Below are 57,671 nucleotides of genomic sequence, written 5' to 3'. Positions count from 1 at the left end.
GCATCAGTTCGACCGCGCCAACCCCGAGTTTTTTCAGATGCTCGATAACCGCCGGGTGAGCAAGTGCGGCGACTGTTCCGCGCAATTTTTCGGGAATGTCCGGATGCAGCATGGTGAAGGCGCGCACCGGCACTTCGTAAATAAGGCCGCCCGGCTGGAATAGCGGCGGGGCAGCCTGCACCGGCTTCGGCAGCGCAGCGGCAATCGCCTTCGGCATCAGCGGTGCGGTATCGGCGCCCTCGCCCCGGCGCTGGGCCAGCCGCCAGTCATAGACATAGGACCTGTCGATCTCGACGGCGTAAGGATCGGTCAGGAGCTTGGCAGGGTCGAACCACAGCCCGCGCTCCGGCGCGTAGTCGCCATCGGCGCGAAAGCCGTAGCGGATGCCCTGGCCAAGGCCCGCAACGAACAGCGCATGGACGCCCTCACCTTCCGGCTGCAGTTCGAGCCGTTCGATCTCCCGGTTGCCCTGCTCGTCGAAGATCGAGAGCCAGAGCCGACGGGCGGCCTGCGACCAAGCGGCAAAGCGGATGCCTTCGCGGGTGACGGTGGCGCCGAGCTGGGTCACTGGAAAATACCGCCAAGGTTAGCGCGAGGCACCCCCCTCTGCCCTGCCGGCCATCTCCCCCTCAAGGGGGGAGATCGGACCGTCGCATCGCTTTCGCCAACGGCTAACGCAGCATGAGGAACGAGGCGCTGAAACTGCCGATCTCCCCCCTTGAGGGGGAGATGGCCGGGAGGCCAGAGGGGGGTACAGCGCCATACGCCCGTCATTATCTAACCTGGCGCTCTGCGAGAGCTATGGGCGCGTGCAGCGCCACCCTCAAGTAATCACACTTGGCTCGGCGCGGCCGGTATGGCTGTGAATCCCGGCAATATCATCGGCCGCGGCTATCAGATCGGCAAGGGCGGCCTGGGTGTCGAGGTCGTGCCTCGACTTGTCCGACTCGTAGCGCTCGATATAGACGCGCAGCGTCGCGCCTGACGTGCCGGTGCCGGACAGCCGAAAGACCACCCGCGAACCGCCTTCGAACAGAACCCTGATGCCCTGATGCTCGCTGGTCGAACCATCGACCGGATCGTGATAGGCAAAGTCGTCGGCGCTGGCGATTGTCATGCCGCGCACGCTGGCACCCGGCAGCGCGCCGAGCTTGGCGCGCAGTTCGTCGACCAATGCGTTGGCGCGGTCGCTCTCAACCTCTTCATAATCATGCCGCGAATAGTAGTTGCGACCGTAGGTCGCCCAGTGCTCGGCGACGATCTGCTTGCAGCTTTCGCCCCGCGCGGCAAGGATGTTGAGCCACAAAAGCACCGCCCAAAGGCCGTCCTTTTCGCGGACGTGGTTGGAACCGGTGCCGGCACTTTCCTCGCCGCAGATCGTCGCCATGTCGGCGTCGAGCAGATTGCCGAAGAACTTCCAGCCTGTCGGCGTCTCATAGAGGGCGATGCCGAGTTTTTCGGCGACGCGGTCGGCAGCGCCACTGGTCGGCATCGAGCGGGCGATGCCCTTCAGCCCGCCCTTGTAGCCGGGCGCCAGGCGGGCGTTGGCGGCAAGCATGGCGACCGAGTCCGACGGGGTGACGAAAATGCCCTTGCCGATGATCAGATTGCGGTCGCCGTCGCCATCCGAGGCAGCGCCGAAATCCGGCGCGTCTGGTCCCATCATCTCGTCATAGAGGTGCTTGGCATGGACGAGGTTCGGGTCCGGGTGATGGCCGCCGAAATCCGGCAGCGGCTTGAAATTGCGGCAGGTGCCGATGGGCGCGCCGAGCCGGTTTTCCAGGATCTCCTTGGCGTAGGGGCCGGTCACCGCGTGCATGGCGTCGAAGCGCATGCGGAAGCCGGATTTGAACAGTTTGCGCAAGGCATCGAAATCGAACAGGCTTTCCATCAGTTCGGCATAGTCGGCGACCGGGTCGATGATCTCGACCGTCATGCCGGCGGCCTTGACCGTGCCTGTTGTGTCGATGTCGATCGGATCGATGTCGGCGATCTTGAAGCTCGAAATCGCCCTGGTCTTTTCGAAGATCACGTCGGTCAGCTTTTCCGGCGCCGGGCCGCCATTGCCGGCATTGTACTTGATGCCGAAATCCTCATGCGGACCGCCCGGATTGTGGCTGGCCGACAGGATGATGCCGCCAAAGGTCTTGTATTTGCGGATGACATGCGAGGCGGCCGGCGTCGACAGGATACCGCCCTGCCCGACCATCACCTTGCCGAAGCCGTTGGCGGCTGCCATGGCGATGGCCTTCTGGATGACCTCGCGGTTGTAGAAGCGGCCATCGCCGCCGATCACCAGGGTCTTGCCCTTGAAACCGTCGAGCGCGTCGAAGATCGACTGGATGAAATTCTCGGCATAGTGCTCCTGCTGAAAGACAGGCACCTTCTTGCGCAGGCCCGACGTGCCGGGCTTCTGGTCGGAATAAGGCTTGGTGGGGACGGTGCGTATCATGCTTCAGGCAACCCTTTTCGAAAGCAGAGAGCGATAGAGTTCGACATATTTTTCCGCGCTCTTGTCCCATGACACATCGGCCTTCATGCCCTGGCGCTGCAACGATTCCCAGACCGCCGGACTGGCATGTGCGTCGACGAGGCGGCGGATGGCGTGCAGCAAGGCACCGCCATTGTTGGGCGCGAACTGGAAGCCGGTGGCGACGCCGGCCGAAACGGCAGCCTCATTGGCGTCGATTACCGTGTCGGCAAGGCCGCCGGTGCGGGCAACCACGGGTACGCAGCCATAGCGCAGGCCGTAAAGCTGCGTCAGCCCGCACGGTTCGAAGCGCGAGGGAATGACGATGGCGTCGCAGCCGCCTTGCATGATGTGCGACAGCCCCTCGTCGTAGCCGACAACGACCCCAATGCGGCCGCGATGCCGGGCGGCGGCGGCGAGCAGCGCGCCTTCGAGGCCGGCATCGCCCGAGCCGAGGATGGCCAGGCGCGCGCCGGTCGCAACAATGCCGTCGACCGCTGTCGCCAAGGTATCCATGCCCTTTTGCCAGGTCAGGCGGCTGACGACGCAGACGATCGGGCTGTCGTCGCGCTCAAGGCTGAAGCGGTCTTCCACGGCAACCCTGTTGGGCGCGCGCGCCTTCAGCGTGCTAGCCGTATAGGTGGACACCAGGTGCTTGTCGGTTTCCGGATCCCAGATGTCGGTGTCGATGCCGTTGACTATGCCATAGAGATCGCTGGAGCGCATGTTGATGAGGCCGTCGAGGCCCATGCCGAATTCCGCCGAGCGGATCTCCTGCGCGTAGGTCGGACTGACCGTGGTGATCGCCCAGGCGGCCTGCAGGCCGGCCTTGAGGAAGCCGACACCGCCATAATATTCGACGCCGTCGAGCGCCATCGCCGCTGCCGGCAGGCCGAGTTCGCCAAAGATGGCGGCGCCGAACTGGCCCTGGAAAGCGAGGTTGTGGACAGTCATCATCGATGGCACGCCGACCGCCTTGCCGTAGCGCATATAGGCCAGCGTCATCGCCGACTGCCAGTCATGGGCGTGGACGATGTCGGGCTGGTAGCCCGAGATGGCGCCACCGGCAATGTCGCCGCCGACCTGGCTCAACGCCGCGAAACGCCGCCAATTGTCTGGCCAGTCCACGCCGGTGGCGTTGCCGTAGGGACCGCCGGGACGGTCGAACAAATGCGGCGCATCGAGCACGAACAGTTCGAGCCCGGCGAGTTGGACTGAATGGACGGAGGCCTTGCCGCCCTGCAGCAAGGGATATTGCAGAACCGCCCGCTTCTTCTTGAAGGCGGCCATGACGGTCGGAAACCCTGGGATGAGCGTGCGCACGGTCACGCCCTTGCCCGCCAAGGCAATGGGCAGCGCGCCGGTCACGTCGGCAAGCCCTCCGGTCTTGATCAGCGGAAAGATCTCGGGCGTGACCGACAGAACCTGCATGCGTTAGAGCCCTAACTTGTCGATCATGTCCTGGGTGACCAGGCAGATGCCTTTCTCCGAGACCCGAAAGCGCTTGGCATCGAGGACGGGATCTTCGCCGACCACCAGGCCTTCCGGTATCCTAACACCATGGTCGATGACCACGCGCTTCAACTTTGCGTTCCGGCCGACATGAACGTCGGGCAGCATGACGACTTCTTCCAGCGTCGAAAAGGAATTGATGCGCGCGCCGGTGAAGATCAGGCTTCTTTTGAGCGACGCACCGGAGACGATGCAGTCGCCCGAGACAAGCGAGGACACGGCCGAACCGCGGCGGCCATCCTCGTCATGCACGAACTTTGCCGGCGGCTTCAATTCGGCATAGGTCCAGATCGGCCAGTCGCGGTCGTAGAGGTCGAGTTCAGGCGTGATGTCGGTCAGGTCGATATTGGCTTCCCAATAGGCGTCGACCGTTCCGACGTCGCGCCAGTAGGCCTCGTTCTCGGCGGTCGAGCGGACGCAGGATTTGGCGAAGCGATGCGCGATCGCCTTACCGTGCTGGACGATATAGGGGATGATGTCCTTGCCGAAGTCGCGGCTTGAGCCCGGCTCGGCCGCATCGCGGCGCAATTGCTCCATCAGGAATTTGGTCTTGAACACGTAGATGCCCATCGAAGCCAGCGCGAATTCCGGCTTATCGGGAATGCCGGGCGGATCGGCGGGTTTTTCGACGAAGGCGATGATGTTGTCCTTGGCATCGACATGCATGACGCCGAAGCCGGTGGCTTCCATGCGCGGCACTTCGAGGCAGCCGACGGTGACATCGGCATTGGCGTCGACGTGCTGGCGAAGCATCATCTCGTAGTCCATCTTGTAGATGTGGTCGCCGGCCAAGATCACCATGTATTCGGGCCCGTAGGCCTCGATGATGTCGATGTTCTGATAAACGGCGTCGGCGGTGCCTTCATACCACTGCGTTTCCGAGACGCGCTGGCTGGCCGGCAGGATGTCGAAACTCTCGTTTCGCTCGGGCCGCAGGAAGTTCCAGCCGCGCTGCAGATGACGGATCAGCGAATGCGCCTTGTACTGGGTGGCAACGCCAAGGCGGCGAATGCCGGAATTCAGAGCATTGGAGAGCGCGAAGTCGATAATGCGCGTCTTGCCGCCGAAATATACGGCCGGCTTGGCACGCCGGTCGGTCAGTTCCCTGAGGCGGCTCCCACGGCCGCCGGCCAATACATAGGCCATGGCATCGCGCGCCAGCGGCTGGGTCCGTTTCAAGTCTGCCATTTCTACCCTCCCAAGTTACTCGATATCGACATGGCTCAGTCGGTAACGAGTTCAAGCATGATCGTCGACAGCGGCGGCAAAAGCATCGTCGCGGAGATGCTTCCTCCCTCCGCCCGTGCCTCGACCATGCCGCCATTGCCCTTGCCGGACCCGCCATATTCGGAAGCGTCGGTGTTGATGATTTCGCGCCATTTGCCTGATATCGGCAACGGCACGCGATAATTGTCACGCGGCACCGGCGTGAAATTGGAAATGACGGCCACCGGGCTGCCGCCCGGTGCACTGCGCAGCCAGGCAAAAACCGAATTCTGGCTGTCATCGACGATCAGCCAGGAAAACCCTTCCGGCTCACAATCACGGCCATGCAGTGCCGGGCGCGAACGGTAGAGATAGTTGAGATCGCGCACCGTCTGCCAGACGCCGCGATGCGGCCGGAATTCAAGCAGGTTCCAGTCGAGCGCGCGCGCCTCGCTCCATTCGCGGCGCTGCGCGAACTCCTGCCCCATGAACAGCAGCTTCTTGCCGGGGTAACCCCACATGAAGGCATAGTAGGCGCGTAGCGTCGCGAATTTCTGCCAGTCGTCGCCAGCCATCTTGCCAAGCAATGTGCCTTTGCCGTGCACGACCTCGTCATGCGAGAGCGGCAGCACGAAATTCTCGGAGAAGGCGTAGGTCAGGCCGAAGGTGAGGTCGTTGTGGTGGTGCTTTCGGAAGATCGGTTCCTTGGAGAAATACTCCAGCGTGTCGTGCATGAAGCCCATATTCCACTTGAAGCCGAAGCCCAGCCCGCCTTCATGCACCGGTGCCGAGACCTTCGGCCAAGAGGTCGATTCCTCGGCGATGGTCATCACGCCCGGATGGTGGCCGTAGACCTCCTTGTTCATCTTCTGCAGGAAGCTGACCGCCTCAAGGTTCTCGCGGCCGCCTTTCTCGTTGGGGATCCATTCGCCGGCCTTGCGCGAATAGTCGAGGTACAGCATCGAGGCGACCGCATCGACGCGAAGTCCGTCGACATGGTATTTCTCGGCCCAGAACAACGCATTGTTGACCAGGAACGACACCACCTCGCGGCGGCCGAAATTGTAGATCGCGGTGTTCCAGTCAGGATGAAACCCCTTGCGCGGATCGGCATGTTCATAGAGCGCGGTGCCATCGAAATTGGCCAGGCCGTGCTCATCGACCGGGAAATGCGCCGGCACCCAGTCGAGAATAACGCCGACGCCGGCACGGTGGGCGCCGTCGACGAAGCGGGCAAAGCCGTCCGGATCGCCAAAGCGGGCCGATGGCGCGTAGAGCCCGGTCGTCTGGTAGCCCCAGGACGGGTCATAGGGATGTTCAGAGATCGGCATGAATTCGATATGGGTGAAGCCGGTCTCGACCACATAGGGGATCAGCCGGTCGGCCAGTTCGTCCCATGACAGGAACGTACCGTCGTCGCGAAGCTGCCAGGAGCCGGCATGGACCTCGTAGATCGAAATGGCTTCGCGCCGGTGATCGGCATTGCGCCAGAAATTGCGATGCGCCTCATCGCCCCACTCATGCGCCGGCGGCACAGCAACGACCGAAGCGGTGGCCGGACGCAGTTCGGATTTGAAGGCGAACGGATCGGCCTTCAGCGGCAGCCTGACGCCGTCGGGGCCGATGATCTCGTATTTGTAGGGCCGGCCAGCACCGATATCGGGAATGAACACCTCCCAGATGCCGGTGTCGCGGCGGTCGCGCATCGAGTGCCGGCGGCCGTCCCATTCGTTGAAATCGCCGACCACAGAGACACGCCGCGCATTGGGAGCCCAGACGGCGAAATGCACGCCCGTGGCGCCTTCGTGCTCGATGACATGGGCGCCGAGCTTGTCGAACAGCCTGAGATGCGATCCCTCGGCGATGTAGTAGTCGTCCATCGGCCCGAGCACCGGACCGAACGAATAGGGATCGGTCAGCCACCAGTCGCCGCCGGCGTTGCGCGCGTGATAGCGAAGCGGTTGCCGCTTCTTGATCGAGAGCTTGCCTTCGAAAAAGCCGCCATCGTCGCGCCTGGACAATTCACCCGCGATGGTGCCGGTCAGCGTATAAGCGGTGACGAATTCGGCATTCGGAACAAAGCAGCGGGCCACAAAACCCTTCCCAGCCTCCTGAACACCGAGAACGGCAAACGGATCGCCATGCGTGCCGGCAACAATCGCCGCAACATCGCTGGCTGCCGCCAGTCCGTCCGGCCCGCTTGTCGCAGCGGTCGCGCGCGGCTTCTTCATCAGGCAGTGTCCCTCCCCAGGCACCGAGTGTTTGTTTCTAGTGGTGTGATCCGACTTTCAAGTTCACACCACCGGGACCACATTGTTTGCGGCCTCATGCAATCACATCAGGCAGGCACGTTCCAGATTTCTTTCGCATATTGGCGGATCGTGCGATCGGAGGAGAACCAGCCGACACGCGCAACGTTGCGGATCGCCCTGGCGTACCAGTCGGGACTGTTGCGCCAGACCGCATCGACCTCGCGCTGGGTGGTGGCATAGGCGTCGAAATCGGCGGCAACCATGAACCAGTCGCTGTTGTAGAGACCGTTGATGAGGTCTCGGTAGCGCTCCGGATCGTCCGGCGAGAAGACGCCCGACGAAACAGCGGCAACCGCTTGCGCCAGCTCGGGCGATCCTTCGATGACGGCGCGCGGATCGTAGCCGTTGTTGCGCCGCTCGGCGACCTCGGCGGTGGTCAGGCCGAAGATGAAGATGTTGTCGTCGCCGACGCATTCCTTGATCTCGACATTGGCACCGTCGAGCGTGCCGATGGTCAGCGCGCCGTTCAGTGCGAACTTCATGTTGCCGGTGCCCGACGCTTCCATGCCGGCGGTCGAGATCTGCTCGGACAAGTCGGCGGCCGGCATCATGATCTCGGCAAGGCTGACATTGTAATTCGGCACGAACACGACCTTCAGCAGACCGCGCACGGCCGGATCGCGGTTGATGACTTTTGCGACATCGTTGGCGAGTTTGATGATCAGCTTGGCATTGTGGTAGCTGGGCGCCGCTTTGCCGCCGAAGAATTTCACCCGCGGCATCCAGTCGCGCTCGGGGTGCGAGCGGATCTGGTCATAGAGGGCGATCGCCTCGAGGATGTTCAGAAGCTGGCGCTTGTATTCGTGGATGCGTTTGATCTGGATGTCGAAAAGCGCCGAAGGATCGACCTTGATGCCGAGCCGGTCGGCGACGAGGTTGGCCAATCGCGCCTTGTTGGCGCGCTTGACGGCTGCGAACTTGCCGCGAAAGACGGCATCGCCGGCGAAACCGTCGAGATCCTTAATGGCGTCGATGTCATCGAGAAAACGGTCGCCGATCGCCTCGCGGGCGAGCGACGTCAGTCCGGGATTGCATTGGATCAGCCAGCGCCGCGGCGTGATGCCGTTGGTCTTGTTGTTGATACGATCGGGATAGAGCTTGTGCAGGTCGGCGAACACCGTCTCCTTCATCAGGTCGGTGTGAAGAGCCGAAACGCCGTTGATGGAATGCGAGCCGACAAAGGCCAGATTGCCCATGCGCACCCGGCGGTCGCCATTTTCCTGGATCAGCGAGATGCGGCCAATCTGCTCGTCCGAGAACTGGTTGGAAGCACGCGCCTCCAGAAGCACTTCAGCGTTGATGGCATAGACGATCTGCATGTGGCGCGGCAAAAGCCGCTCGAACAGCGGCACCGGCCAGCTTTCCAGCGCCTCGGGCAGCAACGTGTGGTTGGTGTAGCCGAAGGTGCGCTGGGTGATATCCCAGGCCTGGTCGAAGTCCATGCCGTGGACGTCCATCAACAGGCGCATCAACTCCGGCACGGCGATGGCGGGATGGGTGTCGTTCAAATGGATCGCAGCCTTGTCGGGCAGCGACTTCAGGTCGCCATATTGGCTCAGATGGCGCTGCACGATGTCCTGCAGCGAGGCGGTGGAGAAGAAATACTCCTGCCGAAGCCGCAGTTCCTGCCCGGCCTTGTGGGAATCGGCGGGATAGAGCACGCGCGACAAGGCATCGGCCTTGTTGCTTTCGGCTAGCGCGCCGATGTGGTCGCCGGCATTGAATTTGTCTAGCAGGATCGGATCGACCGGCATCCCCGACCAGAGCCGCAGCGTGTTGACGCGGTTGGCCCGCCAGCCGACGACGGGCGTGTCATAGGCGACGGCCAGCACATGCTCGGTCGGTTTCCAGACATGGCGTTCGAGGCGCCCGTCCTTGGAGGTGATCGATTCCACCGAACCGCCGAAACCAACCTCGAAGGAGCGTTCGCGACGTTCGAATTCCCACGGGTTACCGTGATCAAGCCAGGTCTCTGGCAGTTCGACCTGCCAGCCGTCGTGAATCTCCTGCCGGAACATGCCATTGGCATAGCGGATGCCGTAGCCATGCGCCGGAATGTCGACGGTCGCCATGCTTTCCATGAAGCAGGCCGCGAGCCGGCCGAGGCCGCCATTGCCGAGCGCCGCATCGGGCTCGAGTGCTGCAATCAAGTCGAGGTCGACACCCAGCGACGACAGCGCCTCGCGCATGTTGTCCATCAGGCCCAGATTGGAGAAGGCATCACGCATCAGGCGGCCGATGAGGAATTCCAGCGACAGATAATAGACGCGCTTTTCCTTCTGGTCGTAAGCCTCTCTCGTCGCCTGCATCCAGTGATCGACGATCCGGTCGCGCACGACCTTGATCGAGGCGGTCAGCCAGTCGTACTGGGTCGCAACGGTGGTGTCCTTGCCGACCCTGTATTTGAGGGCCACCAAGACTTCACGTGCGAGTGTCTTTGGATCAGGATTTTCGAGCAGTGGCGGAAGGGGTTCGGATGTCATCGCGCTCGTCATGATGCCTCTCGTGCGGTTGCCATGATCATACCGGCTTTCATCGCTCCTCCCAGCCCATGCTAGCTGATACCGCCATATATTCAATCGATTTAAACAGGTTCGATCCGGCTTGCCCCCTGCGGCAATTTGGCAATTCTGAAGTGTGACGCGTCAAGACGGCCCGCGCGACGCGCTTCAAATTCCTGTTCCGTGCTTGCCGCTGTTGCCAAGCACCAGCCACTTTGGGCGACATGTATCAAGCCGCCAGCGCCGCCTCCGGCGGGGCCTTGGCTCCTGTCATGAAGGCGACGGCATCGGACATCGTATATTGCTTGGGGTCGATGACGGCGAGGCGACGGCCCAGCCGATGGATGTGAATGCGATCGGCCACTTCGAAGACATGCGGCATGTTGTGCGAGATCAGCACGATCGGGAGGCCGCGCTTCTTGACGTCGAGGATCAATTCGAGCACGCGGCGGCTCTCCTTGACGCCAAGCGCGGCCGTCGGTTCGTCCATGATCACCACCCGACTGCCGAAGGCGGCCGCACGCGCCACGGCAACGCCCTGTCTTTGGCCGCCCGAGAGCGTCTCCACAGCCTGGCTGATGTTCTGGATGGTCATCAGGCCAAGTTCGGTAAGTTTGTCGCGGGCGCGCTTTTCCATCGCCGGGCGATCGAGCATGCGAAGCCAATCGCCCAGAAAACCCGGTTTACGGATTTCGCGGCCAAGGAACATGTTGTCGGCGATCGACAGCGCCGGCGACAGCGCCAGGTTCTGGTAGACGGTCTCGATGCCGGCTTCGCGGGCCTCCATCGGCGATTTGAAGGAGACGGGTTTTCCTTCAAGCCGGATCTCGCCTTCATCGGGCACGGCCGCGCCGGAAATCGCCTTGATGAGCGACGACTTACCGGCTCCATTGTCGCCGATGACGGCGAGGATTTCACCGGGGTAAAGGTCGAAGTCGGCATTGTCGAGGGCGGTGACGCGGCCATAGCGCTTGACCAGTCCACGAGCGGTGAGAATGGGTTCCTGGGTCATGGTCATGCCGAAACCTTTCTGATCCATTGGTCGACTGCCACGGCGCCGATGATCAGCACACCGGTGAGCAGCACCTTCCATTGCGGATCGGCGCCCAGCATGTTGAGGCCCATGGAGACGACGCCGACGATCATCGCGCCGAACAGCGTGCCCAGGATCGAGCCGCGTCCGCCGAACAGGGAAATACCGCCGATCACCGTCGCGGTGATCGCCTGGAGATTGTAGTCGGTGACGGCAGCCGACGGCGAGATCGAGCCGTTGCGGCCGATGGAGACCCAGGCAGCGAAAGCGGCGATCAGCCCGGCAAGGGTGTAGACCGTCATCAGCACCTTCTTGGTCTGGATGCCCGACAGCTTCGCCGCCTCCTGATCATCGCCAACGGCGTAGACATGGCGGCCCCATGCCGTGTGATTGAGCACGTACCAGAGGATCATCACGAGCACGACCGTGGCAATGACGCCGAGCGTCAGCACCGCCGTGCCGACCTTGAAGCTGATGGCAAAGAGATGCAGCAGCGGCGCCTGGGTGTCGACATCGGTGTCGCGGATCGTCTCGTTGGCCGAATAGATGAAGTTCGTGGCCATGACGATGTTCCAGGTGCCAAGCGTCACGATGAAGGGCGGCAGCTTCATGTAGGCGACAAGCACCCCGTTGAGCAGCCCGCAGGCCGCGCCGGCGGCAAGCCCGATCGCCACGGCGAGCGCGCTCGGCATACCGTAGCTGACAGCGCAATTGCCCATGATCACCGCTGAAATTACCATGATCACGCCGATCGACAGGTCGATGCCGGCGGTCAGGATGACCAGCGTCTGTGCGGCACCCAGAATGCCGATGATGGCGATCTGCTGCAGGATAAGCGTCAGCGTATAGGACGAAAAGAACCGCCCTCCGATGGTGATGCCGAAGACGATGATCGCCAGAACCAGGACGATCAGCGGCACCGCGGCCGGCGTCGAATGCAAGAAATGCTGGATGCGCTTGACGGCCGATTTGTGCTCGTCAAAAGCAGCAACGCTGGTGTCGCTGCTTGAGAGAACCTTCTCGAATTCCTGAGCTTGAGCCATGTTTACTCCCCGTAGGCTTCAGCCAAACGCCGACGCCAGTCCACGCCTTTCCGGTCTGCTGCCGGGATTGTTCGCGGTCACGCGAGCCATCGTCCACCCGAAGCGGCCGGGGATCAAGCCCCGGCCGCTCAGGTTCCCTGGATGCCTGTCAGACCGGGATCAGCCCCAGCACTTGGCGAGGCCTTCCTTGGTGTCGATGGACTTCACGCCGGTAGCCGGCTTGTCGGTCACCAGGTTGACGCCGGTGTCGAAGAAATTCTTGCCTTCGGTCGGCTTCGGCTTGGTTCCGTCTTTGGCAAAAGCGGCGATCGCCTCGATGCCGAGCGCTGCCATCTGCAGCGGGTATTGCTGCGAAGTGGCACCAATGACGCCTTCGGCCACCGACTTCACTCCGGGGCAGCCGCCGTCGACGGAGACGATCAGCACCTGGCTTTCGAGGCCGACAGCCTTGAGCGCCTGGTACGCGCCGACAGCGGCGGGCTCGTTGATGGTGTGGATGACGTTGATGGTGTTGTCCTTCTGCAGGAGGTTCTCCATCGCCTTGCGGCCGCCCTCTTCGTTGCCGTTGGTGACGTCGTGGCCGACGATGCGCGCATCGTCCTCATCGCCGATCTTGTTGGGATCCTTCACGTCGATGCCGTAGCCCATCATGAAGCCCTGGTCGCGAAGCACGTCGACGGTCGGCTGCGAAGGCGTCAGGTCGAGGAAGCCGATCTTGGCGTCCTTGGCCTTGTCGCCGAGCGTGGCGGCTGCCCAGGCGCCGATCAGCTTGCCGGCTTCGAGATTGTCCGTCGCAAAGGTCGCGTCGGCGGCGTCGATCGGATCGAGCGGCGTGTCGAGCGCGATCACCAGCAGGCCGGCATCGCGCGCCTTCTTCACGGTCGGCACGATGCCCTTGGTGTCGGATGCAGTGATCAGGATACCCTTGGCGCCATCGGCGATGCAGCTCTCGATGGCCGCGACCTGGCTCTCGCTGTCGCCGTCGATCTTGCCGGCATAGGTCTTGAGGTCGACGCCGAGTTCCTTGGCTTTCGCGGTGGCGCCCTCCTTCATCTTGACGAAGAAGGGATTGGTGTCGGTCTTGGTGATCAGGCAGGCACCGACACCAGCCGCGGATGCGGACGACGCAAACGCCATCAGCCCCAGAGCCGCGGCGGCAAACACGGTCGATTTCAACAGTTTTGTATTGGTCACGATTTCCTCCCAGTGGAACTATCCGGATGCCGGCCAACCGGCACCTGCAGCGCGTCCAACGAAATTCTCCCAGCGTGGACGCCGTCTCAACAGACACCAGCACGAAGCCCCTGTCAATAATTAAATCACTCTTATTTATTATTGACAGCCTTGCTTCGTTCACCCATTCTGGCCCAAAAGCATTGAGGGGAAACGACGGGAGGAACAGGGGTGGAAACGGCCATTGCGAGGCACGGTTCGCCCGAGGTGAATGACAGTCTCATTCACCGCGGCACCAACCAGAGCGGCATGCGCGACCACAACGAGCGGTTGGTGCTGTCGTTGGTGCGCCAGCACGGCAGCCTGGCAAAATCCGACATCGCCCGCATGACCGCCCTTTCGGCGCAGACGGTTTCGGTCATCATGCGCGAGTTGGAGGAAGAAAGCCTCCTGCTGCGCCAGGCGCCGTTGCGCGGCAAGATCGGCCAGCCTTCCATCCCGATGGCGCTCAACCCCGAAGGCGCTTTCTTCATTGGCCTGAAGATCGGCCGCCGCAGCGCTGAACTGGTATTGATAGATTTCCTTGGCCATGTCCGTTCGATGCTGCAGCATTCCTATCGCTACCCGGCGCCGCGCGAGACGGTGGACTTCGTCACCAACGGCATGCGGCAGATGCGCGGCGGGCTGACGCCCGCCCAAGACAAGCGCATCGCCGGGCTCGGCATCGCCATGCCGTTCGAATTGTGGAACTGGGCCGATACCGCCGGCGCCCCGCGCGATGTCATGGACGAATGGCGTCACCGCGACATCAGGGCCGACATCCAGGCGCAATGCGATTTTCCGGTCTATTTGCAGAACGATGCCACGTCGGCCTGCGGCGCCGAGCTCGTCTTCGGCCAGGCGGGCGCCGCGCGCGACTTCGTCTATTTCTATATCGGCGCCTTTGCCGGTGGCGGCATCGTGCTGAATGGCCGGCTTTTTGGCGGCCCGACCGGCAATGCCGGAGCGCTCGGCTCCATGCCGGTGCCCGGGCCGGACGGCAAGCCGACCCAACTGATCGATGTCGCTTCCATCGCCATGCTCGAAAAGGCGCTCAATGCGCGCGGCATCGAGGCTTCGCATCTGTGGACCTCGCCGGAAGACTGGGGCGAGATCGGACCCGAGCTCGACGACTGGATCGCCAGCGCCTCGCAAGCGCTCGCCTACGCCATCGTCGCAGCATCCTCGGTCATCGATTTCGAGGCGGCGGTGATCGACGGTTGGATGCCGAAGGCGGTGCGCCGCCGGCTGGTCAACGCCATCATTGCGGCCATCGCCACGATCGACGGCGAAGGCTTGAATCTGCCCGCCATTCGTGAGGGAACCGTCGGCATTCACGCCCGGGCGCTCGGCGGCGCCAGTCTGCCCCTTTCCGAACGCTTCCTGATCGGCTCGACGACGATTTCCAGGAGCGCCTGATGCTGATCGGAATTCCGGCGCTGCTCGGTCCGGAGCTTCTGGCGATCCTGCGCGGCATGGGGCATGGCGACGAAATCGCCCTTGTCGACGGAAACTATCCGGCGGAACAGCAGGCAACCCGGCTGGTGCGCGCCGATGGTCACCCTCTTATCCCCGTGCTCGACGCGATATTGAGTGTCCTGCCTGTCGATGACGCCGTGCCGGAGGCGCTGTTTCGCGCCTCGGTCAAGGGCGATCCCTCGCTTGCCGATCCCGTCCATCATGAGATCGAGGCGATCTGCGCCAAACGGGCGCCAGGCCGCAAGGTGGTTGCGCTGGCCGGCGCCGACTTCTATGCACGGGTCAAATCGGCGCATGCCATCGTCGCGACCAGCGAGCCGCGGCTCTACGCCAACATCATCATCCGCAAGGGCGTGATCCATCCGCCGGAGACCAGGAAGCCATGATCCTCTGCTGCGGCGAAGCCCTGATCGACATGCTGCCGCGCACGACGACAGCGGGTGAGCCGGCCTTCGCGCCTTATGTCGGCGGCGCGGTGTTCAACACGGCGATCGCGCTTGGCCGGCTCGGCGCGCCGGCAGGCTTCTTTTCGGGCCTATCGTCGGATCTGTTCGGCGGCCAATTCCGGGATGCGCTGGGGGCAAGCAAGGTCAGCTCCACCTATGCGCACACCTCACCACGGCCAACGACGCTGGCCTTCGTCAAGCTCACCAACGGCCAGGCGACCTACACTTTCTATGACGAGAACACCGCCGGCCGCATGCTGACCGTCGACGACCTGCCGCAGCTTGGCAGCGAGATCGAAGCTATGCTGTTCGGTGCCATCAGCCTGATTTCGGAGCCCGCCGGCAGTGCCTATGAGGAATTCATGCGGCGCGAGCATGAAAGTCGAGTCATGATGCTCGATCCCAACATCCGGCCGAACTTCATACCGGACAAGGCCAAGCACCTCAGGCGCATTCGCGCGATGATGGCGATGGCCGACATAGTGAAATTGTCGGACGAAGACCTGAACTGGTTCGGCGAAGCCGGCTCGCACGAGGATGTCATCCGCAACTGGCTGGATCGAGGCCCGAAGCTGATCGTCGTCACCCATGGCAGCGAAGGCGCCGTCGGCTATACCAGGGAACATGCCGTCACCGTCATGCCGGAAAAGGTCGAGGTGGTCGACACGGTCGGTGCCGGCGATACCTTCAACGCCGGCATCCTCGCCTCCTTGCATGAGCAGGGCCTGCTGACCAAGGCGGCGATTTCCGGCTTGTCGAAAGACGCCATCCACAAGGCGCTGGCGCTCGGCGCGACGGCGGCGGCAGTGACCGTGTCGCGGGCCGGCGCCAATCCACCCTGGCGACATGAAATCGCCTGAGCAACGCTCAACATAAGCTGAGCCCAATCGATCACTTTATGTTTCGCAGGGGCTCTTTCCAGGGCTATGAGGGCGGGATGGCGCCCGACGAAGCCCGGATTTCCGGCATCTGACTGACATTCGCGGGGAAATACTGGTAACGGACTGCGACACTTGGGCAATTTAGGGCTCCGCCTGCCCGGCTTTCTCGGCAAGCGCAACTCTGGTACCAGCGGCCGATTATCTGGCTAACCCGTTTTTGAGGCCGACATGCAGTTCATCGATCTTGGCGCGCAGCGCGAACGTATCCGCGACCGGCTGAAGGCCGCGATCGACCGTGTCGTCGACGAAGGCCGTTATATTCTTGGCCCGCAAGTCACCGAATTCGAGAACAAGCTTGCCGCCTATATCGGCACCAAGCATGTCGTGGCCTGCGCCAACGGCACCGACGCGCTGCTGTTGCCGCTGTTTGCGGCCGGCGTCGGCCCGGGTGACGCGGTGTTCGTGCCGAGCTTCACTTTCGCCGCCACCGCCGAAGTGGTGGCACTGGCCAAGGCCGAGCCGGTGTTCGTCGATGTCGACCCGCATAGCTACAACATCGACATTGCCAGCCTCGAAGCGGCCATCGCCATGATCAAGAAGCAAGGCCGGCTGAAGCCGAAGGCAATCATTCCCGTCGATCTGTTCGGCCTTGCCGCCGACTACGAGGCGATCATGGCGATCGCCAACCGCGAAGGGCTGATGGTGATCGAGGATGCCGCCCAGTCGATGGGCGGTTCGCTCGACGGCAAGATGTGCGGTGCTTTCGGCCATGTCGGATCGACCAGCTTCTATCCGGCCAAGCCGCTTGGCTGCTACGGCGATGGCGGCGCGATGTTCACCAATGATGATGCGCTGGCCGAGCAGCTCAGATCCTTCGCCTTCCACGGCAAGGGCGAAACGCAATATGACAATGTCCGCGTCGGCATCAATTCGCGGCTCGACACGATACAGGCGGCGATCCTGATCGAGAAGCTGGCCATCCTCGAAGACGAGATGGTTGCGCGCCAGGTGGTGGCAAAGCGCTATGCCGACGGGCTTGGCGACATCGTCACCGCGGCCCGCAATCTGGACGGCAGCCGTTCGGCCTGGGCGCAGTACGCCATCGAGACACCCAAGCGCGACGGGCTGAAGGCGCATCTCGGCGATAAGGGCATTCCGTCGGTCATCTACTATGTGAAGCCGCTGCATGCCCAGGTCGCCTATCGCGACTACCCGCGCACGCCGACCGGCCTGGCCGTTTCGGAAGACCTGCCGAAGCGTATCCTCTGCCTGCCGATGCACCCCTATCTAAGCGAAGCCGACCAGGACCAAATCATCGAGACGATCCGCAACTATATCGGCTCGAATTCAGCGCAGGCCGCAGCGGAGTAAGCTGCCGAGCCTTTCTCAGCCGGGGCCCGCAGCCCTGCCGCTGGCAATGAAATGCGGATTGGCAAAATCCTCGTCGTCGCTTTGCCTGCGCTTGCCATAAACCAGAGGCTGGCCATCGAGCGTGCGCGTCATGCCGCCGGCGGCGCGCAGGATGGCGTCGCCCGCCGCTGTGTCCCATTCCATGGTGCGGCCGAAGCGCGGATAGACATCGGCCTCGGCACTGGCGAGAAGGCAGAATTTCAAGGACGAACCGACCGAAACGATTTCGGCGGCACCCAGGTCGCGAATATAGGCCTCGGTTTCCGGTGTGTTGTGAGACCGACTGGCGACGACGGCCAGCGGCGTCGCGGCCGTTCTCGCCGCGATCGACCGGCGGCCGACGACCTGGTAATCGCCATCGATTTCGAGTGATTCCGCCCTGCCCGGCTGGCCGGAAAAGAAGCGCCCCGTACAGGGCGCAAAGACGACGCCGACTTCCGGCACGCCATCGCGAACCAGCGCTATGTTGACGGTGAAATCGGTGCGGCGGTTAACGAATTCCTTGGTCCCATCGAGCGGATCGATCAGAAAAAAAGCCCCGTCCAGGTCGGGCGGCACGATCCCGGCGGAAGCTTCTTCCTCGGCCACGCAGGGGATATCGGGAAATGCGGCACGCAGTCCGGCGAGAATGATCTTTTCGCTCTCGCGGTCCGCCTCGGTCACCGGCGAGGCGTCGGACTTGCGGTCAACCGCACAGCCGGCGTGGAATACGCGCATCACCTCGCGCCCGGCCGACAAGGCCAGGCGCTCGAAGATTTCGAGCATCAGCCTGTCGTCAGATGCCGCCGCCGCTATCGTATTGGTCTTCGGCAATGTCGCGCTCGTTCAGCCAGTGTTCCAGGGCGTCGACCATCTCTTCGGCCGACTTGCCGAGTGTCCGCAGATGGATCTCCGGGGTTTCCGGCGCTTCATAAGGGGAATCGACGCCGGTGAAATTCTTGATCTCGCCATTCAGCGCGCGCGCATAGAGGCCCTTCGGATCACGCCTGGCGCATTCCTCGAAGGGCGTATCGACGAACACCTCGACGAATTCTCCGTCGGCCATCAATTCACGTGCCATGCGCCGCTCGGCGCTGAACGGCGAAATGAACGAAACAATGACGATCAACCCGGCATCGGCCATCAAACGCGCCACTTCGGCAACCCGGCGGATGTTCTCAACGCGATCGGCGTCGGTGAAGCCAAGATCGCGATTGAGACCGTGACGGACATTGTCGCCGTCCAGGATATAGGTATGACGGCCGGTGGCGAACAGCTTCTTTTCGAACAGGTTGGCGATGGTCGACTTGCCGGATCCCGACAGCCCAGTGAACCAGAACACGGCGGGCCGCTGGTTCTTCATGTCGGCGCGCACGCGCTTGCCGACATCGAGCGACTGCCAATGAATGTTTTCGGCACGGCGCAACGAGTGCAGGATCATGCCGGCGCCGACCGTGGCGTTGGAGATGCGGTCGATCAGGATGAAGGCGCCGGTGGTGCGGTTTTCGGCGAAGGGATCGAAGGCGATCGGCGTCCGCGTCGAGATGTTGCAGATGCCGACTTCGTTCATTTCGAGCGACTTGGCCGCTTCATGGGCAAAGTCATTGACGTTGATCCGATATTTCAGGTCGGTGACGGTGGCGCTGGTCTGGTCGGTCTCGGTGCGCAGGATGTAGGAGCGGCCTGGTAGCAACGCATGCTCGTCGAACCAGACGATGTTGGCGGCGAACTGGTCGGCGACTTGCGGCCGTGCGGCAGGCGAAACCAGCATGTTGCCGCGCGAGATTTCGACTTCGTCATCGAGGACGAGCGTGACGGCCTGGCCGGCGGCCGCCTGGGCGAGATCGCCGCCATACGAGACGATCCGCTTGACGCGCGAGGATTTGCCGGACTTGGCGACAACGACCTCGTCGCCGGGCACAACCGAGCCGGAGGCGACCGTGCCGGCAAAGCCGCGAAAGTCGAGATTGGGACGATTGACATACTGGACCGGGAAACGGAACGGCAGTTCGACCATCGCTTCGTCGACCGACACGGTTTCGAGATGCTCGATCAGCGTCGGGCCGGAATACCATTCCATGCTTTCCGACCGGCGGCTGACATTGTCGCCATAACGGGCCGACATTGGGATCGGCACAATCGTCTGGAAGCCGAGATCGCGCGAGAATTGCCCGTAGTCTTCGACGATCCGGTCGAAAACCGCCTGATCGAAATCGACAAGATCGATCTTGTTGACAGCCAGCACGACGTGGCGGATGCCGAGCAGCGAGGCGATGATCGAATGCCGCCTTGTCTGGCGAAGCACCCCCTGCCGGGCATCGATCAGCACGATTGCCAGGTCAGCGGTCGAGGCGCCGGTGGCCATGTTGCGGGTGTATTGCTCGTGGCCAGGTGTGTCGGCAACGATGAATTTGCGTTTCGGTGTGGCGAAGAAGCGGTAAGCGACGTCGATGGTGATGCCTTGCTCGCGCTCGGCCTCCAGACCGTCGACCAGCAGCGCGAAATCGATGTCGTCGCCCGTCGTGCCATGCTTGCGCGAATCGCGTTCGAGCGCGGCGAGTTGATCCTCGAAAATCTGCTTGGTGTCGGACAGCAGGCGCCCGATCAGCGTCGACTTGCCGTCATCGACCGAGCCGCAGGTCAAGAAGCGCAGCAGCGACTTCTTCTCCTGCGCAGCCAGATAGTCGCGAACGCCGTCGGTGGGAGCGAGGCTCTTTGCCATGATGTGGCGCATGGTCAAAAGTACCCCTCGCGCTTCTTCTTTTCCATCGAGCCGGCTTCATCGCGGTCGATCAGGCGACCCTGCCGTTCGGACGTGCGTGCCGTCAGCATTTCGCCGACGATGGCTTCCAGCGTGTCGGCATCCGATTCGATGGCGCCGGTCAGCGGATAGCAACCCAGCGTGCGGAACCGCACCAGCCTGTTCTCCACTGTCTCGCCGGGGCGCAGTTTCATGCGGTCGTCGTCCCGCAGGATCAGCATGCCGTCGCGTTCCACCACCGGCCGTTCCTTCGCGAAATAGAGCGGCACGATCGGGATACTTTCCTGCAGGATGTACTGCCAGATATCGAGTTCGGTCCAGTTCGACAGCGGAAAGACGCGGATCGATTCACCCGATGCGATGCGGGTGTTGAATATCTTCCACATTTCGGGGCGCTGGTTCTTCGGATCCCACACATGCTGGGCGTTGCGGAAGGAAAAGATGCGCTCCTTGGCGCGCGATTTCTCCTCGTCGCGACGAGCGCCGCCAAAGGCCGCATCGAAACCGTATTTGTCGAGCGCCTGGCGCAGCGCCACGGTCTTCATGACATGGGTGTGGGTGTTCGAACCATGGTCGAACGGATTGATGTTGTCGCGCACGCCGTCTTCGTTGACATGAACCAGGAGATCGAAGCCGAGTTTCTGCGCCATCTGATCGCGAAAGGCGATCATCTCGCGGAACTTCCACGTCGTGTCGACGTGAAGAAAGGGGAACGGCGGCTTGGCGGGATAAAACGCCTTCATCGCCAGATGCATCAACACGGATGAATCCTTGCCGACCGAATAGAGCATGACCGGCTTGGCAAAAGCGGCCGCAACCTCACGGAATATATGGATGGACTCGGCTTCAAGCCGCTGAAGATGCGTAAGCGCTGTTGTCATGGGCCGTGGGCGTTCTTTCGTATCTTCCAACAGAAGACCTTGCCTCAAATCACCGAGCTCTTCGCGCCCGGTTCGAGCCTTGTTTCCGGACAATCTTTCTCGTGCCGGCGTTCTAGCAGATCGCCATTGTCAAGAACAATGCAAGACTGGCCCGGCCGCACATGGTTCGAGAATGAATTTTCCACAGATGCCGGCAAACCCGGAAATTCCTGCCCGCAAGCTCAACGGCCCAGAAAACGCGGGGAAAATATTGCTTGAATGGACCAGTTGCGGCTTTCAAGGGACTTTCCTCTGGTCGGCCCGCGCCTGCCGCCGATTTTCGGTGGCAATCTGCCCTATACACTATCGAAAATGAGAGGCAGCCGCTATACCAGCCTCGGGAAGCGGGCAAGTGCATCATGAGGCATGGGGCAATTTCGAGGCGAGCGTATTCAACTTCGCTAAACAGATCCGCCGCATGAAACTTGCCGAAGACAGCGAGCCCGAAAATTGACCCGGCTTTCATCCCTGAGACAGCAATTCACGCCTTCGCGGATCAACAACTACTTCTCCATCCTTTGCTTCTTTTTTCCACCGGTTCTGGGATCGGTGGTCAGCTTTGTATTCAATGGCGGAGGCCTTTCGTCAGTCCTGCTGATTGCTTTGCGGAAAAGGCGCTTCAACGCCGACCGGCCCATGATCTGGATGACGGTCGCGATCTATGCCTACTGCGCCTCCAATCTCCTGGCTTCCATCGTCAACAATTCGTTCGCCCGGGATGCGCCGCATCTTATCCCGCTGGTGACCTTCCTGTTTTTCCCCGTGTCCTATTCGACCTGGAGCATCACGCAGAAAACCACGCTTGCCCGCATCATCGTGCTTTCCAGCATGGCCGCCTGCTTTGTCGCGCTGCTCATGGCCGTCATCCAGCAATATTGGATTGGCGTCAGGGCCGAGGGGGGAGCTGGAAATCCGATCGTGTTCGCAACCGTCGTCTGCCTTGCCGTGGTCATGTGTGTGGCTGGCGCCTTGTCCGGTATTGAGCAAGCCCGGACACCCCTCTTCTACGCGGCACTGGCCGGGATGATCGCCGTCATCTATTCCGGCTCGCGTATCGTCTGGCTGGCACTGCTGATCGCCGGTATCGCCGTCATGCTGATCAACCGGCACAGGCTCAGAGGCAGGAATGCCGTTCGCCTGCTGCTGCTGCTGGCGGCGGTCGGCGTCGTGATCGCCGCTTCCAGCTTCCAGGCGATATCCGGGCGGGTCGACTTTTTGCGCTCCGATTGGGGTGCGCTTGGAGCCAGCGGCAACTACGATACCTCGCTGGGAATACGTGTTGCGCTTTGGGAGATCGGCCTCAAAGCATTCCATGACATGCCACTGTTCGGGCACGGTGTGGGTGCAACCCAGCTTCTGATCAAGCAGGGCTTTCATGAGCAGTTCGCGATGGACACAGGCTTCAACCATTTTCACAACGGCTTCCTGACCGCCTTGGTGCAAGCGGGAATTCTGGGCGCCGTGACGCTGGCGGCGATCTTTATCGTTGCCGCTGGAAATGCCGTCCGGGTCTTGCGAAACAGCAGCGATCCGAGCGAGCGGTTCGGCGCGACCATGATTGTCGTCGTGGTGATCACCTATCTGACGGCCGGAATGACAGGCATCCTGATCGGCCATGACATTCTGGACTCGGTGCTGATGGTCTTCCTGGTGAGCGGAACATATCTCGCCTCCGGCCGCCAGGTTCCATTGTTGGAAGAGCAGGCACCTGCGCCAGTGATGGAAGAGCGAGTAGTCAGCAAAGAGCTGTTTCGGGCAAGACCATGAAGGTTCTGGTCACGGGAGCGACAGGTTTCATCGGGCGTCTTGTCGTGCGCCACCTTCGCGAAGCCGGTGCCGAGCTTCGCCTCGCCTCCCGCCATCCCGAGAGGCTGGGTTCGGAAAACGAGACTGTGCCGATGCCCGGTTTCGACGCGCCGGCCGCCGCCTTCCTGGAACTGACCCGGGATATGACTGACGTCGTCCATTGCGCCGGCCTCAACAATGATCAGGGAAATGCAACCGAAGCCGATTACAGGGCAGTCAATGTGGAATTGAGCGCGCGGCTGGCGCATGCAGCGGCCGCCCAGATAAGCGGACGCTTCATCCATCTCTCCTCGATCCGAGCGGTAATCGGCGCGCACGTCAGCGCAACGATCGACGAGGACACGCTTCCTGCCCCACAATGCGCCTATGGACGCTCGAAGCGCGAAGGCGAGATCAAGGTTTTGGACGCCTACGCGTTACACGGCCGCTCGGACGCCGCCGTGTTGCGCCTGCCTCCGGTTTATGGAAGCGGCATGAGGGGAAATCTGGCAACGCTGATGCGCCTTGCCGATACGCCGCTGCCGCTGCCGACGGGTGCCTTGACCGGAATCCGCTCGCTGATGTCTTCCGAGGCCGCGGTGCGAGCAGTGTCGCACCTGCTCAGCCATTCCGGACCGCTTCGCCCGATCTACGTCGGCGCCGATGTGCCGCCGGTCACCGTCGAGACCGTTATCGTCGCCTTTCGCAGAGGTTTGGGGCGGCCTGTGCGTCTGATGGCTGTGCCGGCCGGCCTGATACGGCCGGTCGTGGCCGCGCTCGGCAGGCGGGCGTTCTGGGACAGCCTGACTGCGACACAGATATGCGACCCCGCCCTGCTGGTATCGCAGGGGTGGACGCCTGAAGCTCGCACGGTCGAGCGGCTGGCCGAGCTGGCGCGGCTCGGTAGATCCTGACTCCCTGGTGACCTATCCGCTTCGGTAGAGCGTTCCAAACAGGATCCGAAAATCGAGCCAGAACGACGCAGTGCGGAGGTAGGCAGCATCCGTTTCGGCCAAAAGCTCCGGGTTCGACATGTCGATGCTCCTGATCTGGGCCAGGCCGGTTATGCCCGGCAGCGCCGCCAAAACCCCCAGCCGCCTGCGACACTCGATCAACTCCGTTTGGGTCGGCAGGCAGGGGCGCGGCCCGACCAGGCTCATTTCGCCCTTCAGGACGTTCCAGAATTGTGGCAGCTCGTCGAGCTTGAACTTCCGTAAGACCTTCCCGACCGATGTCACGGAATCCACCGGCGCCTCATGCGAGGGCAGTGACGGCGTCCCGACATACATCGTGCGCAACTTGTGGCAGCGAAAAAGCCGACCGTCACGGCCGACCCGCACCTGTGAAAAAATAGCCGGGCCCGGCGACGATGCCCGAACGGCAAGGACGGTGAGCGCCAAGACAGGAGATGTGGCCACCAGCAGCAGAGCCGCACCGGCAATATCGAAGATTTGCTTGGCTGCCTTCATGAACGGCCGATAGTGCTCCCTGCCGAAGTCCCGAGGCAACGCCGCAGGCAAATGCCGTCAATCCGGTCGAAGTAGCATGAGCCGATCTTTTGACCAAGCGTGCCACGCACTCGTGCCAATGTTCAGATGCGCCCCAGGACGAAAGCGAGATAGAGCCCCAGGTTTCCGGAAACGGTCTGCCGATAGACGCCGCTTTGGCGCAAGCCCGCCAAGCGCCGGAAAAGACCGCCGTTGCGCCCGCGGGTGAAAAGGTCGAGGCATGCCGTCGCGTCCTCGGTCAGGAGGTCGCGATTGAGGGCGAGACCGTCGAGGTTGAGGTCTGTCCAGCCGGCGAATTCCCCCTTGAACAGGCGGCCAAGCCGGGACACCCTTGCCTTCCAGGACACGTTGGCGCCGACCAGGTTCGCCGCGTGCTGCCGGTAGCGCACCAGCGGCCGCGGATCGTAGCGGACGATGCCGCCGGCGGCGGTCACGATGAGATAGGCCCACCAGTCATGGCTGACGAACCCGGTCCGCGTGGAGGCCCTGGCCAGCAGGTCGCGCGCCGCAGCGTTGAGCAGGATTGTGTTGCCGCCGGCGATGCTTTGCACAAGCGCGTTGCGAAAGGTTGGCGGCCGGGCAAACAGCGGCGAATGGCCGACGAGACTTCCTGTTTCCGTCATGGTTGCGGTTCGCGAACAAAACATCAGCGGGGTTTTCGCATCCTGGGTCCGCATCCAGCTGATAGCGCTCTCCAGCCTGTCGGTCTCCCAGATATCGTCCTGGTCGCAGAAGGCATAGCAGTCCGCCTCGATGCGTCGATCGACGATCATGGAGCGGAAATTGGCGGCGAAGCCTTGCCGCGGCCCCTCTACCAGCGTCATCCGACCTTTGGGCCGCCAGCGGGATTTCCATGTCTCGATGATGGCGGTCGTGCCGTCGATGGAGCCATCGTCTGAAATCCACAGGTCGACCAGAGGGTGCGACTGCGCGAGCAGGGACTGCAGCTGTTCATCGATGAAGGCCGCGCCATCCTTCGTGCCCATCAGGACCGCGATGCGCAGATCTGCTTTGCTCACGACCAAGATCGCTTTCTGAATTCTGAACCTAGCTCGCCTGCCCGGCCGTTTTCGGGATCGCGTCTTGACGTGCACTCTCCCTGGCCTTCTTGGCGCGGTCGAGACCTGCCAATGCGGCGAGCGCGGCAGCCTTGTCCTGGTTTTTCGCCGACTGCTGCAGCGCCGAGAGCGCGACCTGGACATCCGACCATTCTACGACGTCCGTGCTGAGGCCGAAAACCTTCGAGATGCCGAGTTCGACGAGTTCCTCGTCTTCGCCATGCAGCGTTTCGTGAAGCTTTTCGCCCGGCCTGATGCCGGTGAACCGGATCGCGATGTCCTTGTATGGGCTCTTTCCGGACAAGCGGATCATCGTTTCGGCCACTTCAAGGATCGGCACCGGCTTGCCCATGTCGAGCATATAGACGGCATAATCGTGTCCGCTCTGCCGCGACGCGGCATCGGCCGCCGACATGATGACGAGATCGACGGCTTCGGCCACGGTCATGAAATAGCGCGTCATGCGCCGGTCGGTGATGGTGACGGGCCCTCCGGCCTCGATCTGCGCCTGGAATATGGTCGCCACCGAACCATTGCTGCCGAAGACATTGCCGAACCGCACTGCAATGAACTTGGTGGCCGGGCGACGCCCGCCCGTCTCGCCTGCCGGCGTGCCATGCAAGGCGCTGATGATCTGTTCGGCGGCCCGCTTCGTCATGCCAAGCACTGATGAGGGATCCACCGCCTTGTCGCTCGATATCAGGACAAATTGCGCAACCCCGCACTTGGCGGCAACTTCGGCGCAGACGAGCGTTCCGAAAATGTTGGTCTGGATGGCCGAATCCCAGTTCTCCTCGAGCAGCGGAACATGCTTGAGCGCCGCGGCGTGAAAGATGATGTCCGGCCGGAATTCCGTGACGACACGCGTTATCTGGCGCCGGTCCGCGACATCGACGATGCGGACCTTGAGCCGGTCATGGTCCTTCTCGTCAACATACTGGCTCAACTGGAAAATGCCGAACTCGGAGTTGTCGGCGACCAGCACCGCCTCGGCTCCCAGTTCCAGCGACCGCCTGACAAGCGTCTGGCCGATCGAACCGGCGCCGCCGGTCACCAGAACGCGTTTGCCGCTGACAAAGGCGCCGATGCGCTGGATGTCGGACGCGACCGCCGGACGGCGCAGGATCGTTTCCATCTCAACGGTGTCGAGAACCAGCTTTCCGTGCTGTTCCAGCTCCGAAAGGCCTGAGAACTGCACCACATTTATGTCGCCGTGCCGGGCAATGCGCACGAGTTCCGAATAGTCCTCGATTTCGTGCTCGGCGCCGCTGCCGAAAATCAGCAAGTCCAGGCTTTTGGTGCCGGTCGCATAGTCTTCCAGCACATCGATCAGGCGCGGCATGGTCGCCACCACGGGAACACCTTGAATCCGCGTGCCCAACGGTGCGCCGCGCTCGGTCGCCATAATGCCGGCGATGGAATAGTCCGCCGGTTGCGCCGTGCGCGTGAAGCGAATGATCAGGTCGGCCTCGCCGAGCCGGCCAACGAACAACGCGCGCTTGGGCTCAGTATCATCGGACTTGCGGCCAAGAATGCCCCAACTCGCGCCGTCACGCAGGAAGCGGTAGAACAGCCGGGGTGCCGATATTATGGTGAAGGAGACGAGGAAGAAGACGATGAACTGACGCTCGTTGAGCCCCGCCACCGGCCGGTAAAACCGCAGCAGCAGCGACGCCACATAAAGAGTGAACGTCAAGATCGCGCAGCTCTTCAGGATGTTGAAAAAGTCCGGCGTCGAGGCGAAGCGCCAGACGGTGGTGTAGAGGCCACTGTAGCGGAACAGCAAATGGCTGATGACGACGATGCCCGCCCATGTCGCCAGACCCTCCTTGGAGAGCGCGTCGAACGAAAGATTAGACCGCGAAAGCACGAGGCTGAGCGCAACGGCGACCAGGACCATGACCACGTCCTGGACCATGATGAAGGCGCGCCGCATCTGTGGCCTGAGCCCGAACACAGCTTCGAGGTGGGAATTCATTGGACGGCACTAGACTCCAGGCTCAGGGGTATCGACACCAGCGAGGTGCGACACGAAGATACTTCGCGACCGATCACCTTACTCAAGTGCCATCCCCGGCCCCCGCCGTCCTGTATCGCATACTTCGGGGGCGAGGGCATAGCCAGAGGTTTTTTCGGGAAGAGGCGTCCAGTGGAGAACATGGATCTTGCTCGGGCGATTGCCGCAAAGTCAACATTACCAAACGCTAAATAAGCCACACAGCATCAGCATGCGTTCAGTTTTGCCGCAGTTGACTCTGCTCCCCACCGCGTTACGACGCAATGCGTTGCCATATGCCCATCGAAATGGCTATTAGAGACGGGCTTGGTGGTTCGCTATGGCCAGCGAAGAATAATGGGCCAGAACAACGGATTGCGATACTCCCAGCTATGATTGCGGCACTAAACGGCGCTTTTGACGACATCTCAAAAGCCATGAGATTACACCGGGTCTGGATCGCGCTTGCCCACGAGGACATCGGCGACCAGCACAGACGCACGACGCTCGGCCCGCTTTGGATGCTGGTCAATTATTTCGCTTTCGTCGGCACTTTTGTCTTTGTTTTCGTGACCACCGACGCCAGCAACCCAAGCTATATAGCCTATGTAGCCATCGGCATGCTGGTCTGGTTCTATCTCACCGAAACCATCACCATGAGCGTGTCGCTCTTCCAGCGAGAAGCGAGCTTCATTCAAGGCACGACGCTGCCGTTGTTCGTCTATGTGATGCGATTGACGATGCAATGCATCATCAGGGCTGCTTATTCGTTGGCGGGTTGCGTTCTTGTTCTGCTGCTGGGCGGTTACGGAATCAGCACGAATTGGCTGCTATCGCTGCTGGGTCTGCTGCTCATCGTCTTGGCAACGCCTGCATTCGTAACGGTTTTTGCGTTCTTGGGCGCTTTCTTTCCCGATAGTGAGTTCATCGTCGGGAATCTGATGCGGGTCGGCATGTTCTTCACGCCGGTCTTCTGGGTCTATAGCGGCCAGGAAGGCGTCCAAAAGTATGCCTATCATTGGAATCCCTTCACCTATTTCCTGGAGGGCGTGCGTGAGCCGATCACGGCCGGCATATTTCCGACGCACGCATTGGCCGTGGCTGGTTACATCAGTCTCGGCCTATGGGCTCTTGCGCTGCTGTTGCTGGGCCGTTATCGCAAACGCATCGTTTTCCTGACCTGAGTTCCATGACATCCATCCAACTGAACAATGTCAGCCTCGTTTATCGTCTGTTCGAAAAACTGACACTTTCGGCGCCTGGCCGGCGTCGCAGCGCTCTTGGCGGCAACATAGCCAAATCGGGCACCAAACAGGTCGTGCAGGCGCTCGACGATGTCAGCTTCGAACTCAAGGCAGGCGACCGGTTGGGCCTTGTCGGCCCGAATGGCGCCGGCAAGACGACGCTGCTCAAGGTTCTATATGGAATCTATCAGCCGTCGGGTGGCACGATATCGATCGCGGGCAAGGTCGATGCCCTGTTCAACATCAACATAGGATTTCGCCCCGAGGCCACCGGGCGCAGGAACATCGTGCTGAGAGGACTGATCAGCGGCTGGACGGCGACCGAGATCGAAGAAAAGATGGAAGAAATAATCGATTTCAGCGAACTGGGTGACTTCATCGACCTGCCGTTCAAGGCGTACAGCCAGGGCATGGCGGCGCGCCTGGCATTTGCGGCGGCGACCACGCTCGAGCCCGAAATTCTGCTGATGGATGAATGGATTGGCGCAGGCGACGCATCGTTCCAGGAAAAAGCCAAACAACGGATGAACGAACTGGCGGAAAAGGCCGGCATCATCGTATTGGCCAGCCACGACGAAGCGCTCATCGAGCGCGTTTGCACGAAGAAAATGACGCTTCGAGCTGGGCGGGTGGAATCTCTGACGACGGCTTAAAAGGCCGGAGCACGGATTTGGCACCCAATCCACATGCATGCACTAATCAGGTTGTGCGGCCCATTTTCGATACCCAAACTCCACGGCCGACAAGAGAACATCGCCCAGAAGAGTGACGACCCGATGCGTAATTGCAACGGCGGCGGAGGGCGCCGTGGGCATGCCGATTGAAGTAAGGCCAGCGATGAAAACGGCCTCTCTGACACCCAAACCGCCCGGAGCGCCCGGCACGACAAAACCAAGCAGCCAGCCGGCCGCCGAAACGCCGATTACCATCTTCCACTCAATTGTGGGCTCGTACAGTACATGGACAAGGAAGATGACGATCAAGCCGTTGGCAACGAAAAAGAGACCGTAGTATCCGACACTGAGCGCTGCCATTAAAAATGCACGGCGTTTTCGGCTTTGCTTGAAATATCGGCCGGCGACAATGGGGGCGAAAATAAGCGCTGCCAAGCCAATAGCGACATAAATGGAAGAAGTCACATAACGACTTACTCCATAGGTTTCGCCAATTTTGAGTAGGAAAGAAAAGGAGAAAAGGAATGCCACGCTCCCGGAAGCGAGGAGCATCAAGATGATCTCCATAACCTGCGCATAAGAAAGCGTATCCTTGGCAGCGCCATATCGACTTGCCAGAACAAAGCGGCCGACAAGGTGAATCACGTTAGTCGGGAGATATTTGTAGACTTGAGTTCGCGCGAAAACACGAAGAGCCCGGACTGGGGAGATTGCCATTTCACCAACCGAAACCAAGAGGGTGAACCAGGCTAGGCCCACAAGCTGCAGAGCGACTGCATAGAGAAGTGCACTGGCCAAAACCACGACAATGAAATGGGGGCGTTGTAGCATCTCAGCGAGCTGATCGGTATATCCGTAGACGGAGCGGATGACAAAATACATTGCCGCCACCGCAATGACCGCACCGCCGACACGAATTATCTTAGCGTTCGCCACGAGCGTCGAGCGACTTTACGGGCAGCCCGCCTTCCGAACTTGCAATCTCGGCGACAATGCCCGCGTCGCGACCATCACCGCGGGCCGCGACGATCAACTCGGCAACCATACCGAACAGTGTGAACTGCACTCCCACGATCATCAGTAACGTTGAAACAAGCAGTAACGGACGGCCGCCAATTGCTTCCCCGCCCAACCACAGCACGCACAAGTATAAGAAAATCGCAACGCCAATGGCTATTACAGTCATCCCTAGCCCACCAAAGAGATGACCTGGTCGTGAATTGAACTTCGTGATGGTCACGACCGTAAGTAGGTCCAGAAACCCCTTCAGAAGACGGCCGATCCCATATTTTGATTTTCCAAAGCGGCGAGGATGGTGTTGAACCACGATCTCGCTGACCTTGAAACCAGTTGCATGGGCCAGGGCGGGGATGAAGCGATGCAATTCGCCATAGAGGCGTATGTTGTTGAACACCTCTCGGCGATATGCTTTGAACCCGCAGTTGAAATCGTGCAGAGCGACGCCGGAGACTTTCGCCGTCGCTAGGTTGAAAAGCTTTGATGGCAGCGTCTTGCCGAGTGGGTCATGGCGCACCTGCTTCCAACCCGAAACGACATCGGAGCCGTTGCGTATTTCATCCAGAAAGCGCGAGATTTCCTTCGGGTCGTCTTGAAGATCTCCATCCATCGTGACGATGGTATTGCCGAAAGCATTTGAAACGCCTGCCTGTAGCGCGGCTGCCTTGCCAAAATTCCGCCGAAGACGGATGCCCTTCACGCATGGATGGGCCGAAGTGGCGCTCAAAATCTCCTTCCAAGTATTGTCTCTACTCCCATCATCTACAAAGATGATCTCTTTGAGTGAAGCCTGCGCACCATCCATCTGATCAAAGGCCGCCTCAATCTGAACAACGAGTTCCCGAACTGTGTCTTGCTCGTCCTTTACCGGGACCACTATCGATACGATGTGCACAATCAAGTCCTCAAAGTCAGAATGGAGGTCTGGCTCGGGAATGGCAGTGCAGGCGCAAGTCCCCGTGTCACTCGTTCCTGCAAGCCGCAAGAGTTGATGGCTTCGCGGTATTCGAGCCTGTTGCTGTTGTCGAATAGAATTATACCGCCTGGTGACAGGCGGCTGACCGACCTCGCCAGACATGAAACCCTTGCTCGGCCGTCGATCACGATAAGATCGAAAGTTCCTTCGACTTGATCAATCGATGACACGTAATGATCAAACGAGCTTTCCGTATACCCCTTTCGATTGGACCTAGCCTTAGTCGAATGGGCAACGGCTGTTGGCTCCACAACCCGCAAGGTAATGTTCGGATAGGCACCAAACATGCTGTCCATGGATTGTGCGAACGGAGCGTCATGTTCCACGGAGTCGACCGATCTGCTTCGTTTCGCCAACCAAATTGTGCTGGCCCCAGCACCAAATTCATAAACCCGGGCCGAGCCGTTGCGTGACGACAAAAAGACTTCCAGTGCGTCAATGGCAGAAAATGTCCACCATGGCATATCCAGTCGAACAAGATCGGCGCTGTCGTAAATCCCAAATAAACTTCTCACCCAGAGGACCGAACGGTTGTTCGATCGTTCCAGGCGCGCAAGTAGTCCACAGTGATCAGCTATCTTTCTCGCGGCTCTTACGGCGCCTATGTAGATCGCTTTCAAAACTCAAACCCGACTTCAACTGGTTTCTGCAATTTCGTCCATCCGGATGGAGTGTCCAAAGCCGCGTATATCGATCGCAAGGCGGGCTCGCGAGACAGTAGTTGGAGGTCGACGTACCCACTCCAGCCATAGTCGTCACGTGGCCGTCCAAGAGCCTTTGCCGCGTCCGGCCGATGCAACCCTCCCAACCCCAACCCGACAACCGTCCCCTTGCCGTCCAGAAAGGCAATACAGCGGTAGGTGGAAAGGAGATCGCTGCCCAGGAGAGGTGGTCGTTTGTCTGAACTGTCTGCTACCCATCCGACGACGCGCGCCCACTGCGGATCTTGTATTTTGGACACGGAATCGACAAAGCCTATTAAATTGTCTGGCTGGCTAGAGACATTTATCTGCGCGCCCAGTGAAGGACAGCCGAAATCCCTCCCGTCGAATGGGACATGACTGAACTTCTTTAGATACGCCTCGAGAGCATAGTACTGATCCGGCACTGGCGTAACGTACTGCATAACGTCGGGGTCCCTGACACCGAGAGACAACGCCAACGTTGCGATATCTTTTCCTTCAGCTCTGGCAAGGGCCTCCGCCAACCTTGGCGTTCCATTCACCAGAATTGTTGCAGCTGCAGCAGCAAATATCGCGATCGAGAAACGACGACCGAAAGCAGTATGCCGCAAGAGGCCAAAGCCTGCTCCAAACAATCCAACCCAGAAAAGTGCTGGAATGGTTGCGTACCTGCTCGCCAGGGCTGCCGCGTCTCCCCACAAATTTGATCTACCAATTGCTGCCAGTCCACTCGCCATGACCGCATATGCCATAATCGCAACCCAAAAGGCTGATCGAAAGCTGCTCTTGTCAGGCCGCAAAATACGAAATCCCGCAATCACGAAGGCTACCACAATTGCGATAGCGCCGAGCAGAATTGCGGCGGATTCGTAAGTTGCGATACCGCCACCAATGAAGGTAAGGCAGAACAGAACAATCTGTGTTGGATTGAAATTGCGTGCACCGTGTTGGGTGGGGACGTGCTGAAGCATAGCAATCATAACCAGGTAGGCTACGCCTATCACGAAAATCGCGATACCAAGCCGCCTTGTTTTGTCTGAGCAGAATCCTTGGATGCCGATCGCGCACAATGCAGTGAGGCCAGTGCTGTAGAATTGCGCAGCGATGGCAGCCAAAGCAATCGCAACGACATAGCCGTATGGATTGTCGCGCTCGGCCGATTGCCAAAATGCCAATGCGGCCAGTACCATGAAGAGATTCGCGCCAATCCATGCTACCCCGCTCATACCAAGAAAGAAGTTGTGTGCAGCGAGTGGACTGAAGACGAAAAGCGATACGGCTATCCCGATAACAAACGCTTCAAACTTGGATTTCGTAGAGCGCGAGAGTGCATACGAAAGTGCGACAGCGATGAGCAGCGAGAAGACGGCGGTAATGGCTGACAGGCCGAAATTGTCCCCGTTGGAAAGATGGAAATTCAGGAGATAGAACAGCTTTGCGCCAGCAACGATATGCTCGTTCGATTTTACATAGAGGTCCGATGCCGCTGGGAACCCGTCCAGCGATCTGATCATCGGAGAGAAAATGTCCCAATAGTCATTGTCAGGAAGACCTCTCGCCTGCGCCGTCAGGACGAGCGCAACCAGGAAGAGCGCGATCGGTCCAAAGGAAGCAACCAGGAAAACGGGATCTGAACGACTGATAGAATCCGTACGAACGTCGGTCGACATCAATTCAACACCGTTGATCTGAGATTGCTGCATCTTGCCTTGGTGTAGTCGGCACCTCGCACAACAGGCCGAATTGCGCAACCAGGAAATCGACGGCTTGGCCGGCGGAGCAACAGGAGCCCGATGCTAAGCTCTACAAGCCGGCTCTGCCGAAACGCATCGATACTCACCCGACTTTAAAGCGCGAGAACGTCGATCGAATATATCGTAGCGGGGCAGTTACTTTCCACGATGTTGACTGCAGCAGGGCATCGTTCCTTGCTGTGAGGTACTGAATCTCCTGCTTGGCAGCATTGAGCTGTTTTGCGGCGTCGAAGTCGTACTTATCGTCTCGGCTGGTGCGTATTTCGCGCAACTCGCGCTCTGTCTCCTTGAGCAGATCGATGTCGGGTTTCTGCAGCACCGGAGCGGCCTTAGAGAGGCTTATGTAGAATTCATGCATGCCTGGGCGGGGGGAATCATGCTTATGAAAGGCCAGTTCGCCCGACTTGATGTATCCGAGTGAGCGAAGTTTCTTGACCAGATACCGGAACGACGTCGGCGTGAACTGCCATCCATGCGCGTCGTGATAGTCGTCACTGGCCTGCGCGCTTTCGAACTGCATTTTGGCTTCCTCGCCGCCTCCCACCAATTCAACGTCATCCAAGGTCGGCTCAATCCAGACGATCTGTTTCGCCTTGGTGCAGGTGTACGAGGCCTGGTCGAAAATGACTCCAAGAGCGTGCCGTTTGCGTTGTTCAATGTACGCCTGCAGCGCCTGCCCAACGGTGGACAGCGGGCGGAATGCGTCAAAGCAATAGCGCTTGTCCGGCACAGCCAAGACCAGCCGGCCATCGGGTTTCAGAAGGGTTTCGCAGTCCTGGATAAACCGAACGACATCGGTAACGTGCTCGATCACATGCGAAGCGCAAATGAAGTCGTACCGTTCCTTTTTGCCAATGACTTCGAGTAGACTACGTCCATCCGAAACATAATCGACTTCCTCTATTTTTGATGCATTGTTGCTATATTTCTCGCGCAAGATTGCAGCATCGGCGTGATCGATCGTTTCGATGTTGAAGCCCGCAGATTTTGGTAAAAGTGGGTTGTAGCTTGGACCGACCTCAAGCCCAAAGCCGTTCGAATCGAATAGTGAAAGCAGCAATTCTGTCCTGTCCATGTCTCCTCCGGTGTCAAGAACGGCCGATGCTAGTCATATGATTCCATCGCTGAACTGGATTCTCTTCAAGAAACCCATTTGAGTTCCAACGCCTTTCCGCCTCATATCCGACAGAATTTCATCAATATGGCCCTCGTGACCAAGCTCTTGAAGACGGGCTTCAACATCATAGATTGAATACTGCAACCGATACACGAGATCTCTCTTCAGAATCGGGCTTCTCAGAAACTTCCGATACAGGAACCCACCCGTGTGAATTTGCGAACGCCCCGATATTCTATCCAGTATCTCGCCTTGTATCTCAACTCTCCGAGATCCTTTGACTTCCTTTTTCTTGAAACGAAGTGCGACCGGAATGCTGGTGTTCATCGAAATTAATTCACTTGACGTTAGATCATTTAAGTGCGGCTTGATGTCATTTGGTGAATAAATCAACTCTATTTTATTCGCACCCGGTATAATTGCTTTTGAAAGCCCGATTTCACCGGCATTTATCGCCCATCTTCTCGAATTAACAGGCAGGTAGTTTTTCCAGAACTCTACTGCTGCAGCAGAGTCCAGCACGCGGCGCGACATCGAGAAGCAGAACGATTGGATATGGTAGAAAATCTCCCAATTCTCGAATGCGGCGCATATGTCAGCTTTCGAGGTTGCGAGCCGCTGCATCATCTCTGTCAAACCTTCCCTGAAAAGGTAGATGCTGTCATTGAGATAGATCAGACGATCAATCTCAAAGTTCTCGCGCACGAAATGGGTTGCGTCCTGGAATCCGCCAATGTCGAATCCCGTATTATCTCGCGAGAGCATCCAACGACTTTGCGACGAAAGCGCTGCCTTCATCGATTCGTTGAGGGCATGATTTGCGACCACGATGACATTTATTTCTGCCTCCGAAAGCGCATCGAGGGCATTCTGGACGTACCAGGGCAGACCATGCGGCTGCCATATTAGAAAGATGGCATATTTACCATTCTCAAATCGGCGTCCGCCTTCAATGCTCTCCGTTATAAAGCTATTCTTCCCCGAAATGCGGCGCAGCATCGCAGAAATTACCTTTGGGTAATGAAATATCGCACGAGCACAATATTTTAGCGGAGTTTCGATAGCCTTGCCAATAAGCTTCTTAATCGCCACGTCAACTTTCCTTCATAACGACTTCTTGCCGTTCCGGCCTTCCAGGTGACTTACGGACTCTGATGACCGCACGGATTCCGTCTGCTCAGCGCGACAAAATAGCAGTGAATTCATTTCGGTTGTGCGATGTCCCATGCACTCTTAATGGGCGCAATGGCGAGTAGCCGAGTTCATACAATGCCTGGATGTCGCGCTGAAAGCCCTCCGGTGTAAACTGCCATGCGTGGACATCGACATAGCCGCCATGGGCTTGCTTGTATTCTTCAATCGCATCTCGCACGCGGTTCACGATTTCTGGAGATTGCAACGGGGTACCGTGGTCACCCTGCCAATGCCGAACGCAATCATTATGCACAGTCAGCGCACGATGTTCGATCACACTAGCGAGACTGTGCGTTCTGCGCTGCGAAAAATGTGCGTCCAGAAAATCGGCGATCGTGGATTCGGGAATGAAGCGATCAAAGCAATATCGCTTGTCTGGAATGATTACATAATATCGTCCGCCATCGTCCAGGATATTTGCGACCTGCTGAAGATGGTGGATCAAATCGGGTTGGTGTTCGATACAGTGACAACTGATCGCAGCAGCGAACCTGTCGGGAACCACCGAAAGATTGCCGACGGGTGACGTGTAGTGAATTTGTGGAACAGCCTTTATCGGATACCCGATCTGCTCGGCCCTGGCGACCAATTGCTGACTATCAAGGACGTCGAAATACCGAACGTTTCCGCCAGTCACCTGGGGGTTACAGAACGGGCCGATTTCGAGGATCGAGCGGTTTGATCTCACTTCATCCAGAAAGTGCTCGCGCAATGACATGCGCGTGCCTAACCGCCCCTCTTGAGCGCCATGCTTCGCAAAATGATCGCGGAGATGTTCGTCGCTCATATGAGCCAAATCGGCATAGCTGTTTCGATAAAAATCGACATCGAGATAAATGCCCTTCGTCGCCATATCCTCTTGGATCATATCTTGGTATCGGGGCCATTCTGATCGGCTCAGTGCAAGCTTCGTCTCTGCTAGCCTTGCCGCATCGGCCGTATTGCCGCGCTGGGCAACCGCCTGGCCAAGATGGGCGAAGGCGGTTCGTACAGCCTCCCGGCAATGATCTTGTTCACCGGCGGCGAAAAGTCCCTCGACCGCTTTCGGGTAGCTGTCGCCAATCCCCAAGACGCCCAGGCCATGCCCATGCAGGAACTCGAAATGCGGCCGACCCGCCGAGACCTCACCCCAAAGTCGATAGACTCCGAAGTCGCGTTCATGCACGTTCGTGTCATGAAAGAGCACTATGGCATTCCGCGTAAGTTTCGGCCGCCAGTTTTCGAAGTCATGGCGAACGGCGTCGTAGGTGTGCAGTCCGTCAATGTGCAACAGGTCGATGCTTTCATCCTCGAAATGGTCAACAGCCGCGTCGAAAGTCGACCGCACGAGACTCGAGAAGGCCGCATACTTTGGAGCGTGGTAGGTGGCCAGATCGGTATAGACCCGCTCATCGTAAAAGCCGGCATGCTCGTCACCCTTCCAGGTGTCGATCGCATAGCAACTGCAGGGGAGACGCAGCAGCTCGATGGCTTGGCAGGCGGCACAATAGGAGACACCGGTGTGCGTGCCAAGCTCGACGAACCGATGCGGCCGGAACGCATCGACAAGCCAGAACATGAATGGAACGTGCTCGATCCATGCGGACGGAGCATCGAGGTCAGGGAATCGGAATGCCGTCGAAGTGAAAGGAATCATCGCTGTCTTTCAAGTCCAGGCAAGCGCGTTGTTCCCGAAGGGCAAGGGCATCGTCAAGCACACCGAAGAAGCCGCCGCACCACCGCTTCCGTCGATTGCCGCCAGTCCGGCGCATCCCAGCCGAATGCAGCGGCAAACTTCGCGCTCGACAGCCGGGAATTGGCGGGGCGGCGCGCCTTGGTCGGATAGTCCATCGTAGCAATGTCCCGTACCCGCGCCCAAGGACCACCCAACACGCGGCTTGTGTCGAGGATATGGCGGGCAAAGCCGCTCCAGTTGGCCTCGCCGGTTCCGGCCAGATGATAGATGCCGGATGTGGCGGCGCCCTCCTGCAGCTGTGCCGCCGCATGCAGGATTGCGTCGGCGATATCAAGTGCAGATGTCGGATTTCCCCACTGATCGGCCACCACCGCGATCTCGTCGCGGTCGGCGGCCAGCCGCAGCATGGTTTTCACGAAATTCTTGCCGAACGGGCTGTAGACCCATGCCGTGCGCAGGACCAGATGGCGCGGATTGGCCGATGCAACCGCCTGCTCGCCGGCAAGCTTGGAGGCGCCATAGACGCTGCGCGGAGCGGTGGCGTCGGTCTCGACATAGGCGCCAGGGGCGGTGCCGTCGAAGACATAGTCGGTCGAAAGATGGATGACGGGAACGCCCAGGCGGGCCGCGGCTTGCGCCACCTTGCCGGCGCCGACGGCGTTCACCGCGAACGCCAGATCGGGCTCGTCCTCGGCCTGATCCACGGCCGTGTAGGCGGCGGCCGACACGACGATGTCGGGCTTCGCGGCCGCGATCGCTTCGATCACGGTGTCGGGTCTTGCGAGGTCGAGTTGCGGACGGCCAATGGCGATGACCTCAACGCCGGCGACCGCCTGGCCGGCCTCCAGGAGGCCTGCCGCGACCTGCCCGTCGCGTCCGGTGACAACCAGCCTCACGCCGCCCCCTTGCGTGCTTCGCCCAGCCGTTCACCGGCATAGCGCTGCTCGCGGATCGGTCCCCACCACCATTTGTTGTCGAGAAACCAGTCGACGGTCTTGGCGAGGCCGCTGTCGAAATTCTCATTGGGCGCCCAGCCCAGGTCCCGGCCTATCTTCGAGGCGTCGATGGCATAGCGGCGATCGTGACCGGGGCGGTCGGTGACAAAGGAAATCAGGTCGCGATAGCTCTTGCCCCCTGCCCGCGGCCGCCTGATGTCGAGCAGATCGCAGATCGTCTCGACGACGCCAAGGTTCGTCCGCTCGGAATTGCCACCGACATTGTAGCTTTCGCCCGGCAGTCCCCTGGTCGCGACAAGTTCCAGCGCGCGCGCGTGATCCTCGACGAACAGCCAGTCGCGCACATTGGCGCCGGCGCCATAGACCGGCAGCGGCTTTTCATCGAGCGCATTGAGGATGACCAGCGGGATCAGTTTTTCGGGAAAGTGATAGGGTCCGTAATTGTTCGAGCAATTGGAAAGCACGACCGGCAGGCCATAGGTTTCGTGCCAGGCCCGCACCAGATGGTCCGAGGCCGCTTTCGAGGCGGAATAGGGCGAGGATGGGGCGTAGGGCGTTTCCTCGACGAACATGCCGCCATCGAAGGGAAGATCGCCGAACACCTCGTCAGTCGAGACATGATGGAAGCGGAAATGGCTCTTCCTGTCTTCGGGCAGGCCGCGCCAGTATTCCAGCGCGGCATTGAGCATCTTGTAGGTGCCGACGATGTTGGTTTCGATGAAGGTGCCCGGCCCATCGATCGAGCGGTCGACATGGCTCTCGGCGGCAAGGTTCATGACGATGTCGATATCGTCGCGCCGGAGGATGTCGAGCACCGCCTTTTCGTCGCAGATATCGGCCTGCGCGAAGCAATAATTGTGTGCGTTCTCGATCGGCCGCAGCGAGGCCAGGTTTCCCGCATAGGTAAGCTTGTCGAGATTGGTCACCCGATAGGCCGGGTTGGCGCACAGATGCCGGCACACCGCCGAACCGATAAAGCCCGCACCGCCCGTCACCAGAAAATTCATGCCGCTGTCCTCACGTAACCCATCAGGCGAACACCTCGGCGGCGGCCAGCAGCGGCGCCTTGAGATCCTTGTCCGAGAGCTGGAACCCGCCGGTCAATGACGGCCATTCGATGCCGATGTCGGGATCGTCGAAACGGATCGACCGATCATGCGCCTGCGAATAGGTGTCGGTCACCTTATACAGGACCTCGGTGTCAGGCACGAGCGTCACGAAGCCGTGCGCGAAGCCTTTCGGCACCAGAATCTGGTTGCCCTTCTCGGCCGATACTTCGAGAGCGACCCATTTTCCGAAGGTTTTCGAACCGCGGCGAATGTCGACCGCCACATCGAGAATGCTGCCCCGGATGACGCGCAGCAGCTTGTCCTGCGCGCGCGGTGCAAGCTGATAGTGAAGCCCTCGCAAGACGCCCGCCGCGGCGGAATAGGAATGATTGTCCTGCACGAAAGCCAAGTCTATGCCGGCCTGCGAAAAGCGCTCGGCATTGTAGGTTTCCACGAAGAAACCGCGCGCGTCGCCATGTCGCTTCGGCACGATTTCCAGCACGCCATCGATGCCAAGGGGCCTGACCTCCAACGCCTAGCCCTCCGACAGGTCAACGACACGCCGGCGCAGATAGGCGGCATATTCATTCTTGCCCAGGTGGTCGGCGCGACGCAGAACCTGGTCCACTGTCAGCCAACCCTGTTCAAAGGCGATCTCTTCGGGACAGGCGACCTTGATGCCCTGGCGGTGCTCGATGGTGCGCACGAATGACGAGGCCTCATGCAGGCTGTCATGCGTGCCGGTGTCGAGCCAGGCAAAGCCGCGCCCCAACCGATGCACATGCAACTGGCCGCGCTCGAGGTAGACGTTGTTGACCGCCGTGATCTCGAGCTCGCCGCGCGCCGAGGGACGGATGGCAGGGGCGATGTCGACGACGTCGTTGTCATAGAAGTAGAGACCGGTGACCGCCCAGTTGGATTTCGGCACCTGCGGCTTTTCCTCGATCGTCAGCGCCGTTCCCGTGGCCTTGTCGAAGGAAACCACGCCATAACGCTGGGGATCCTCGACATGATAGGCGAACACCGAAGCGCCCTTTTCGCGCGAGGCTGCGTCGCGGCAAAGCTGCGACAGCCCGTCGCCGAAATAGATGTTGTCGCCGAGGATCATCGACACGTTGTCCTTGCCGATGAAATTGCGGCCGATGATGAAGGCCTCCGCCAGCCCGTTGGGCTGCGGTTGCTCGGCATAGGACAGGTCGAGGCCGAACTCCGATCCATCGCCAAGCAGATCGCGAAAAATCGGCAGGTCACGCGGCGTCGAAATGATCAGAATTTCACGGATACCCGCGAGCATCAGAACGCTCAGCGGATAATAGATCATCGGCTTGTCGTATATCGGCAGAATTTGCTTAGAGACTGCTAATGTTAGTGGATAAAGACGCGTTCCACTGCCTCCAGCAAGGATAATTCCTTTCAAGAAGCTCTCCTTGACATGCCTGAACCCCCCGGCCCCAGCCGCCCGTGCTTAGGTTCCATGCAATGGCTTGTCAATCTCGGCGTTCGGCAAACGACCGGGTCACGGTCCAGCGCCAATCCATGGCCAATTCCAGGCGACGCATTGCTATCGTCTTGCCAAGGCCGGCCTGACGGGAACAAGCAGATTGTCATCATGGGCCTCGGTCGACTCGCCTCTCTGGCTTAACCGCCCAGCGAATCCCTTGTGAAAGATGATGCCATTCATATAGGCGAAAGTCATCGCAAGCGCCGCCGTTCGCATGGGATAATCGACCAGGGAATGAACGAGCAGAAACGATACTGAGAGAAATGCCATTTTCTGCAGCGGATCTCGCCGTGCCGCAAGGGAAAACGCAAAAAGCAATACCGAGTAGGCCGCGACCAGAAAGACAACAGGCGCGCCACCTTCAAGTGCCAACTCCAGATAATCATTGTGGGCGTGATTGACGTAGGGCTTGAAGATCATCTCTCCCTTTTCGTAAATCTGGTAGACCTTCGGAAAACTGCCAAAGCCGACGCCCGTCGCCCAGTTCTCTTCAATTCCCGCGATCGTCGTGCGGGCAAATTCGGCCCGTCCAAAGGCCGGGTCAACCACTTCCGCATCGATCTTCGTCCACGCCCCGATCGTGTAAAGCGAAAGCCCGATGAAGACAGCGGGTATTCCATACCCGCCCAGCCTCGAGCGCGCGGACAGAAAGACAACCGATATTATTGTGATCGCCAGCCCTATCAGAATACCGGCGCGCGAACCGGCGGCCAGAAGCAGCAGCAGCAGCGTTGTCAAACCGAGCGACCCGGACAGAAGGTGCCCGCGAAACAGGCCGTAGTAGACGACGAAGGGGATGGAGACGAAGAGCAAAGCTGAAAAATGGTTCTGGTTGGCAAACAGTCCCGCATTGATCGTGAACGGCAGCAAACCCTGTATGGCAACCGTGTCGGAGAGCGAATACTGGATCGCCGCAGCCAGTCCGTTACAGATGACACCCATCAAAAAGAAGGGCAGAAGACTGTAGATCTGATCTGGGCGCAAGCGGGTGACGCTCAGAAAGAATGCAGCCATCGCCACGAAGTACAACAGACACTCGATCGTACGTCCCACGCCGACACTGACGAAACGCAGCCCGGTTTCACCGCTCAGCCATGGATTTGCAAGTAAAACCTCAGGCCGCAATCCGCTCAACAGGGCGGCAGGCAGCGGCACGATCTGAAAACAGAACACGGCTAGGCCCAGAGCAAGCAACCACAGGGCCGAGCGAGGGATGCCGTGCTCCGACGGCCTTGAAAAGACGGCCGCGGCCGCTGCAATCGCCGCCACCTCGATCAGCGCTTCGGTGTAGAGACCGCTCGCGGTGCCGCCGCCAATCAGCACTGACAGGAAAAGAACCGACCCAAGCAGATATTTTTCCCATTCCGTGGACCGGGTTGACCGCTCTCTCAAGATGAAACTCTTTCGATGCTCAATTTGTGCATGACCAGCGTGCCAACGTACCGAAATCGCCAGCTCTCAGCGATGGCAGCTGTTTCCAGCCGCAACAATTGCATGGGACACGCGCCTGGTCCGATCGCGAAATCCAGGCTCAACTGCCGCCGATTGAATGTGCCTTCCGGAATGTTGAACCGCGCTATTTCGCCCGCCGGATCCGCGCATCTGATGGACCAGAACAACTGTTTGGGCAGCTTCAGGTTTCTCGCGGAGGCGATCAGGGAAATCCTGTAGGAGCCGGGAGGCAGTTCGACATATTGCTCGAGCGCGGCGTTCTTCACCGGCGTATTCAGGAACCGGACAGTCGCTCCGCTATCGCTTTCGCCGACATCGCGCGCCCCGGCAAAGGTAATTTCCAGACCGGAGCGGTCGCGAACCTGCCAGTCGAATGGCTTGTCGCTGAGGATATGCTCAAAGCCGCCGTTGAAAATGTATCCGGCCAGTGTCCGCTCCTGATCGGACAGACTGAACAGGAACAGCCGATAGGCCGCCTCGTATTCCTTCTGCCGGATATACCCGTCGATTACGGCAGACAATTCCTTCGACGTCGGTCGTGAGCTCGATCCGGCAAGGTCAAGCAACAGTTGATTTGCGACGCGCAGGCCCCGCGGATCCTTACCAAGGGCGGAGAAAAGATTGGATCTCCACGGCGCCTCGATCCTTAAGGCTGCCAGGACAGCCTGATATCCGTCCGGGTTTGAAAGAATAGCCGGCAAGCCTGCCGCAATGACTGGAAATCTGTCGGGCCACCGGCGCAGCAACGTGTCGATCTCGGCAACGGCCTTTGACAGATCGCCCACCTCGATCGAGCGATCGATCGATCTCTGAAGCGAATGGATTTCGGTCTTGGACAGCTTTCGAGCTTGGTCGAAGAGTTCAAAAGCCTCGTCTTTCTCGCCTTGTCGATACTCAATCTCGCCTATCAGGCTGTAGAGCCGGGCGTCCGCGACGTTGAAACGAAGCGCGCCCCTCGCCTTTGCTGCCAAGACGTCGAGATCAACACCGTCGCCTGTTTCGCTCAACCGACCGGCAATTTCGCCTATCAAGGCATCTGTGTTCAAGGGATCAAGCGCAAGCGAGACGGCCCGCGTTTCCGACTCAAGAAGCCGACTTAGCCCTATCGACGAAACCGCCAACACCAGAACGGAGGCGACGAACCAAACGCCTGAACGCCGGAGATTTCGCGTGAGCGGGCTGGCCTGCTCCGTCATCGACTTTGCCCTCAATTTTCGGGGTACTCGCGCCATAGTCGTAGTACTGATAGTTCATGTATTTATAGGCGTAATTGTAATCGAATTTGTTGACCGTAAATTTCGACATCGCCGCTCCGATCACGTTCGCACCGGCTGAGCGCAGACGCTTGAGTGCCGTTTTGGCTGACTTGCGTGTGACCTGATTGGTCGAAACGACCATCAATGTGCCTTCGGCAAGCCGGCTAAGGATTGGTGCGTCGGAAAGACCGACGACCGGCGGGGCGTCGATGATGACCAGATCGAAGCGTTTGCCTAGATTGGTCAAGATCAACGCCATCTTCGGCGACGAGAGCAGGTCGGCCGGATTCGGCGGAATCGTTCCGGACGTCAGCACGGTGACATTGGGGTATTTCGTCGGTCTGAAAATGCTGGGCAGATCGTCCTTGCGAACGGTATTTGTCAGCAGGTTGCTCAACCCGATCGCATTGTCGAGGCCGAACAGCCGGTGCAGGTTGGGTTTGCGGAGATCGCCGTCGACAAGCAGAACCCTTGCGCCGAGTGCCGCGAAATCCTGGCCAAGCTTGAACGACGTGGTCGACTTGCCTTCCGACGGTTCCGAACTGGTCACCAGCAGCGATCGCGGCGCGCCCTCCGCACCGGAGAACTGCAGCGATGTTCGCAGCGAACGATAGGCCTCGGAGAGCCCGGATTTTTGATCGGCGATGCTGGCTATGAGTTCGCGGTCACCGACAAGCGGCAGGATGCCGAGCATCGCCAGCCCCAGCTCTTTCTCGATCTGCTCCGGGTTGGTGAAAGTGTTGTTCAGCAACTCGATGATGTAGATGATCGATGCCGCCAGGGCCATGAAAAGCGCGAGAGCGACTGCAAGATTGATGCTCAGACGTGGAGAATAGGGGGCTGTGGGCAGCGAAGCGAAATCGACTATCGCAGCGCTTTGCGTCTTGAGCTCCGAGCTAACGCCGACTTCATTCAGCTTGGCGATAAGGCTGTCATACTGCGACCGGTTGGAGTCGACTTCGCGTTTCAGGATCGTGTATTTGATATTCTTGTCGTTGAAGACGACCTGCTGCCTCTCCATCTCCGCGAGCTTGGACTTGAGGTCGGTTTCCTTGTTCTGCGCTTCCTGATATTTCAGCCGCAACGAATCGGTTATCGCCAGCACGCCGTTGTTGTAGAGTCGCTGCAGTTCCTTGATCTGCGATTGCAATTGCTGCATTTCCGGAAAACCGGGCTTCAGGATGCCCAATTTCTGCTGATACTGGCTGGTCAGATCCGCCAGCTTGTCGCTAAGCTTCTGCAAACCTTCGCTTTCCAGAACCGGACCGAGGCTCGACCCGCGGCCCTTTTCTATCTGATCGACCACCCGCCCCGCATCAAGACGCTCCTGGATTGCAGTGGCCAGGGCGGTGTTCAGGGCTTCGATGTTGGAGCCGATCAGCGATTTGTCATCGCCGGTAACCGTGATGCCGGCATCTTTTGCATAGGTGACCAGTTCCTCTTCGGAGGTCTGCAGCTTTTGCTTCACTTGCAAAACCTGTTCCTGGATGAACTGCCGTGCCAGATCAGAGGTCTCGCTGGTCTGATCGAGACGTTGATCGATAAAACTCTGCGCAACCTGATTGGCAACGTCGCTTGCATATTTCGGCTTTTGATCGACGAAGGTGATCGATAGCAGGCTTGTATTGGTGACCAGATTGACAGTCAGATCTTCCTGGATGCGCTTGATCGCAATTGCCTCGCGCTCTTCGGGCGTTTTCTCCTCAATGGAGGGTGACTTGGACATCCCGAACGCACGGTAGACAATATTGCTCGGGGAAAAGCTCGGCGTCGGAAACAGAAAATCCGGTTTTTCGCTAAGCCCAAGCTGGAACACCACGCGCTGAGCCAATGCCCGGCTCTTCAGCTTCTCCCGAGCGGTCAGGAAGGCCCGGACGTCGCTGTTTTCGGAAACAACCTCAATGTCCTGAAACACTTTCGCCGAAGGCACCAGAACTTCGAGCTGCGTCATCGCCTGATACTTTGGTGTCTGCATCATCGTCACGATGACGCCGGCAACGAGCCCGGCCGCCGCCATCATGACGATCAGCCAGCGATACTGGACGATGTATAAAAGCAGCTTGAGCGGGTTGAACCCCTCATCCTGGCCCGCATAGTCGCGACCATAGGGACCGTAGTTTTGCGGCACGTCGTAATAGGAGTCCGCGGACAGGGCCTGGCCATGTCCGGGTCCGGCAAGTTGGGGCTGCCTGTTACGATCGAGCATGCGCGAGGTGATCCTGGAGTTGTCCGTGTCTACGGAATGACCGCAATGCGGGCAGCGCTGGAGGCGAGGCCCAGCGCATCCTTCAAATTGTTCATCGCGATTTTCGACTTCGAAGCAAAAACGACGACCACGTCGCCGCCATAGATCCGCGGGTTGCGGTTCTTGCCGGCGCGGATTTCCTCGACATTGTAATTTGCGACCAGCTTGTTTTGGCCGACATTGCGATAGACGAAGACCTTGCCGGCATCACCGACCGGATTGAACCCTCCGGCAAGGGCGATCGCGTCGAGCAAGGAAGCGCTGCTGGACACCGGATAAATGCCGGCCTTGTTGACTTCACCATCGACCGTGATGCGCTGGCCAATCGACTCCTTGACGAAAATCGTCACGTCAGGCGACTGCAAGTACTTTTCACCGTAGGCAGTCTCGATTTCCTTCTCGAGCTGACGAACGGTCTTGCCGGCTGCAGTCATGGTTCCAATCAGCGGAAGCGAAATCTGCCCGCCCGCGTCGACCTGAACTGTTCTGTTCAAATTATCGACCTGAAACACACTGACCTCGAGTACATCGTTGGCAGACAGCGGCTGCTCGCTGCCGTTCTGGGTATTCTGCGGCGGCGGGAGATCCTTGACCACCTGCAGCGTACCACCGCCTGAGAGCGCCGATGAAGACGCCATCGGCTGCAGCGCATCGACAGAACTGGTGGAGGACGTCGATGTCGACGAAGTGCTTGCGCAAGCAGATATTGCTAGCGATGCGAGCAAAGCGGGCACGGTGCCCGCATGACTTCTTGCAAGATCGAAAATGCCCATCAAAGAGCCCCGCTCTTGAACAACCGGCCCAATCCGCCAAACCGCCCCGCACTGCTGCCGCCCGATTTCCTCGCGCTTTGCTTTCCGATGGGCACGAGCGGCCGATTTTGCAATATCGCGTCCGGGCGTTTCACTGCCATGTTGTAAGCCTCATCTTCCCCACACCGGTTCGCGATGGCGACAACCGCCTGCGAAAGCCCTGGCCGGCGCCGGCTGGCGCCGTGCGTGTCGGAGGCGACAATATCCACCCTGCCCTCATCCAGCAGCTTCTCCGAGTAGTAGAGCGCCGTACGTCCAAAGGCCCCCGTCACAGAATCAGCCGTGAGCTGAATAAGGCAGCCTAGCGTATTCAACCTCTCGATGACGTCGTAATTCGCCTTGATCCAGGTCAACCGCTCTGGATGAGTGAGGATCGGCACGAAGCCGGCGCCTATGAGACGCGCGGCGAAGTCTTCGAGCCGCGGAGGCAGAATGTGATGTGGCGGTTCGAACAGGAAATAGCGGGATCCGTTCAGAGTCGGCACCGTACCAAGCCTCAATCGATCGGAAAGATCAGGCGCGAGATGAACATCAGCGCCAACGTATAGGGTAAGCGGTATGGCAGCGCGATGAAGCTCCAGTTCCAACGCCTGAACAGCCTCGGCAATGTTTTGCGTGGCGTTCTCATAAACCCCAGGCATTACATGCGGCGTACATGCCATATGCGTTGTACCGTCGGCGACTGCCAGCCGTGCCATCTCCAGCGACATGGCCAAGTCAGGAGAACCGTCATCGAGACCGGGCAGGATATGTGAATGCAGGTCGATCATTGGCGTTTCTGGTTGAGAGGAGGCAAAGCTTCGCCTCGACAAAAATAGAAACGCGTCACCCGCATGAAGGCGAATGACGCATTTGACAAATTTACGCAAAACAACGGGGGTCGTATCCCGCCTATTGGCTGACCGCGTCGTCGTCATCCTGCAGGCCGATAATAAGGGCGACGGCACCACCGACGGCGGCGCCGCCCAAGAGAACCGGCAGCATGCCAGGTTCTGAGCTGGCGGGTACGATCGTCGCAGATGGTGTCTCAAGCGAAACGCACATGCCGCCTTCGATAGGGTCGACCTTGACGGTGGCATTGGCTGGAATATCGAGCGCGCAATTGGCTCCGATAGCCAGCGAAGCAGACGCCTGCGCCCCGGTCATGATGCGCGCGCCCGCATACACCGGCGCCTCGGCATCCACCCCTGCATAGCCGCCGGCCTGGGACATCTGGACATCACCCCGGACCTGCGTAAGACGACCTATCGCGTCTTCGGACGCCGGCACGGGCGCAAGACAGGAACAGGTTTGCTGAGCTACAGCCTCGGGCTCGGCGAACAGGACGCCCCCTGCGACGAATGCAACAAAAGCAAAAGCAGCCCCGAACCGATGGCAACTCATCATTTTACCCCACCAAAATCTGTAACTCGCCCTGTTGGTACGAATTACAGCCCGCCCCGCCCCAAGCAATAGAACAATATGGTTAACAAACCCAATAAACCAGCCGGCCCGCCAACCTATCCAGACCCTTCTCCACAGCGGCCGACGCCGCCATATCTTCGTCAGCGGCTGACGCCGTTGTCGTCGTCCTGCGTCGCCGCGAGCACGCCAGACGTCAGAAGCGCCCCGGCGAAAATCGTCTCCGGCGGACCGAACCCAGCGCCGCCGCCGGAGGGCTGAATAGCAGCCGTCTGCTCCGAGCCGACAAGCTTGAGGCAAATGTTGTCGCCAAGGCGGGAAACGTCGAGGCTCGAATTGGCCGAAACCTCCAGATTGCAGCCGCCGACCAGAACGGAGGCCGCGCCCTTGGCGCCAACCACCACACGGCTGCCGAAATCGAGCGCGCTTCCAACCTTGGCAGCGCCATAGCCCGCCGTCTGCGACACCATCACATCACCGATGGCGGAACGGATGGATCCGATCGGGTTTGCCGAACCTTGATAGGGTGTCGCGCAGCTGCACGAAGCATCCTGGGCAAACGATGAAGCTGGACCAAACCCGATTGACACGACAAATACGGCAAGCGCAGTTTTGACCACAAGGTTCATCAGTCTTCGATCCCTTCTTGCTGCACCACTTCAGACGCACCCAGTCAAAGGCAGTGCATCAGCGCGTACCAGTTTTTGGCCACAATTCCAACCTGTTTCGCGCGCGCGAGGCGATTTAAGCTGATGCGTGTCTGTCCGAGCACAGTACTTTAGCCAAATCGCATTAATAGTTTTCGACTAACTTTCACAGGTTTCTTATTACCGGGCAAAAATTTTAGGTCTCCTTTCCGCGGTGACTGGCTCGATAAGATTTGACCAAGCTGAGCGCGCCAAACCTTCCGACACCCAAGCTAATATATTGAATTATAGATACATTTTCGGTGTAGATATTCCTGCTGACAGCATGTAATTCGAGATCGGCTCGATACCAATCGCGGCCAACGGGGTAGACGGCCGGCTCGGCTACCCATTCCTCATCTCTCGGCCATAGAGATCTGGCTCCATGCCCCCACCTCGATCCAATTCACCAAGTCGACGTGCCTCAGACTTGGAGCCTTTACCGCCTATTTTGGCCGTACCACGTTCCCTTGCCGGTTCCATGTTGGGCCAGATGGTTCGCTTCGACCAGAATGGCCAAGTGTTTTTTGACGGTGTTTCGGTTTGCACCTGTCAAGTTGACGATCTCGCTGATGGTTATGCGCCCACGCTCATTGATGGCCTCAACGATTTGCAGCGAGAGTTCGGGCAACGTGCCGAGCACAAGGCGTTCCCGCTCGATTTTTTTCTCCAACCTCCGCTTTTGCTGCTGCAGAGCGCGCAGGAAATACACAGCCCATGGCTGCCAATTGGGGTTCGGGCTGCGGATCGTCTTCTGGGTCTGGCGTAGCGCCAGATAGTAGCCTTCCTTGCTGTTCTCAATCACGCTTTCGAGGGAAGAGTAAGGCACATACGCATATCCGCTGCGCATCAGCAGGAGCGTCGTCAGAACGCGCGACAGCCGTCCATTCCCGTCCTGGAATGGGTGTATCTCCAGAAACACCACCGTGAAGATTGCGACGACGAGCAGAGGGTGCAGGCTTTGCTCGTTGAGTGTGTTGCGAGTCCACTCGATAAGCTCCTTCATCCGCTTTGGTGTATCGAAGGGCGTCGCCGTTTCGAAAATGACGCCAATCTCTTTCCCGTCGGCATCGAACGCACTGACATTATTGGCGAGTGTCTTATATGCACCGCGATGGCGTTCATCCTTGTTGCTGAACGCCAGCAGGTCACGGTGTAGTTGTGTCAGGTGGTTTTCGGTCAGATCAATCGCATCGAAATGCGCGAAGATCATTTCCATGACCTGCGCATATCCGGCGACTTCCTGCTCGTCTCGGGACTCAAAGAATTTGATGTCGAGGTTGGCGAGCAGCCGCTCCACTTCGCCGTCAGTAAGCCTGCTTCCTTCGATACGGGTAGAAGAGCCGATGCTCTCGATGGTCGCAACGCGGCGCAGAGCCGATAGGCGCTCCGGAGCGAGCGCGCCCAGCGCTCGCCAAGCCCCTTTGAATTCGTCGATCTCCGAGACCAGGGCAAGGATCTCGGTGGTAATTTGCAGAGAGTCGATCTTCAGGGTCATACCCACAAATATACCCACAAATACCCGAAAATTCAAGAACCGACATACCCAAGAAAGGACCCATAAATACCCAAATACGGGCAGCCGGCCAGCTTGAGAACAAGACCCACTCACTTCGCCGCAAGAGGCTCCGGTCTTTACTGGCGACCTGCTCAGCAAGGTTTGTACGTTGCGCCGGCCTGAACCGGCTGGCCGCAGAGAATTCCGCCCTGCGTAAGTATGGTGGCCAAATCTTCGCCCTCGGCCGTCAAGCACTGCACAACAAGGTATCGCCAACCCTGGAGGCGATCTTGCCGTCGCAAGGTGTTCCGGCACCGACAGGTTTGCAGGCCAGGACGAGCCCCTGATAGTCTCGGCGCGCCGCTTCCGTCACCAGGAGGCGCATAGCCTGAGGCCTGGAAAACGCCGCTCCGCACAGCAGGATCTTGCGACCGCCGACGCGCAGATCATCGACCGATGGGATTGCGAGCTTGCCGTCAAACGGCTTGAGCTCGGCTACCGGCTTCGCGGGGGACGGGCCGCCCCTCTGCATCACGATGATGCCCAGAAAGCCAACACCAAACAAAACAGCCACGACGGCAAGCAACGCTATGCTCCTGACTGACAAAACCATCCTCCATCCGACCCTGTGCGGCCGGTCCGCTCATTTCGTCGCAAGGGCGCTCAGTCTTTCTATCTGCTGCATGTACTTCTCGATGACGATCGTTTCCGAAAACTGCCGCTCGACCTTGTTTCTGCTCTGTGCCCCCATTCTGTCCCTGGACGAGCCGTCCAGCCGCGCAAACTCGACCATCTTGCTCGCAAGGTCATCAGGGTCCCTCACCTTGCATAGGAAGCCATTGACGGAGTGGTCCACCACTTCCCTGCATCCTGGCACGTCGGTTGCGATCAGCGGCTTGCCCATCGCAGCCGCCTCGAGCAGCGAGCGCGGCGTTCCCTCCCTGTAGGAGGGCAGCACGACACAATCGGCGGCACGCATGAAAGGCCGCACATCCTCGGTGGAGCCGAGATATTCGACCAATCCCTCGCCAACCCATTTTTCCACGTGCTCGCGGCTGACCGCGGTCCGGTTTTCGACATCAAGAAAGCCGAGTAGCTGGAAACGCACTCCGGGCACCTCACGGCAAACCCGACGGGCCGCCGTGATGAACTCGCCGACACCCTTGTCCCAGAGAAGCCGGGCCACGAGAAGAAAGACGATGGCGCCAGACCCGGTGCGCGCTTCGGACAACGGGGCAAAACGCACGAGGTCGATGCCGGAGCCAGGCAAAAGCGCGGTTCGATCCTTGCGAACCAGACGTTCGTCGACGAACAGCATCCGGTCATCGTCATTCTGGAAGAAAACCATTTTGGAACGGGCCAATGCCACCCGGTACAAGGCCTTGGCAATCCTGAGCAGCAGACCACCGCGGACGAACGCCGTCCCCAATCCCGAAATGTTGTTGATGACGGGAATGCCGTTCAGATTGGCCGCGATGGAGCCGAACACATTGGGCTTGATCGTGAAGCCGACAAACGCCAGCGGTCTCTCGCGCCGCAAGAGACGCCAGTAGCGCCACAGAAGGACCAAATCCCGCAACGGTGACGTGCCGGAATTGTCCATGTCGAGTTCGACATAGCGGCAGCCCATGGCCCCAATCAGCGGAGAATACTCGTCTCTCGGCGCGACGACGACCACGTCATAGCCACGGCTCCGCAGCGCCTCGATCAGTCCCTTGCGGAAATTGACGACATTCCAGGATGTGTTTATCGAGACGACTATCTTGTTGCGAGCAACGGCCGTCATCTCTGCCCACCCGGATATGACGACGGCGCTCTCAACAGCATATCCGCAAACCGATCCGGCGATCTTTCCGACAAGGTCTTTCCGTACAAGGCCGACCGATCACCGACTTGAATGACCTTCAGCAGTGCTTCCGCAATTTCCGACGCGCCAAAGCCGGCTGAAATCTCCAGGCCCGACAGCATGTCCAGATCTCCCGCACAGGGGGTGGTGACGATGCCGGGAATCCGGCAAGCCATCATTTCCAGAAGGACGTTGGGAAATCCCTCCGTCGCCGACGTGAGCATGCCGGCACGCGCTGCGCGAAACAGCGGAAACGGGTTGTCTCTCTGGCCGAGCAGATTTAGTCGCGAGGCCAGATCAAGCTTGCCGGCGCGGGCTCTCAACTCCGCTTCCATGGGGCCAGAGCCAACCATGGTCAGCTCATAATCCTCGCCGGTCCTTCGTCTGACTTCGGCCAGCACATCAACCGCGATCGTCGGACGCTTCACATCAATCAGCCGGCCGCACCAGACTATCTGTGGGCGGCGGGAAAGTATCTCGGCGTCGTGCCCGGACAATGACTCCATGGACATTTTGACGATGAGATCGTCGTCGACCGGGTTGGGCAAAGTACACAACTTGGCGATTGCTCGCCGGGGCAATACGTCACGCAAGCGTTCATTCATATAGCTCGTTTGCGCGACTATCATGTCTTGGCTGCCATAGGCAGCGTAGAGCGCCTTGTAAGCGAGCGCGCGAGGACCCTTGAAGCGATCCAGAAGTACCGTGGACTCGCGGGCGACCAGCCTATGGCTGCGGAGAAGTCCAATGCTTCGGGCGGCAGCCAGAAACGAGTTTACCCGTGCGTGACTCGAGAACACCAAATCGTACCGACGCCGGAGCAGCCGCGGGGCGAGCAAAAACTCGCTCATGGCCTTGCCGCCGCCAAAGCCGTAGCTGCACCGAATTCCGTCCTGGTGTGATCCAGCGGCCTCGCCCGCCGCCTGGCTACCCAAGAAACCGATTTCGACGTCCCAGTCGGGTCGCCTCGCGAGTGCGCGCGCAACAAGTTTCAGGATGGTTTCGGCACCGCCTCTTCTGTCGAGCGGAATGGCGATCAGCGCGAGCTTCCTTTTCATGAGCCGCGGGAACTCACTGTTTTCGCCGAAAGACATAGGCGTAGGTTTCCGCGGCATCCTTGCGGAGAAACAGGGCCGAAACGCCTAACCAGATGCGCCAGGCAAGAAAGGCCGGCACGAAAAAATAGAAGTAGGAGCTTTTCCAGAACAGACGGCGCTCGACAAGTTCCAGGTCGTTCCGTTTTGCGATTGTCTCGACGTCACTGGGCAAGCACTTGTCGTAGAAGGCCGGAAACCCGTCATGACCCATGCCCTTTTCAGGATAGATCGCAAAAAGCAGCCGTCGCTTCATCCCCTCCGGCAGGACCCGATTCAATCTGGCAAAAACGGCGTTGCGCGAGGGCGAGAAAATGGCAACCATGCCTCCCGGCTTCACGCAACTGGCAATGCCGCGCAGGGCACCCTCGCCATCACGGACGTGCTCGAGCGTTGCCTGGCAAATGACGACGTCAGCATCGCCCCTCCCCCTAAACGAGGTAAGGTCCGCTTCAATCTCCTCGTCGTATATTCCGCGTGGCGCTTTCGACAACTCTTCCGCGTCGAGGTCGAGCCCAACGACAAAAAGCCCCAGGCGCCGCTTCTCCGAAAGACTGACGAACGGCCTGGCACCCCCGCCAAGATCGTAAACCCGTGCGTTTGAGGTAAGTAAGGGAGGTGCTATCTCCGTCGCAAAGGTCCGGTTGCCGTCGATGCGAAGGCGCCGCGGCAGAGCACTGTCCAGGAGCTCGGAAATGGCCACATTCGCGCGAACAAACTTTCGCAATATCGACACTGCTTCACCACCGGTTTCGTCTGGCGATCTGCGCCCACTCGGATTTGACATCCGCGCTATATCCTGTGGAAGACGTAGAGCCGCGTATGATGCGAAAATGGGCCGAGCAACCGGTCCGCGGCAGCACGCAAACCTCTCAGGATTCCATTCTTGCTGTCGTACCAGGCCTGCATCGGCTTGGAGAAAAATGTCTCGTCCTTCAGCCCCTTGAAGCCTCCCCTTGGCTGTGATCCCAGAAGCTTGAAGCCGTGCTGTTCGAAACTGGAAACAATCGAAGACGGCTCAAGAACGAACTGGTAAAATCCGGCCTGTTCACCTGAAAACCTGGGATAGAGACCCATTCTGATCTTCAGCCGTCGGAGAGGAGAAATGCTCGGCACTGTCACGAAGGCAACTCCTCCTGACCGGATGATGCGCCTCATCTCCAATGCGATCTCATCGTAACCGTCGAAGAAGTGCTCGATCACCCCCAGAGACCACACCCCATCGAAGAATTCGTCCGCGAAGCCCGTTGCTCGAACATCCCCCACGGTCACTTGCAAATGGGGCGCGGCACGGTTCACCATCCCCACGGTCTTCTGCGCGAAGTCGATCCCGTAGGCGGAAAAGCCTGCCTGGTGGAGGCCATGGACCGTATTGGCCAAGCCACATCCAGCGTCCAGGATCTTGGCCGATCCGGTCAGGTATCGCCTGGTGGTTTCAACGACTAAGCGATCCGGCCTCAAGACAATCCCTTCGGCCCAGTGAGAATCCCAATAGTCGTCATCAGCCACCGTGCCGACATGGACGATGCGCCTGTTTTCCTCGTCGTAGAGTGCTTTCTTCTCATTCATTTCTGGCATCCGGCCCGACCACCAAAACAGTGCGCTGTTTCGCATCAGGCCCTTGGTCTGCAATCACATTCCTCAATGCGAAAAAGGAACAGGCAGCGGCAACGACATATCCGAACAAAAACGCCATTTCACTGCCAAGCGGCACCCGCCACCAAAGGCCCAATGCCGCCAGACAACAGCAAGCCAACGCCCCTATCGCGTAGGAATAGGTCAACGTCATCGCTTTGCTCGACCGAAGCGCAAACGGATCGATGATCACCTTTTTCGTCCTGTTGACCAGAACAGCACAAGAAACGATCCCGAACACCACAGGGTCAAAAGACTTCCCCAGCCATCCGGAGGCATGGCCCGAGAAAAACAGGCCAACTATTCCGGCCGCCGCCGCGGTCGCAAAAATGAGTGCGATGGCCGCTCCCTCGAACAGTCCGCGCCGAAACTCCCTGACGTTTCCATTTGCGGCGCTGAGAAACGCCCTTGGCACGAAAACGAAGCTGGCCGCATTCATGAAGAAGCCGACGGACCGTTGTGAAAGATCGACACAAAACGAGAAGACACCGAGATGGGTCTCGGAGCCAAGCAACAAAACTATGTATCGGATGCCGACAAACACGCCGCTCTCGGCCAGATTGCTCAACACAAATCCCCAGCCAGTGACCAGAGACCCGGCAAGATAGGAAAAGCCAGGCCGTCTCAGATTCCTAGGTCCCAGCAAGGCAAATGAAATCAGCGCTCCGACGAAATAGCTGAGCGAAAAGGCTGCAAGAGCCGAGCCTACTTTCGCATCTCCGACAAGCAGGACTATGGCTCCTGCCTGGTATGCGACGGCCTGGCCAATCGCCGACCAACCGTACGCCCACAAGCGCAGTTGTGACCTCAAAATCTCTTGAAGTGCGGTGTGCAAGCCGAAAGAAACGATGATGGTCGCGGCAACGGCATTGCCAAATCCCAGCCACGTCAGTGCCAGTCCAGACAGGACGACAAACAACGCCACAACTGCCAGCACGGTCAAGATGGACGATACGTACTCTCTACCCATTCCCGCGGCATGCATTTTTGCGGAAACCGGCATTATCGAATAGGTCGCGACTCCAAAAACAAGTGTCGAAATAAATGAAACTGTTGCAATCGTCGTGCTGAAAATACCGTACTGTCCAGTCTCCAGATGGCTGCCGATGTACAGCAACGTCGCTATGTTCAGAAGACCAGGAACAATTCGTATTACGATGGCTTCCACCAACTTCCACAGGCTGGCTTCTTTCATGAAGTCACCCGCACGAATGACCTCTTGAGCAAGAACGGGAAACTCAAGGCACCAAAGCTCAAACAGGCAAGAACCGCCTTGCCCAGGAACCGAACCGACCGATATCGTCCTAGCCAGAACGCCTTGATGTAGTTCAAGTTCAGCAACAACATCGGGTATGCATTTTGCCGCTGAAGAAGCCGAATCCTTGCCGTCATCCCCTCCGGCAAATATCGTTTCCGTCCAATCTCGACATTGACACAGATAACGTCGTATTCGATCGCCAATCTGGACCAGAGAAGAGATGTTGGAACACGGCGGAACCGCCCCGCTGGGGGCACGGCAACCCGTTTAAGCAAAGGAGTTTTGATGACCTCCTTCTTGTCGCCGACCACCCGTTCGTCGGCCCGCATCTTTATCAGGTTTGTCCGTTCCGACGGAAACGGCTCTGCTGCCCTCTCTGGGTGGCCAAGAGCCATCGAGAACACAAAACCCGCAATCTTCTCATCGACACTTCTCTGCGAGAGGTGCTCACAGACTTCCGGCAAGCGATCGGTGAAGAGATCGTCGTCATCATCGAAGACCATGCAATAGTCGCCAGTGGCGGAAGCAATCGCCGAAAACATCGCGCGGCCTCTGCCGTCATTCGGGCCGGTGGTGACCACCAAACTGGCATCGCGAGATGCGATTTCCGCAAGCGCTTCGTTCGTTCCGTCGGTCGAACCGTCGACATGGACGCATATCTGCAATGGGCAGTCCGTACGCAACAGTTGCTGAACCAGCGCCGCAACGCGATCCCGCCGATTGAACGTGGGGATGCAGACGCTCAATAGCGCCTGGGACTGCAATGGATTGCAGACTGCCTGTTTGCGAGCCGTATCGATTCCATCTGCTCCTGGTTACGTGATCATGGAACAGCGCGGATCAGCCGGGAAACGCCGAGCCTTATCCCCGCCCGAAATACGCCTTGTACCACTCGACGAACCGCCCCACGCCCTCGGTCACCGTCGTCGTCGGGCGGTAGCCGACCGCCTGCTCCAGCGCCGAGGTGTCGGCAAAGGTATCGGGCACGTCGCCGGGCTGCAGCGGCAAGAGTTCGACGATGGCTTTGCGGCCCAGCGCGTTTTCCAGCGCCTCGACATAGGCGGTCAGCTTCACCGGGTTGTTGTTGCCGATGTTGAAGATGCGCCAGGGGGCGCTGCTTGTGGCCGGATCGGGAC

At 59.5% G+C, this 57,671-nt stretch carries 49 protein-coding genes and 1 pseudogene (1 of these 50 running past the window's edge); 8 read left to right on the top strand and 42 right to left on the bottom strand.

The genetic code is table 11. The annotated features are described in order from the left end of the window. From glgX to EOA19_RS05255, 9 genes are all read right to left on the bottom strand, one after another. Positions 1–568, bottom strand: partial view of a glycogen debranching protein GlgX gene (gene glgX, locus EOA19_RS05300; RefSeq protein ID WP_128302925.1) — the beginning only. It extends 1,448 nt beyond the left edge of the window; 568 of the gene's 2,016 nt are visible here — the first part of the coding sequence; it begins with the start codon at positions 566–568; the stop codon falls past the left edge of the window. A gap of 255 nt (positions 569–823) precedes the next feature. Then, on the bottom strand, positions 824–2,452 hold the full coding sequence (locus EOA19_RS05290) for an alpha-D-glucose phosphate-specific phosphoglucomutase (RefSeq protein WP_128302924.1): 1,629 nt from the start codon (positions 2,450–2,452) through the stop codon (positions 824–826). 3 nt (positions 2,453–2,455) lie between these two features. Next, positions 2,456–3,901 carry a glycogen synthase GlgA gene (gene glgA, locus EOA19_RS05285; protein WP_128302923.1) on the bottom strand — a complete coding sequence of 482 codons (1,446 nt, stop codon included), beginning with the start codon at positions 3,899–3,901 and terminating at the stop codon, positions 2,456–2,458. A 3-nt stretch (positions 3,902–3,904) separates the two neighbouring features. Further along, on the bottom strand, positions 3,905–5,170 hold the full coding sequence (gene glgC, locus EOA19_RS05280; RefSeq protein ID WP_023808506.1) for a glucose-1-phosphate adenylyltransferase: 1,266 nt from the start codon (positions 5,168–5,170) through the stop codon (positions 3,905–3,907). 35 nt (positions 5,171–5,205) lie between these two features. Then, positions 5,206–7,419, bottom strand: a complete 2,214-nt coding sequence (glgB, locus tag EOA19_RS05275; RefSeq protein WP_128302922.1) for a 1,4-alpha-glucan branching protein GlgB — start codon at positions 7,417–7,419, stop codon at positions 5,206–5,208. A gap of 107 nt (positions 7,420–7,526) precedes the next feature. Continuing rightward, positions 7,527–9,995: a glycogen/starch/alpha-glucan phosphorylase gene (locus tag EOA19_RS05270; RefSeq protein WP_128302921.1), complete on the bottom strand. Its 2,469-nt coding sequence runs from the start codon at positions 9,993–9,995 to the stop codon at positions 7,527–7,529. Between the two features lie 235 nt (positions 9,996–10,230). After that, the gene (locus EOA19_RS05265; RefSeq protein WP_245472424.1) at positions 10,231–11,040 is read right to left on the bottom strand and encodes an ATP-binding cassette domain-containing protein; all 810 of its coding nucleotides are present in this window, start codon (positions 11,038–11,040) and stop codon (positions 10,231–10,233) included. Further along, positions 11,016–12,077 (bottom strand): ABC transporter permease, encoded by a 1,062-nt coding sequence (locus tag EOA19_RS05260; RefSeq protein ID WP_127269995.1) that lies wholly within the window; start codon positions 12,075–12,077, stop codon positions 11,016–11,018. The genes EOA19_RS05265 and EOA19_RS05260 overlap by 25 nt, the downstream gene beginning before the upstream one ends. Before the next feature lie 159 nt (positions 12,078–12,236). Then, entirely contained in the window at positions 12,237–13,253 is a 1,017-nt protein-coding gene (locus EOA19_RS05255) for a sugar ABC transporter substrate-binding protein (protein ID WP_023808511.1), read from the bottom strand. Positions 13,254–13,481: 228 nt separating this feature from the next. On the opposite strand from EOA19_RS05255, the gene EOA19_RS05250 reads away from it, so the two are divergent. From EOA19_RS05250 to EOA19_RS05235, 4 genes are all read left to right on the top strand, one after another. Continuing rightward, positions 13,482–14,708 carry an ROK family protein gene (locus EOA19_RS05250; protein ID WP_128302920.1) on the top strand — a complete coding sequence of 409 codons (1,227 nt, stop codon included), beginning with the start codon at positions 13,482–13,484 and terminating at the stop codon, positions 14,706–14,708. Continuing rightward, positions 14,708–15,154: an RbsD/FucU domain-containing protein gene (locus EOA19_RS05245; RefSeq protein WP_023808513.1), complete on the top strand. Its 447-nt coding sequence runs from the start codon at positions 14,708–14,710 to the stop codon at positions 15,152–15,154. The genes EOA19_RS05250 and EOA19_RS05245 overlap by 1 nt, the downstream gene beginning before the upstream one ends. After that, positions 15,151–16,074 carry a carbohydrate kinase gene (locus EOA19_RS05240; protein ID WP_128302919.1) on the top strand — a complete coding sequence of 308 codons (924 nt, stop codon included), beginning with the start codon at positions 15,151–15,153 and terminating at the stop codon, positions 16,072–16,074. Before EOA19_RS05245 ends, EOA19_RS05240 begins: the two co-directional genes overlap by 4 nt. Positions 16,075–16,323: 249 nt before the next feature. Beyond that, on the top strand, positions 16,324–17,466 hold the full coding sequence (locus tag EOA19_RS05235) for a DegT/DnrJ/EryC1/StrS aminotransferase family protein (protein WP_128302918.1): 1,143 nt from the start codon (positions 16,324–16,326) through the stop codon (positions 17,464–17,466). A gap of 15 nt (positions 17,467–17,481) precedes the next feature. Here the strand turns inward: EOA19_RS05235 and cysQ are convergent, their stop codons facing one another. Genes cysQ through cysD form a run of 3 tightly spaced genes read right to left on the bottom strand, consistent with a single transcriptional unit; the run spans position 17,482 to position 21,126 of the window. Then, on the bottom strand, positions 17,482–18,270 hold the full coding sequence (gene cysQ / locus EOA19_RS05230; protein ID WP_023808517.1) for a 3'(2'),5'-bisphosphate nucleotidase CysQ: 789 nt from the start codon (positions 18,268–18,270) through the stop codon (positions 17,482–17,484). 10 nt (positions 18,271–18,280) lie between these two features. Next, a complete protein-coding gene (gene cysN / locus EOA19_RS05225; RefSeq protein WP_164892848.1) occupies positions 18,281–20,218 on the bottom strand; it encodes a sulfate adenylyltransferase subunit CysN in 1,938 nt (645 codons plus the stop codon). 2 nt (positions 20,219–20,220) lie between these two features. Beyond that, a complete protein-coding gene (cysD, locus tag EOA19_RS05220; RefSeq protein WP_023808519.1) occupies positions 20,221–21,126 on the bottom strand; it encodes a sulfate adenylyltransferase subunit CysD in 906 nt (301 codons plus the stop codon). 489 nt (positions 21,127–21,615) lie between these two features. On the opposite strand from cysD, the gene EOA19_RS05215 reads away from it, so the two are divergent. Both EOA19_RS05215 and EOA19_RS05210 read left to right on the top strand, forming a co-directional pair. After that, a complete protein-coding gene (locus EOA19_RS05215; RefSeq protein ID WP_128302916.1) occupies positions 21,616–22,932 on the top strand; it encodes an O-antigen ligase in 1,317 nt (438 codons plus the stop codon). After that, the gene (locus EOA19_RS05210; protein WP_128302915.1) at positions 22,929–23,864 is read left to right on the top strand and encodes an NAD-dependent epimerase/dehydratase family protein; all 936 of its coding nucleotides are present in this window, start codon (positions 22,929–22,931) and stop codon (positions 23,862–23,864) included. Before EOA19_RS05215 ends, EOA19_RS05210 begins: the two co-directional genes overlap by 4 nt. Before the next feature lie 12 nt (positions 23,865–23,876). Here EOA19_RS05210 and EOA19_RS05205 read toward each other — a convergent pair whose 3' ends face one another. From EOA19_RS05205 to EOA19_RS05195, 3 genes are all read right to left on the bottom strand, one after another. Then, positions 23,877–24,419: a sugar transferase gene (locus EOA19_RS05205; protein ID WP_128302914.1), complete on the bottom strand. Its 543-nt coding sequence runs from the start codon at positions 24,417–24,419 to the stop codon at positions 23,877–23,879. Positions 24,420–24,541: 122 nt separating this feature from the next. Further along, positions 24,542–25,477 carry a glycosyltransferase family 2 protein gene (locus EOA19_RS05200; protein WP_128302913.1) on the bottom strand — a complete coding sequence of 312 codons (936 nt, stop codon included), beginning with the start codon at positions 25,475–25,477 and terminating at the stop codon, positions 24,542–24,544. 28 nt (positions 25,478–25,505) lie between these two features. Beyond that, a complete protein-coding gene (locus EOA19_RS05195; RefSeq protein ID WP_164892847.1) occupies positions 25,506–27,494 on the bottom strand; it encodes a nucleoside-diphosphate sugar epimerase/dehydratase in 1,989 nt (662 codons plus the stop codon). Between the two features lie 314 nt (positions 27,495–27,808). Here EOA19_RS05195 and EOA19_RS05190 point away from each other — a divergent pair, with 314 nt between their 5' ends. Next, complete coding sequence (locus tag EOA19_RS05190) at positions 27,809–28,696, top strand: ABC transporter permease (RefSeq protein ID WP_245486067.1); 888 nt, start codon at positions 27,809–27,811, stop codon at positions 28,694–28,696. Next, the gene (locus EOA19_RS05185; protein WP_245486066.1) at positions 28,636–29,409 is read left to right on the top strand and encodes an ABC transporter ATP-binding protein; all 774 of its coding nucleotides are present in this window, start codon (positions 28,636–28,638) and stop codon (positions 29,407–29,409) included. Before EOA19_RS05190 ends, EOA19_RS05185 begins: the two co-directional genes overlap by 61 nt. A gap of 42 nt (positions 29,410–29,451) precedes the next feature. Here the strand turns inward: EOA19_RS05185 and EOA19_RS05180 are convergent, their stop codons facing one another. The 27 genes and pseudogenes from EOA19_RS05180 to EOA19_RS05045 form a co-directional block, all read right to left on the bottom strand. Then, entirely contained in the window at positions 29,452–30,366 is a 915-nt protein-coding gene (locus EOA19_RS05180; RefSeq protein ID WP_281040468.1) for a YbhN family protein, read from the bottom strand. Then, positions 30,353–31,342, bottom strand: coding sequence for a glycosyltransferase family 2 protein (locus EOA19_RS05175; protein WP_128302911.1), 990 nt, complete (start codon positions 31,340–31,342; stop codon positions 30,353–30,355). The genes EOA19_RS05180 and EOA19_RS05175 overlap by 14 nt, the downstream gene beginning before the upstream one ends. A 2-nt stretch (positions 31,343–31,344) precedes the next feature. Beyond that, positions 31,345–32,043: a class I SAM-dependent methyltransferase gene (locus EOA19_RS05170; protein ID WP_245486064.1), complete on the bottom strand. Its 699-nt coding sequence runs from the start codon at positions 32,041–32,043 to the stop codon at positions 31,345–31,347. Next, positions 32,040–33,776 (bottom strand): hypothetical protein, encoded by a 1,737-nt coding sequence (locus EOA19_RS05165; protein ID WP_128302910.1) that lies wholly within the window; start codon positions 33,774–33,776, stop codon positions 32,040–32,042. The genes EOA19_RS05170 and EOA19_RS05165 overlap by 4 nt, the downstream gene beginning before the upstream one ends. 166 nt (positions 33,777–33,942) lie before the next feature. Continuing rightward, positions 33,943–34,935 (bottom strand): methyltransferase domain-containing protein, encoded by a 993-nt coding sequence (locus EOA19_RS05160; protein ID WP_128302909.1) that lies wholly within the window; start codon positions 34,933–34,935, stop codon positions 33,943–33,945. Positions 34,936–34,968: 33 nt separating this feature from the next. Continuing rightward, entirely contained in the window at positions 34,969–36,069 is a 1,101-nt protein-coding gene (locus tag EOA19_RS05155; protein WP_128302908.1) for a rhamnan synthesis F family protein, read from the bottom strand. Between the two features lie 85 nt (positions 36,070–36,154). Further along, positions 36,155–37,729, bottom strand: coding sequence for a class I SAM-dependent methyltransferase (locus EOA19_RS35775; RefSeq protein WP_245486063.1), 1,575 nt, complete (start codon positions 37,727–37,729; stop codon positions 36,155–36,157). A gap of 131 nt (positions 37,730–37,860) precedes the next feature. Beyond that, complete coding sequence (gene rfbD, locus EOA19_RS05140; protein ID WP_128302907.1) at positions 37,861–38,742, bottom strand: dTDP-4-dehydrorhamnose reductase; 882 nt, start codon at positions 38,740–38,742, stop codon at positions 37,861–37,863. Continuing rightward, positions 38,739–39,809, bottom strand: coding sequence for a dTDP-glucose 4,6-dehydratase (gene rfbB, locus EOA19_RS05135; protein ID WP_128302906.1), 1,071 nt, complete (start codon positions 39,807–39,809; stop codon positions 38,739–38,741). The genes rfbD and rfbB overlap by 4 nt, the downstream gene beginning before the upstream one ends. Positions 39,810–39,831: 22 nt before the next feature. After that, the gene (rfbC, locus tag EOA19_RS05130) at positions 39,832–40,383 is read right to left on the bottom strand and encodes a dTDP-4-dehydrorhamnose 3,5-epimerase (RefSeq protein WP_023808534.1); all 552 of its coding nucleotides are present in this window, start codon (positions 40,381–40,383) and stop codon (positions 39,832–39,834) included. A 3-nt stretch (positions 40,384–40,386) separates the two neighbouring features. Next, positions 40,387–41,268: a glucose-1-phosphate thymidylyltransferase RfbA gene (gene rfbA / locus EOA19_RS05125; protein ID WP_023808535.1), complete on the bottom strand. Its 882-nt coding sequence runs from the start codon at positions 41,266–41,268 to the stop codon at positions 40,387–40,389. Between the two features lie 144 nt (positions 41,269–41,412). Next, positions 41,413–42,744 carry an O-antigen ligase family protein gene (locus EOA19_RS05120; protein ID WP_128302905.1) on the bottom strand — a complete coding sequence of 444 codons (1,332 nt, stop codon included), beginning with the start codon at positions 42,742–42,744 and terminating at the stop codon, positions 41,413–41,415. Next, positions 42,741–43,850, bottom strand: coding sequence for a hypothetical protein (locus EOA19_RS05115; protein ID WP_245486062.1), 1,110 nt, complete (start codon positions 43,848–43,850; stop codon positions 42,741–42,743). The genes EOA19_RS05120 and EOA19_RS05115 overlap by 4 nt, the downstream gene beginning before the upstream one ends. A gap of 37 nt (positions 43,851–43,887) precedes the next feature. After that, positions 43,888–46,266 (bottom strand): polysaccharide biosynthesis tyrosine autokinase, encoded by a 2,379-nt coding sequence (locus EOA19_RS05110; RefSeq protein WP_128302903.1) that lies wholly within the window; start codon positions 46,264–46,266, stop codon positions 43,888–43,890. Between the two features lie 29 nt (positions 46,267–46,295). Further along, a complete protein-coding gene (locus EOA19_RS05105; RefSeq protein ID WP_023808539.1) occupies positions 46,296–46,943 on the bottom strand; it encodes a polysaccharide biosynthesis/export family protein in 648 nt (215 codons plus the stop codon). A 134-nt stretch (positions 46,944–47,077) separates the two neighbouring features. After that, positions 47,078–47,887 (bottom strand): CpsB/CapC family capsule biosynthesis tyrosine phosphatase, encoded by an 810-nt coding sequence (locus EOA19_RS05100; protein ID WP_023808540.1) that lies wholly within the window; start codon positions 47,885–47,887, stop codon positions 47,078–47,080. Positions 47,888–48,008: 121 nt separating this feature from the next. Continuing rightward, positions 48,009–48,329: a hypothetical protein gene (locus EOA19_RS05095; protein WP_128302902.1), complete on the bottom strand. Its 321-nt coding sequence runs from the start codon at positions 48,327–48,329 to the stop codon at positions 48,009–48,011. Between the two features lie 332 nt (positions 48,330–48,661). Next, positions 48,662–48,988, bottom strand: coding sequence for a hypothetical protein (locus tag EOA19_RS05090; RefSeq protein WP_245273032.1), 327 nt, complete (start codon positions 48,986–48,988; stop codon positions 48,662–48,664). 655 nt (positions 48,989–49,643) lie between these two features. After that, positions 49,644–50,702, bottom strand: coding sequence for a DUF977 family protein (locus tag EOA19_RS05085; RefSeq protein ID WP_031212199.1), 1,059 nt, complete (start codon positions 50,700–50,702; stop codon positions 49,644–49,646). Between the two features lie 247 nt (positions 50,703–50,949). After that, positions 50,950–51,288, bottom strand: coding sequence for a hypothetical protein (locus tag EOA19_RS05080; protein WP_128302901.1), 339 nt, complete (start codon positions 51,286–51,288; stop codon positions 50,950–50,952). A 57-nt stretch (positions 51,289–51,345) separates the two neighbouring features. Continuing rightward, entirely contained in the window at positions 51,346–52,488 is a 1,143-nt protein-coding gene (locus EOA19_RS05075) for a glycosyltransferase family 4 protein (RefSeq protein WP_128302900.1), read from the bottom strand. After that, positions 52,485–53,642, bottom strand: a complete 1,158-nt coding sequence (locus EOA19_RS05070) for a glycosyltransferase (protein WP_164892846.1) — start codon at positions 53,640–53,642, stop codon at positions 52,485–52,487. Before EOA19_RS05070 ends, EOA19_RS05075 begins: the two co-directional genes overlap by 4 nt. After that, on the bottom strand, positions 53,620–54,429 hold the full coding sequence (locus tag EOA19_RS05065; protein WP_128302898.1) for a methyltransferase domain-containing protein: 810 nt from the start codon (positions 54,427–54,429) through the stop codon (positions 53,620–53,622). Before EOA19_RS05065 ends, EOA19_RS05070 begins: the two co-directional genes overlap by 23 nt. Positions 54,430–54,434: 5 nt before the next feature. Next, positions 54,435–55,211, bottom strand: coding sequence for a class I SAM-dependent methyltransferase (locus EOA19_RS05060; protein ID WP_164892845.1), 777 nt, complete (start codon positions 55,209–55,211; stop codon positions 54,435–54,437). Further along, positions 55,204–56,472 carry a hypothetical protein gene (locus tag EOA19_RS05055; protein WP_128302896.1) on the bottom strand — a complete coding sequence of 423 codons (1,269 nt, stop codon included), beginning with the start codon at positions 56,470–56,472 and terminating at the stop codon, positions 55,204–55,206. Before EOA19_RS05055 ends, EOA19_RS05060 begins: the two co-directional genes overlap by 8 nt. Further along, complete coding sequence (locus EOA19_RS05050; RefSeq protein ID WP_164892844.1) at positions 56,469–57,299, bottom strand: glycosyltransferase; 831 nt, start codon at positions 57,297–57,299, stop codon at positions 56,469–56,471. Before EOA19_RS05050 ends, EOA19_RS05055 begins: the two co-directional genes overlap by 4 nt. Positions 57,300–57,396: 97 nt before the next feature. Beyond that, positions 57,397–57,671: pseudogene (locus tag EOA19_RS05045) on the bottom strand (capsular biosynthesis protein CpsI); the annotation flags it as partial.

The sequence above is a fragment of the Mesorhizobium sp. M7A.F.Ca.US.010.02.1.1 genome, from assembly GCF_004023085.1.
GTDB lineage: Bacteria > Pseudomonadota > Alphaproteobacteria > Rhizobiales > Rhizobiaceae > Mesorhizobium.
This window is presented reverse-complemented; position numbering and strand designations above follow the sequence as displayed.

What these genes read in the sequence shown, in the direction of transcription:
- EOA19_RS05290 (WP_128302924.1), bottom strand. Translation starts at nt 2,452, where the DNA reads ATGATACGCACCGTCCCCACCAAGCCTTATTCCGACCAGAAGCCCGGC.
- glgA (WP_128302923.1), bottom strand. Translation starts at nt 3,901, where the DNA reads ATGCAGGTTCTGTCGGTCACGCCCGAGATCTTTCCGCTGATCAAGACC.
- glgC (WP_023808506.1), bottom strand. Translation starts at nt 5,170, where the DNA reads ATGGCAGACTTGAAACGGACCCAGCCGCTGGCGCGCGATGCCATGGCC.
- glgB (WP_128302922.1), bottom strand. Translation starts at nt 7,419, where the DNA reads ATGAAGAAGCCGCGCGCGACCGCTGCGACAAGCGGGCCGGACGGACTG.
- EOA19_RS05270 (WP_128302921.1), bottom strand. Translation starts at nt 9,995, where the DNA reads ATGACGAGCGCGATGACATCCGAACCCCTTCCGCCACTGCTCGAAAAT.
- EOA19_RS05265 (WP_245472424.1), bottom strand. Translation starts at nt 11,040, where the DNA reads ATGGATCAGAAAGGTTTCGGCATGACCATGACCCAGGAACCCATTCTC.
- EOA19_RS05260 (WP_127269995.1), bottom strand. Translation starts at nt 12,077, where the DNA reads ATGGCTCAAGCTCAGGAATTCGAGAAGGTTCTCTCAAGCAGCGACACC.
- EOA19_RS05245 (WP_023808513.1), top strand. Translation starts at nt 14,708, where the DNA reads ATGCTGATCGGAATTCCGGCGCTGCTCGGTCCGGAGCTTCTGGCGATC.
- EOA19_RS05240 (WP_128302919.1), top strand. Translation starts at nt 15,151, where the DNA reads ATGATCCTCTGCTGCGGCGAAGCCCTGATCGACATGCTGCCGCGCACG.
- EOA19_RS05235 (WP_128302918.1), top strand. Translation starts at nt 16,324, where the DNA reads ATGCAGTTCATCGATCTTGGCGCGCAGCGCGAACGTATCCGCGACCGG.
- cysQ (WP_023808517.1), bottom strand. Translation starts at nt 18,270, where the DNA reads ATGCTCGAAATCTTCGAGCGCCTGGCCTTGTCGGCCGGGCGCGAGGTG.
- cysN (WP_164892848.1), bottom strand. Translation starts at nt 20,218, where the DNA reads ATGCGCCACATCATGGCAAAGAGCCTCGCTCCCACCGACGGCGTTCGC.
- cysD (WP_023808519.1), bottom strand. Translation starts at nt 21,126, where the DNA reads ATGACAACAGCGCTTACGCATCTTCAGCGGCTTGAAGCCGAGTCCATC.
- EOA19_RS05210 (WP_128302915.1), top strand. Translation starts at nt 22,929, where the DNA reads ATGAAGGTTCTGGTCACGGGAGCGACAGGTTTCATCGGGCGTCTTGTC.
- EOA19_RS05205 (WP_128302914.1), bottom strand. Translation starts at nt 24,419, where the DNA reads ATGAAGGCAGCCAAGCAAATCTTCGATATTGCCGGTGCGGCTCTGCTG.
- EOA19_RS05195 (WP_164892847.1), bottom strand. Translation starts at nt 27,494, where the DNA reads ATGAATTCCCACCTCGAAGCTGTGTTCGGGCTCAGGCCACAGATGCGG.
- EOA19_RS05190 (WP_245486067.1), top strand. Translation starts at nt 27,809, where the DNA reads ATGCCCATCGAAATGGCTATTAGAGACGGGCTTGGTGGTTCGCTATGG.
- EOA19_RS05185 (WP_245486066.1), top strand. Translation starts at nt 28,636, where the DNA reads ATGGGCTCTTGCGCTGCTGTTGCTGGGCCGTTATCGCAAACGCATCGT.
- EOA19_RS05165 (WP_128302910.1), bottom strand. Translation starts at nt 33,776, where the DNA reads ATGTCGACCGACGTTCGTACGGATTCTATCAGTCGTTCAGATCCCGTT.
- EOA19_RS05160 (WP_128302909.1), bottom strand. Translation starts at nt 34,935, where the DNA reads ATGGACAGGACAGAATTGCTGCTTTCACTATTCGATTCGAACGGCTTT.
- EOA19_RS35775 (WP_245486063.1), bottom strand. Translation starts at nt 37,729, where the DNA reads ATGTTCTGGCTTGTCGATGCGTTCCGGCCGCATCGGTTCGTCGAGCTT.
- rfbB (WP_128302906.1), bottom strand. Translation starts at nt 39,809, where the DNA reads ATGAATTTTCTGGTGACGGGCGGTGCGGGCTTTATCGGTTCGGCGGTG.
- EOA19_RS05110 (WP_128302903.1), bottom strand. Translation starts at nt 46,266, where the DNA reads ATGCTCGATCGTAACAGGCAGCCCCAACTTGCCGGACCCGGACATGGC.
- EOA19_RS05105 (WP_023808539.1), bottom strand. Translation starts at nt 46,943, where the DNA reads ATGGCGTCTTCATCGGCGCTCTCAGGCGGTGGTACGCTGCAGGTGGTC.
- EOA19_RS05100 (WP_023808540.1), bottom strand. Translation starts at nt 47,887, where the DNA reads ATGATCGACCTGCATTCACATATCCTGCCCGGTCTCGATGACGGTTCT.
- EOA19_RS05095 (WP_128302902.1), bottom strand. Translation starts at nt 48,329, where the DNA reads ATGTCCCAGGCCGGCGGCTATGCAGGGGTGGATGCCGAGGCGCCGGTG.
- EOA19_RS05090 (WP_245273032.1), bottom strand. Translation starts at nt 48,988, where the DNA reads ATGGTGTCGCAGACGGCGGGCTATGGCGCTGCCAAGGTTGGAAGCGCG.
- EOA19_RS05085 (WP_031212199.1), bottom strand. Translation starts at nt 50,702, where the DNA reads ATGACCCTGAAGATCGACTCTCTGCAAATTACCACCGAGATCCTTGCC.
- EOA19_RS05075 (WP_128302900.1), bottom strand. Translation starts at nt 52,488, where the DNA reads ATGACGGCCGTTGCTCGCAACAAGATAGTCGTCTCGATAAACACATCC.
- EOA19_RS05070 (WP_164892846.1), bottom strand. Translation starts at nt 53,642, where the DNA reads ATGTCTTTCGGCGAAAACAGTGAGTTCCCGCGGCTCATGAAAAGGAAG.
- EOA19_RS05065 (WP_128302898.1), bottom strand. Translation starts at nt 54,429, where the DNA reads ATGTCAAATCCGAGTGGGCGCAGATCGCCAGACGAAACCGGTGGTGAA.
- EOA19_RS05060 (WP_164892845.1), bottom strand. Translation starts at nt 55,211, where the DNA reads ATGAATGAGAAGAAAGCACTCTACGACGAGGAAAACAGGCGCATCGTC.
- EOA19_RS05055 (WP_128302896.1), bottom strand. Translation starts at nt 56,472, where the DNA reads ATGAAAGAAGCCAGCCTGTGGAAGTTGGTGGAAGCCATCGTAATACGA.